Source organism: Pedobacter flavus, from assembly GCF_036324285.1.
Classification (GTDB): Bacteria; Bacteroidota; Bacteroidia; order Sphingobacteriales; family Sphingobacteriaceae; genus Pedobacter; species Pedobacter flavus.
The window spans coordinates 655,433-713,103 of the sequence record NZ_JAZDQU010000002.1; the positions used below are offsets into that span (position 1 = coordinate 655,433).

Genomic DNA, 57,671 nt, shown 5'->3' on the forward strand with positions numbered 1-57,671 from the left:
CTTCGATGTAAATCGTTATTTTTATTTAATGCATATAAAATTTGCTTCTCTTAATTCTGGAAGTAACGGGAATTCCTATTTTGTTGGTACAGATGATCATAAAGTCTTAATTGACGCTGGAATTTCTGCAAAAGAAATAGGGGCGCGACTTACTAGGTTAAATCTAGATCCTAATTCTATTGAAGCAATATTCATTTCTCATGAACATAGTGACCATATTAAAGGATTAGAAGTTTTTGTAAAGAAGTATAAAACGAAGGTATTTATAAGTGAACCTACCTATTTTAATTCTCGACTTAATATTGATAAGGGGTTATTGTATTTTATTCAAGATGGTGAGGAAATTAATATTGGTAATTTAAAAATCGACTGTTTCCGGAAAATACATGATGCCATAGATCCATTTAGTTTTACAGTTTCTTCTTTTGATTTAAAAATTGGTGTTTTTACGGATTTAGGTTCAGTATGCACTAATTTAATTAAACATTTTAGTTCTTGTAATGCCGCTTTTTTAGAGGCTAATTATGATGTAGAATTATTAAAAAATAGTAATTACCCATATTACCTTAAAAGTAGAATAAGTGATGGAAAAGGTCATTTATCTAATTTACTGGCTTTAGAATTGTTTAATAACCATAAGAACGAGCAACTATCTCATTTAATATTAAGCCATTTATCAGAAAATAATAATTGTCCTGATTTGGTTGGTAGTTTATTTGAACAATTTTCTGGTCATACGCTAATTAATGTAGCTAGCCGATTTAAAGAATCTGAATTGTTTTCTATTAATAGTGAATTAAGTTTGTCGCATAAAACTAAGAATAGACATATTCAAACTTCTTTATTCTAATGGATTTAATAAATTGAGGTTAAATACTTATAATATTTAAATATATTTTAGCACGTTACTATATTTAGATAGTAGAAATGATGATTATGGTTAATTTCGCAATTTTAGACCTATAAAAACTCAATTTTGTATACAGTTATTTTTATAATCTTTCTTTTCATAATTTATATCTTAAACTTAAGATCATTTGGAAAATTACCTGATGGAAATAGGAAATTAAGAATTAAATCACTGCCCAATTTTAATAATAACGCATTAAATAATATAAGCAAAACTGATGTTAAACCATCAAATGTCTCATATTTTGAATTAATTAAACGTGTTTTATTAACTAAACATCCTAATAAAATTCCCAGGAGTAAATTACCTGTAAAATCACCTAATTTCAATTTAGAATTACCTGCTGTTACTTGGTTTGGACATTCATCATATCTTTTGCAATTAGAAGGAATGAATATTTTAGTAGATCCAGTATTTGGTGATAGAATTTCACCATTCAAATATTTGGGTACAAAGCCATTTCCTGGTTCAAAATTCTTTAATTTAGATAATTTGCCGCCACTAGATGTTATTATAATAACCCATGACCATTATGATCATTTAGATTATTATACTATAAAATGGTTAAGGAATAAAAATGTTGTTTTTATAACTTCATTAGGAGTAGGTGAGCATTTAGAACATTGGGGAATTTCTTCTGATAAGATAATTGAATTAAGCTGGGGTGAAAGTTATAAGTTACCAGGTGGATTTCAATTTATTGCTGATTCTAGTAGGCATTTTTCAGGGCGTAAATTTCATAGAAATCTATCATTATGGTCAGCATTTATATTAAAAACACCGAAAGGTAATTTTTATTTGGGTGGCGACTCTGGTTATGATCTACACTTTAAGGAAACTGGAAATAAATATGGACCATTCGAAATGGTTTTTTTAGAATGTGGGCAATACAATAATTATTGGCCAGATATTCATATGTTTCCTGAGCAGACTGTAAGTGCTGCAAAGGATTTAAAGGCTAAAATATTATTCCCTGTTCATTGGGGTAAATTCGCGCTTTCTACACATACATGGTCAGAACCCGCTCAACGTGTAACAGTTGCTGCTAAAGAATGTGATATGAATATTGTTATCCCTTATTTAGGCGAAACAATTTCAATAGAAAATGGTTATAGTAATGAAAATTGGTGGGATAGGTAAAAGGCCTATTTTATAAATTTTAATCTTTTTATTTGTGGTGTTATGGAAACTAGTTCAATAGAAATTTTTCAAACAATTAGAGCCAGTATGCAACCCTATGCTGCAATGGGCTTTAACGCTGAAATTAATTCAGAAAATGAATACAAATTAAGTACTAGTGAAAATCCTAATTTAAAAAATCGCCAATTTTGTAAGGTCTATATTCAAAATAATCAAGTTTATTGTTGTTTGTTTAATGATAAATTACCTAATGATATGGTTCAAAATTTAAAAGAATTGGGTAAATTTGATGGTGAAAATTGTTTCTTAGTCAATTCTTTCTCAGAACTATCTAAAATGGAATTGGAAGAAATATTATCTGTCGGATATAAATTATTTAAATTTAAACATTGGGTTTAGAACAAATTTGGATTCAAGATTTTATCAAAGCATTAAAATCGAATGGCGTAATTGGTGAACTCAAAAATCTAACTGTTCCTACTTTAATTATTAAGGATAAAATCTTAATCAGATTAATAAGCATTTTTAATCTTCCGAATTTTAAAGATCTCGAATTAGAAAAAGAATCTTTTTTAAATAAAAACTTCCTAGTTATAAATCTTTGGCAAGATGTCTGGATAAATAAACCCGAACAGGTTTTATATCGTATAAAGTATTTTGTTGATTTAAATAAAAGGATACATACAAGAAAATGCACGGTTATGGAGGTAGGAAAAACTGAGGCCAAGCTTTTCTTAGATAAATATCACCTACAAGGTTATGTAAAGTCAAAACATGCTTATGGTTTGTTCTTCGAAAATCAACTCTTATTAATTGCTTGTTTTAATAATTTGATTATGAAATCTAAAGGAGAGAACTATTTGTCGGCCGAATTAATTAGATTTTGCACTTTACCAGAAGTAAATATTCCGGGTGGATTAAGTAAAGTAATAAATTTTTATAAAGAGAGAACTCCCTTTAATGATCTGATGACTTATGCCGATAGGGATTGGTCTAACGGACATAGCTTTCAAAAATTAGGGTTTAATTTAGTAGATAAAACTGATCCTGTGCAATTTTATATTAACAAAGACAGTTTTGAAAGACTAACTGAAAATCAATACCATCTTAAAATTAACAAATCTCTTGGCTGTGCAGAGGATTATATTCAAATTCAAAACACTGGAAATCTAAAGTATATTTTAAATGGAATTAAGTATTAATAATCCTTTATTGGTTATTTTAGGTCCAACTGCTTCTGGAAAAACAGAATTGGCTGTAAGATTAGCTGATTATTTTAATGGAGAAATAATTAGTGCCGATAGCAGACAAGTTTATAGAGGTATGGATATTGGGACAGGAAAGGATCTAAACTCCTATAATTTTAATGGCAAACAGATTAAATACCATTTAATTGATTGCGTTGATGCTGGAGAAAAATACAACTTACATTTATTTAAAGAAGATTTTCAAGGTGTTTACAAGAATATAATTTCAAATAACAAATTACCTATTCTTTGCGGTGGAACCGGATTGTATATACAAAATGTTTTACAGGAATATCCGTTTACATCTATCCCAATAGATAATTATTTAAGATCCCAGTTGGAAGTTAAATCCAAGGAAGAATTATTGGTAATACTTAATTCTCTAGATCATCATTTTATGAAAGTGGATTTATCTTCACATAAAAGAATAATTAGAGCCATAGAGATTTGTAATTATTTAAAAAGTAATAACCTGATAGAATCTGAAAATATTAAATACAATTCTTTAGTAATTGGATTAAAAGGGGATAGGTCTATTTTAAGAGAAAAGATAAAACTTAGATTAGAAAATCGTATTGAGGAGGGGTTGATAGAAGAGGTTGAGGAATTATTGAAATCTAATATTTCATTTGATATTTTAGCCTATTATGGCTTAGAATATAAATTTGTTGCCATGTATTTGAAGCAGGAAATCTCAAAATCGGAATTAGTAAATCGCTTATTTATAGCTATTTGTCAATATGCTAAAAGACAGGAAACTTATTTCAGAAAAATGGAAAAAGATGGTATTAAAATAGAATGGATTGATTTTTCTGAAGACAAGGAAACTATATTTCATCACTCAAAAAAATTAGCTGAAAATTACTTTATTAAGTAATTGTAATTCAACTAATTAATTTTCCATTACTCGGGTTTTATTTATCGTTTTAATCAATCATATATTCATTTTTGGCATATTATTTGAATTACATTCAATAATTAATTAACTAATGATAATTTTTAAATAATTGATTATGAAAAAGATTACAAATGTATTTATTGTAGTTATTGCATTTATTTTCACATTAAGTGTTTCAGCATTTGCTCAAAGTTCAGATACTCAACCAGTGAGATTAGGGATAGGTTTAAGTTTAGGTGTTCCTACTAATGATGCATATGATTTTGCCATTGGGGGCGATTTAAGGCTTCAAAAAGACTTCTCTAAAGAAGTTTCTGGTATGATATCTGTTGGTTATACAGATTTTTCCGCTAAAAACTCACTTAATAGTAGTTTAGGCTTCATTCCTGTAAAGGCAGGTGCTAAATTTTTTGTGGGCGAGGGTACTTACTTAGGTGCTGAACTTGGTGCAGGATTTGGTACTAAATCAGGTTCAAAAACTAGTTTTCTTTGGTCGCCAAGTGTAGGTCATGCATGGAGCAACGGTTTAGATTTATCATTAAGATATGAAGGTGCAAGTATAGATAATATTCCTTCGCCTAACCAAGTTGCATTAAGAATTGCATATGGATTTAAACTTTAACGTTAATTTTAGTTAATACTCAAGCCTTCCTTTTAAAAGGAAGGCTTTTTTTTGTAATAATTTTAAGTTTTAATGAAATTATGAGTTAAAAAAAACAATTTAATGGCCAATTTTTAATTAAATTTGAAGTTGATAAATACAATTATATAAGATGAAATTGATTTCAAAAAATATTGGTTTTTTAGCTGTTCTTGTTCTTTTGTATTCTTGCCAGAATACAAATAATGTTGATTCAACAAATGTTACAGATTCTGTGAAAACTGTGGAAGTAAAAACTAATTTAAAGTTTGTAAATCCGAGTGAAGAATTAATATATAATTCTTATATTAATTTGAAAGATGCGTTGGTATTAGCGGATGCATCAAATGCTAGTAAATTTGCATTAGAATTAGCGTCACAATTGTCGAAAGAACCTTCATTTAAAGATATTTCGAAATTAGCTAATAAAATTGGGAATGATACTGATCTTAAGAACCAGCGTAAGGTATTTACTGATTTAAGTAATCAACTTATTGCTCAATTTAAAAAGGCGAAATTAAGTGAAGGAAAAATATTTGTACAACATTGTCCAATGGCTAATAATGGGGATGGTGGTGATTGGTTAGCTTCGGAAGCTAACATTAGAAATCCATATTATGGGGACGAGATGTTAGAATGTGGATCAGTTGTAGAAGAAATAACAATTAAATAAAATAAATAGGATAAAACATGACCTAAATAATGTGGTTATGTTTAAATAGATAGTTAAATTCGTTAGCATAAATATTATACAATGTCAGAAATTGCAGAGATCATAGTAGATGGTAAGAAGATAGAATTACCGGTTATTACAGGCACTGAAGATGAAAAAGCAATAGATATATCAAAATTGCGTGATCTTACAGGGCATATTACTTTAGATTTTGGTTATAAAAATACAGGATCTACAAAAAGTGCCATTACGTTTTTAGATGGAGAAGAAGGTATTTTGAAATATAGAGGTTACTCTATTGAAGAATTGGCTGAAAAATCTACATTTTTAGAAGTAAGTTATCTTTTAATTTATGGTAATTTACCTACACAAACAGAATTAGATAATTTTCAAACATTAATTAGCAGACATACTTTAATTCATGAAGACATGAAGAAGTTTTTTGATGGTTATCCATCGAAATCTCACCCCATGGGTCAATTGTCTGCATTAGTATGTTCTCTATCTGCATTTTATCCTGAATCATTAGTCGCAGAACAAACTAAAGAAGAGCAAGAATTAACCATGATTAAGTTATTGGCTAAAATGCCAACGATTGTATCATGGATTTACAAGAAATCTTTAGGCCACCCGCTAATTTACCCTAGAAATAATTTTGATTATGTTACTAATTTCTTAAACATGACTTTTGGTCAGAGAACAGAAGATGTAACAATTGATCCAGTTGTGGTAAGTGCAATGAATACTTTATTAATTCTTCATGCAGATCACGAACAAAATTGTTCAGCATCTACTGTTAGAATGGTAGGTTCTTCAGATTGTAATTTATTTGCTTCTATTTCTGCTGGTATTTCTGCTTTATGGGGTCCTTTACATGGGGGTGCAAATCAAGCTGTAATAGAAATGCTTGAATTAATTAAAGCTGATGGTGGCGATACTGAAAAATGGATAAACAAAGCGAAAGATAAAAATGATCCATTTAGAATGATGGGCTTTGGACATAGAGTTTATAAAAACTTCGATCCAAGAGCTAAAATCATTAAAAAAGCTTGTGATGATGTTTTAGAAAAATTAGGAATTAATGACCCAATTTTATCTATTGCTAAACGTTTGGAAGAAGCTGCTTTAAGCGATCCATACTTCATCGAGCGTAAATTATATCCAAATGTAGACTTTTACTCGGGTATTATTTATCGTGCTTTAGGTTTCCCAACAGATATGTTTACTGTTTTATTTGCATTAGGAAGATTACCAGGATGGATTGCTCAATGGAAAGAAATGCACGAAAACAAAGAGCCTATCGGTAGACCAAGACAAATTTACACTGGTCATACCAATAGAAAATATGTTGATGTTAATGGTAGATAGAAATATTAACCTCAAATAATAAAAAAGCTCCTTGAAAATATTTTCAAGGAGCTTTTTTTATGCTGTTAAATTAATTAGAAATACCATAAGGTTATTAATGAGAGTACGGTCATACAAAATGCTAAAAGCGTAAAATATATAATCGATAATAAAAACATTTTTAATAAGGTTACCTTTCTACTTTGACCGTAAAAAACTCGCATTGATCTATAAATATACCAAGTAAAATAAGCCCAAATAATTAAAAATAGTATGGTGGATGGATCGAAAAGGAAACCCAATGTGAAATTTAATAGTTTAGCAATTAAAAGAGTAAGGAATATTAAGGAATGAATATGGAAGGAGTAGATTAAATCTTCAAAATAATACCTTTCTTTAGATCGATGAAAGGCATATAAAATTGCCGCAAAAAGTGGCAACAGTACAAACATCATTTTTGGAGTATTCTTTACAAATGTGTTTGTAAATGTTTTCTCTATACTTTCATTTTTGTACTTAATCTTAGCTTTTGCTATAGATTTCTCAAGAAAATTTGGTTGATCTTTTTCAGGTAAACGTTGAACTCTTTTTAAATAATCTTCATACGTTATATCAGAGGGTTGTGGGTTTTGAATTTTAATTTCTTTAATGATGTCATTTGAAGCATCTAAATTCACTTTTGTATCTTTTAATAAAGAATCTTTTAATTCCTCAGTTTTAAAGCCTTCAGCACTTGCATCAACCTTGCTATCTGTAGAAAATATAAATAAGAAGAATAAGATACTTATAAAGATATACAGTTTTATAGGATGGAGGAAAGTCGCTCTTTTACCTTCAACATATTGTTTAGTTAACACGCCTGGCTTAAACAGCAAGGGTTTCATGGTGTTATTAAACTTATTATCAAAGTGAAAGTAATCGCCTATAGCATGAATCATCATGTGCAAAGCATCTTCCTTTAATTCTAAATTTTCTTGGCCGCATTTAGAGCAAAAGTTTTCATCCACTGTATAGCCACAGTTCAGGCAATTTTTTTCCTTTCTATGCTTTACGAACGACATTTGTATTAATGTTTTATAGCTTTAATGTTATCCATTTCTTTCTTATTGTGTTTGTATTTAAAGATTAATGGGAAAATAACAGCTAATACTAATGCATAAGCAGCGAATGCCAACCATATTGAGTGCCAATCTTTAATTTCGACTGCAGAATCTAAAATTCCATTAGTAATTGTTTTACCTCTTAACAAATCCTGAATGGCAAGATTATCAAGTGATGTATTTAAATCGGCAAGTAATTTATCTACTTCAAAATATTGTATAGTATAGTATTTTTGGATGATGTAACCGCTTAATGTACTACCTAAAACAGCGCCAATACCGTTTACCATCATCATAAATAAACCTTGGGCACTAGCTCTAATTTTAGTATCCGTTACGTTTTCAATAAATAAAGATCCAGAAATATTGAAGAAATCGAACGCCATACCATAAACCACACAAGAAATAATAATTAGCATTAATCCTGAACCTGGATCACCGAATGCAAAAAGTCCGAATCTTAATACCCAAGCAATCATACTAAAAATCATTACTTGTTTAATACCAAATCTTTTTAAGAAGAAAGGGATGGTAAGAATAAATAAGGTTTCAGAAATTTGAGAGATGGATAGAATAATGGTAGAATATTTTACAACTATAGATTCACTATAAATATCACTTAGTTTAAAATCATTAAGGAAAGTATCGCCATAAGCATTGGTTAATTGTAACGCAGCGCCAAGGAACATAGAGAATATAAAAAATATAGCGATTTGTGGATTTTTAAATAGCGAAAATGCATTTAATCCTAAAGCTTCTACAAATGATTTTTTAGAAGTTTTATTTGCTAATGGTGGGCAATTAGGAAGGGTAAAGGCATATAAACCCAACGCAATAGCGGCCACTGCAGCAATATAAAATTGATTAGCACTATCTTTATTACCAGTTAAATCTGTAATCCACATTGCAGCAATAAAACCTATTGTACCCCAAACCCTTATAGGAGGGAAATCTTTTATTACATCATTTCCTTTATTCTTTAAAATAGTATAGGCAATTGTATTTGATAATGCGATAGTTGGCATATAGAATATCATACAAAGCAATATGGCCCAGAAAAATGAAGATGGGTTATCTACTTGAGGAATATAAATAAGTACCATTGCGCCCAAAATATGAAGTATTCCGTAAAGTTTTTCTGCATTTATCCACCTATCTGCTATAATTCCTGTTAGAGCGGGCATTATGAGTGAAGAAATTCCCATGGTAGAAAAAATAACTCCAAATTCTGCTCCTGACCATTGTTTATTTTGGAACCAATAAACTCCAATGGTAATTAGCCATGATCCCCAAATAAAGAGTTGCAAGAAACTCATTAGGATCAATCGCATTTTTGTACTCATAATGCTTTAATTATAATGTTTGATATAGTTTTTAATATTAATTATAAAATTTTTAAAAAAATAAATTATTTAAAATGAAAATGGATTTATTTTTCTTTTTTTCTTTTAGAAATTTCATCTCTTAGCTTGGCAGCAAGTTCATATGCCTCGTCTGCAATAGCTTTAGAAAGCTCAGCTTCTAATTCTTCTGTACTTTGTAATTGAAATTTTTGATTAGGAGGGGGATTGGTAAAATCCTCTGGTGGATTATCGATAGTTGTATTTTCGAAACTATCGATAAACAAAAGGTCATTTCCTTCCATTTCTATACCTGCAGAGCTTAGAATAAACTCATAGGTATATATTGTAGCGTTAAATCTAACAGCAATTGCAATAGCGTCTGATGTACGAGCATCAATTTCGTGTGTGTCATTGCCGTCGGTGCAAATAATTTTTGCGAAAAACACACCATCTACCAAATTATAAATCAGGATTTCTTCAATCCTGATTTTATAATGATCGGCAAATGATTTAAATAAATCATGTGTGAGCGGTCGGCTAGGTACCATTTTTTCAATTTCAATGGCGATAGCTTGTGCTTCAAATGCTCCAATAATTATGGGCAATCTTCTTCGTCCATTTACCTCACCCAAAACTAGGGCATAAGCACCAGATTGAGTCTGACTGAACGATAAACCAACGATATCTAATTTAACCTTTTTCATTTATCGTTTACCCATTATTTTTACGACTAAGGGATTAACCTTTAAATGCTTTTATAGCCTCAATTAGTTTAGGAACTACATCAAATGCATCTCCAACGATTCCATAATCAGCTACTTTAAAGAAAGGTGCTTCAGGATCTTTGTTGATTACAACAATCACTTTTGATGAACTTACACCAGCAAGGTGCTGAATAGCTCCAGAGATACCAATTGCGATATATAAATTAGGGCTAATAGCAATTCCGGTTTGACCAACGTGTTCTGAATGTGGTCTCCAATCTGCATCTGAAACAGGTTTAGAACATGCAGTAGCTGCACCTAATAAATCAGCCAACTCTTCAATCATTCCCCAGTTTTCTGGACCTTTTAATCCTCTACCTGCTGATACAACTAATTCTGCATCAGGTAATGATACTTTATTTGAAGCACGTACAACTTCTTTAATTATTGTACTTAAGTCTTCATTTTTAATAGTTGGTTCAAAATTTTCGATACTTACCGCAACGTTATTTTCTTTAACACCAAATGCATTTGGATTTAAAGCTATAACTTTATTTTCTGAAGTGATGTTAACTGTTGCAAATGCTTTACCAGAAAATGCTGTTTTCTTAACCTCAAATCCATTTGAAAGATTAGGAAGCTCAATAGCACCATCAATTAATCCAGCATTTAATTTTACCGCAATTCTAGGTGCTAAACCTTTTCCTGAGAAAGAGTTAGAAAGCACAACTATATTGGCTTGTTCCTTAGCAGCAGCTTCCGAAATAACTGAAGCATAAGCTTGATTGATAAAATTCTTTAAAGAATCATTTGATACATTTAAAACTTTAGATGCACCATAGTTTCCTAATTTTTCTAATTCACTATTTTCAACATTTCCTATTGAGATAGCGGTAACTGTAGTATTATTCAAATCTGCGATAGCTTTTGAATATGAAACAGCTTCAAATACAGATTTTTTAAATTTTCCCTCTGCTTGTTCTACGTATACTAAAATTGACATAATTTCTTTTGTAATAAATAAAAGGATTAAATAACCTTTGCTTCAGTGTGTAATAAATTAACCAAATTTGATGTTTCTTCAGGTGAAATTAATTTCACATTGCCACGTGGAGATGGCGTTTCAAAACCAGTAATAGTAGATTTGGTTTGAACCTCGATAGCTTCAACAACTTCCAATGGTTTTGTTCTAGCACTCATAATACCTCTCATATTAGGAATTTTAGGTTCAGCAACACCTTCAGCACAACTTGCAACAAATTTTGATTGAACAGTTAATACTTCTTTTCCACCTTCAATTTCGCGCTCAATTGTAGCGTTATTATCTGCGAAATCTAATTTTTTAATGATAGAAATTGATGGAAGATTTAATAATTCGCCTACCATTGAAGCAACCTGAGCACCATTGTAATCAATAGATTCTCTTCCGCATAAAATCATATCAAAATCTTTATCCTTTGCGTAATTCGCAATTTGAGATGCTACAAAAAATGCATCTTTTGGATCAGCATTTACTCTTACTGCATTATCTGCACCAATAGCTAAAGCTTTTCTTAAAGTTGGTTCTGTAGTTCCATCACCAACATTAATTACAGTTACTGTTCCTTTTCCACCTTCACATAATTCAATAGCTCTTGCTAAAGCTATTTCGTCATAAGGATTAATTATAAATTGAACTCCTGCTGAATTAAACTCGGTATTGTTGTTCGTAAAACTTATTTTTGTGGTTGTGTCAGGCACATGGCTTATGCAGACTAATATTTTCATGTTTTTATAAATTATTTATCTTTCACAATTATTAATTATTGGCTATGCCGATGAGAATTATACTCTCTATTTGCAAATCTAATCAAAAATGCAAGTATTTAAAATGGAAAATACACGAATTCAAAAGTTATTGAACTTTTTACAAGAAGATGGAAACGATCCATTTTTACTTTATGCCTTGGCAACCGAATATAATAATCTAGGAGATGTAGATTTAGCGCTTAAGTATTACGAAGATTTGGTTCAAAACCATCCAAATTATGTTGGAACTTATTATCATTTAGGCAAGTTATACCTTAAATTAAATAAAGATGAAAAGGGAATTGCAGTACTTCAAAATGGGATGAAGGTCGCAAGAGAAATAAGAGATAATCATGCATTTAATGAATTACAATCTGCCTATAACCAAGCTGCTGGTTTGGATTATGAAGACGATTAGTTAACTTAAGCGGATTAAAAAATCAAGATGAAAGGTAAAAGAATTTTATTCTTAAAAAATGTATTATTATTTACATTGACCTCTTTTGGTGGTGCACAAGCTCATCTTGGTTTATTATTAAAATACTTTGTTAAAAATTCAAAATTTATATCTGAAGAAGATTTACTTGAATTAAATGCACTTTCACAATTATTGCCCGGTCCGGCTTCTACACAAACTTTAGTAGGAATAGGGTATAAGGTAGGAGGGTTGAAGCTGGCCATTATTACTTTTTTTATTTGGGTTCTTCCATCGGCAATAATCATGACTTTTGCTGCTATCAGTATCACTATGTTCGATGAAAAAAGTAATTTTTCATCTATCACCAAATATATTCAGCCCATTGCATTAGGAATTGTTGCTTATGGTGGATTTCAATTTGCAAGTAAAGTCTTAAATTCTAATGTAAAAGTGTTTTTATGTATAGCTACTGTAATTGGAACTTTGGTTTTACAAAATGCTTATATTTTCCCTCTTGCCTTATTGTTGGGAGGAATTATAAGTTCTACCCTAGAAATTCCAATTGAAGAAAGAACCATCAGGTTTAATTTATTTGCAAATATAAATCCTAATAAACTATTTTATTTTATCGGGGTATTAGTAATTCTTGCCGGATTGGGTGCTGTAATTAATACCACCTCTCCATTTAGCTTACCTATTAGATTATTCGAGAATTTTTACAGGAATGGTATTCTTGTTTTTGGGGGTGGACAAGTTTTAGTGCCGTTGATGTTTACCGAATTTGTTCAGATGAAAAATTATTTATTGTCTTCTGAATTTATTTCTGGTTATGCATTACAACAAGCCATTCCGGGACCAACATTTTCATTTACAAGCTTCTTAGGTGCTTTAAGCATGAAGAAATTTGGTTATGATACAATTGGACAGGTTTTTGGTGGATTAATTGGCGTTATTGGGATAAATTTACCCGGGTTAATATTGGTTTTATTTATTGTTCCTTTTTGGAATGATTTGAAGAAAATTACCCGAATTAAAAATTCATTATCGGGAATAAATGCGGTAAGTGTTGGCTTTATTATAGCAGCGTTCTTTTTGTTGTTTTATCCGATAGGGTTTAATTTGATTAATATCGGAATTGTATTTATAACCTTCTTACTGTTAAATTATACAAAAGTAAATGCGCCAATAATTATTATTATCGGCGCATTATTGGGTTATTTTTTCTGATAAATTTTAGAATGGAGGAGCATCATCATCGTAACTGTCATCCCATCCTTTTTCTGGTTTAATGGTAATAGAATTACTTTGCCCAAAATTAGATGAAGGCATCATACCTGCAGATGGATTATCCGAAGAAAATGTATTTGGAGCTAAAAAGCTTTCTTCTAAATCTGCAAATTTTACATACTTTCCAATAAATCTTAATGGTACAATTCCAGTTTCACCATTTCTGTGTTTAGCAATAATTACTTCACCAACACCTGCTGTTGGTCTGCCACTTTCATCTTCAGAAATACCATAATATTCTGGTCTGTAAAGGAATAAAACCATATCAGCATCCTGCTCAATAGAGCCAGACTCTCTTAAATCGGATAATAATGGTCTTCTTCCGTTTGGTCCAGGTCTACTTTCCACGGCACGACTTAATTGTGATAGTGCCAGTACAGGAATATTTAATTCTTTCGCAACAGATTTTAAAGCTCTAGAAATACTACCTATCTCTTGCTCTCTGTTACCACCTCCGCCTTCACCTTTACCGTGCATAAGCTGAAGGTAATCGATGATGATCATTTGGATATCATACTGAGATTTTAGTCGTCTACATTTTGCTCTAAATTCAAAAATATTTAAAGCAGGGGTGTCATCAATTAATAAAGGTGCTTCAGTTAAAGTTCCAATTTTACTGTGCAATTTTTGCCATTCCCATTCTGCCAAGCTTCCTTTTCTGATTTTCTCTTGTTCAATTTCAGTTTCTCCAGAAATTAAACGATTAACCAACTGAACAGACGACATCTCTAATGAAAATACAACAACTGGTTTCTTAAAATCAACAGCCGCATTCCTTGCACAACTCAATACAAATGCTGTTTTACCCATCGCAGGTCGGGCAGCAATAATTACCAAATCTGATGCTTGCCATCCACCTGTAATTCTGTCTAAATCGGTAAACCCAGATGGTACCCCAGTTAATCCATCAGTTTTTGTTCTTAATTCTTCTAAAGTGGCTAGAGATTGTTTAATAATCTCGTCCATTTTTTGAGTATCTCTTCTTAGGTTATTTTGAGCTATTTCAAATAGATTTTTTTCAGCATGATCTAGTAAATCAAATATATCTGTAGTGTCTTCATACGCATTATGAATAATTTCACTAGAAATTCTAATTAACTCTCTTTGAATATATTTCTGCGAAATAATACGTGCATGGTATTCAATATTTGCTGCAGAAGCTACTCTATTTGTTAAATTGGTAATGTAAAATGCACCACCCACCAATTCTAAAGTACCTTGTTGTCTTAATTCTGCAGTAACTGTTAAAATATCTACGGGTTTCGACTTCTGAAACAATAAATGAATAGCTTCAAATATTTTTTTATGCGATTCCTGGTAAAATGATTCAGGTTTTAATATGTCAATAACAGTAGATAAAGCGTCTTTTTCTAGCATTAGCGCGCCTAATACAGCCTCTTCAAGATCGGTAGCTTGTGGTGGTAATTTACCAACCTGTGCAATGTTGGTATTTATTCTACTCTTTCTCCCAATTCCCGGTGAAAATTTTCCTTGTCCTGTCTGTTCGTTATCGATATTCATATTACAAAAGTATATATAAAACTAGGTGAAAGGTAATTTGTTTATGAACAAAATTAAACGTCTAAATATTAAGAACAGTTGTGGTTTTAACAATATAATAGTTTTTATTAACAAGAAAATGTTAATAATCAGTTAAATAATATTCTATTCTTATTAGAATCTTAAATATGTAAGGAAGACTATAAAATTTTAGGTATTTTTGATTTTTATATAAATATGGAATTTAAAAGAAGACCCCAAAAAGTTCGTGAATCAAATGCCTTTGTTTTTGGAATTAGAGCCGTTATAGAAGCAATTAAGGCTGGACAAGATATAGAAACCATATTTATTCAAAGAAACTTAAACGGTCAGCTTTTACTAGAATTAAAATCTGTTTTATCTGGTTCAGATATTCCAGTAAACATGGTTCCGGTAGAGAAATTAAATAGGATGACTACAAAAAACCATCAAGGTGTAGTAGCTGTTGTTTCTCCCATTTCGTTTCAAAAAATAGAAGATATTATTCCAATAATATATGAGCGTGGAGAAACGCCATTAATTTTAATATTAGATAGTATTACTGATGTAAGAAATATGGGGGCAATTGCACGTACTGCTGCTTGTGCAGGTGTACATGCCATTATAGTTCCATCAAAAAATTCTGCTCAAATTAATGCTGATGCAATTAAAACCTCTGCTGGTGCACTATTTAGTATTCCTGTTTGTAGACATAATAGTCTTCATAAAGTAGCTCAGTATCTGCAAGAAAGTGGTTTACAATTAGTGGCTTGTACAGAAAAGACAGATGATTTAATCTATAATCCGGATTATACTTTGCCTACTGCTATAATTATGGGAGCTGAGGACGAAGGAATTAGTAAAGATTTAATAAGAATTGCCGATCATTTAGCAAAAATCCCAATGATGGGCGAAATAAGCTCGCTAAATGTATCTGTTTCTGCCGGAATTATACTTTATGAAGCAGTAAGAGTAAGAACTGCTTCTAAATAAAGTAAATTAAATATATTCCGGACCAAAATTAGATTTAACATCGGCTACAATTTCTTTAACCATTTGTTCGCTATCGCGTGGACAAATTAATAATGTGTTATTATTTTCTACGACGATAAAATCATTTAACCCATTAATAATCACTAATTTATTCTTTGGCACATTAACCATACAATTAGATGAATTATACATGATGACATGATCGTTAGGCATAACAGCATTTCCTACATAATCTTTTTCTGCCATGTCGTAAATAGATGCCCAGGTACCTAAATCAGACCAGCCAAACTCAGAAGGAAGAACATAAACATTTTCTGCTTTTTCCATTATGGCAATATCTATTGAGATATTAGTACATTGTTGGTAAGCGTTATTTATGAACAATTTTTCATTTGCTGTATTTAAAAATGCTTTTCCTTGATCAAATATTTCAAACATATCTGGAATAAACTGCTCAAATGCTTTAATTATTGATTTTGCTGACCAGATAAAAATGCCCGCATTCCATAAAAAATCACCACTCTGGATAAAAGTTTTGGCGATTTCTAAATTAGGTTTTTCTGTAAACAACTTAACTTTATGGATAGCTTTATCAGAAAGTGTTTTATTGGTATATTGAATATAGCCATAACCTGTATCCGGTCTGCTAGGCTTAATACCCAAAGTAATTAATACATCATTTTCGGATGCAGCATTTAATGTTTGTTCAATAGCATTAATAAAAGCATCTTGATTGCCAATTGTATGGTCGGAAGGTGCTACAACAATAACAGCATCTGGATTAATTTGAGCAATTTTCATGCAGCCATAAGCCACACACGGAGCTGTATTCCTCATAATTGGCTCTTCCAAAATTTGGAAATTATTTAAATCTGGAAGTTGTTCCTTTATAAGATCGGAATAAATCTCATTGGTAATAATAAATATATTTTCAGGCGGACAAATTTTCAAAAATCGTTCGTAAGTACTCTGGATTAGTGTTTTTCCAACTCCAAAAAAATCAATAAATTGTTTAGGAAATTCTGTTCTACTTACTGGCCAAAATCTACTCCCAACACCACCTGCCATTATTAAGGCATATTTATTTTTATCCATTATCTTAAATTATTCCTTCTTGAAGAAGATCGTGTAAATGTAACATTCCAAAATACTCTCCATCTTTTGTAACTAATAATTGGCTTATATTGTTTTTACGAATAATATCTAAAGCTACAACTGCTAATTCTTCTTTATCAACACTTTTTGGGTTAATACTCATTAAGTCTTTAGCGGTTAATAATTTATAATCACTGCCTTTTTCAAGCATTCGTCTAATATCGCCATCAGTAATTACCCCTAAAATATGATTTTCTTCTAATACAACTACAGCACCTAATCTATTTTTGCTAATTTCTATTATAACTTGTTCTACAGTAGCATCTTTATTTATAGAAGGTTTTTCATTTTTAATACTTACATCACCGGCTTTTAGGTATAGTTTTTTACCTAAAGAACCACCTGGATGGTATTTTGCGAAATCCTCAGATTTAAAATTTCTTTCATTTAATAAAGCAATTGCAAGCGCATCGCCCATAGCAATTTGAGCTGTGGTGCTGGTTGTAGGTGCTAAGTTATTCGGACAAGCCTCTTTCTCTATGGTTGTATTAAGAATGATGTCTGCAAATTGTGCTAAATCTGAATTTAAATTACCAACCATTCCGATAAGGATATTTCCAGACCTTTTTAAAAGCGGTGCTAAAACTTTAATTTCTGGTGTATTTCCACTTTTTGATATACAAATTACTATATCTTCAGATTGAATCATCCCTAAATCGCCATGGATGGCATCTGCGGCATGCATAAAGCTAGATGGTGTACCGGTTGAATTAAAGGTAGCGACTATTTTTTGTGCAATAATTGCGCTTTTACCTATTCCGGTAACAATAACACGTCCTTTGCTTTTTAAAATTAACTCTGTTGCACGAACAAAATCGTCATTTATGTACTCGATTAAGTTCATTATGCTTTGTGATTCTAACTCTAAAGTCGACTTAGCATTTTGTATAATAGTTTTTTTACTTTCCAAAGAGAATTTTTTTTAGTAACTTAATGCATTAATTTATGCAAAATTATGTTATTTTGATTCAAAATTAGCACACAAATTTTTATAGGTACAATGGAGGGAAAAAAGGCGCTGTTTGATAGCCTGCAAAATTTTTTTGGATTCGACACTTTTAAAGGTGAACAAGAGTCGATTATCCAAAATATATTAAATAGAAAAAACACATTTGTGATTATGCCTACCGGGGGAGGAAAATCCATTTGTTATCAATTACCGGCAATTATGTCGGAAGGCACGGCAATAGTTATATCGCCCTTAATAGCTTTAATGAAGAATCAGGTTGATCAGATTAGGGCTTTTGCTGGAAATGATAATGTCGCACATTTTTTAAATTCATCGCTTAATAAAACTGAAACCAATATTGTTAAGTCTGATTTACTGAATGGTAAAACCAAACTATTATATGTGGCACCAGAATCGTTGGCAAAACAAGAAACGATTGAGTTTTTAAATTTGCTAACTATTTCATTTGTTGCTGTAGATGAAGCACATTGTATTTCTGAATGGGGTCACGATTTTAGACCTGAATACAGGAAAATTCGTCAAGTTATATCTAATTTAGGGCCTAACATTCCAATTATAGCTTTAACAGCTACTGCAACGCCAAAAGTTCAACAAGATATTATCAAAAACTTGCAAATGACGGATGCTACTTTATTTAAGTCGTCATTTAATAGAACCAATTTATTTTATGAAATACGTCCTAAAAGGGATGTTCTAAAAGAAATAATAAAATTTGTGAAGCAACAATCCGGTAAATCTGGAATTGTTTATTGTTTAAGCAGGAAAAAGGTTGAAGAGGTTGCAGAAAGCTTAAATTTAAATGGAATTAAGGCTTTACCTTATCACGCTGGATTAGAACCCAAAGTTAGAGCAGAAACTCAAGACAAGTTTTTGATGGAAGATGTTGATGTAATTGTTGCAACAATAGCTTTCGGAATGGGGATCGATAAGCCAGATGTACGTTTTGTAATCCATCATGATATTCCAAAAAGTATGGAAGGGTATTATCAGGAAACGGGTAGAGCTGGAAGAGATGGGGGTGAAGGCGTTTGTATAGCGTTTTATGCCCAAAAGGACATAGATAAGCTTGCAAAGTTTATGAAGGATAAGCCAGTTGCAGAAAGAGAAATCGGTACTCAAATTCTTAAAGAAGTGATAGATTATGCAGAATCTGGCGTGTGTAGAAGAAAGCAAATCTTGCATTACTTTGGAGAGAATTTTGATGAGAAAAAATGCAATAAAATGTGCGATAATTGCAAACATCCTAAATCGCAATTTGAGGCCGAAATTCCGCTTATTAAAATCTTAAAACTTATTAATAAAATAGGTAATAAGTTTGATGATGCTCATTTGTTAGATATATTATTGGGTAGGGAATCAGCTCAAACTATTGCTTATGAGCATTTTAAATTAGAAGAATATAATTCTGGAAAGGAAGAAGGAGAAATTCTTTGGAAATCTGTAATTAGACAAGCCGTACTAGAAAATTTTGTCACAAAAGATATTGATAATTATGGTTTATTGAGTGTTTCTGATAAAGGGAATACCTATATTGATAATCCATATCCTTTGAAATTTATTCTAAGTGAAGAATTACCTTCAGGAAAGGAAGACGACGAAGAAGATAATAAACAAGGAACAGCTGCCTTAGATCAAGTTTTAATGGGCTTGTTAAAAGATCTGAGGAAGAAAATTGCTAAACAAAAGAATGTTCCGCCTTTTGTGGTTTTTCAAGATCCTTCTTTAGAAGAAATGTGTACCAATTACCCTGTTACGCTAGAAGAAATGAAACAAATTTCGGGTGTGGGACATGGTAAAGCGACAAAATTTGGTAAAGACTTCATTGAATTAATAAAGAATTACGTTGAGGAAAATGAAATAGAAAGACCAGTTGATTTTGTCATTAAATCTCAAGCCAATAAATCTGCTTTAAAGGTGTCTATAATTCAAAATATAGACCGTAAAATTGGATTAGAGGATATTGCTAAATCAAAGGGCATTACTTACCACGAGATTTTGAAAGAAGTTGAAGCAATTGTAAATTCTGGAACCAAATTAAATCTCAATTATTTTGTTGATGAAATTTTGGATGAAGATAGACAAGAAGAGATATTTGACTATTTCAGATCTGCTGAAAATGATTCAATAGACAGTGCATTGAAAGATTTAGGAGAAGAAGATTATTCTCGTGAAGAGATTCAATTAATGCGAATTAAATTTATGTCGGAACTGGGAAATTAAATCTTAATTATGAAAAATTTATTAAATAATATAAAACATACTGATTCGAATAACTTTTTTTTAATGGCTGGTCCATGTGCAATTGAAGGAGAAGATATGGCTCTAGAAATTGCTGAAAAAATTGTTAAAATTACTGATAAGCTAGAAATACCATATATTTTTAAAGGTTCTTATAGAAAGGCTAATAGAAGTAAAGGGAGTTCTTTTACAGGAATTGGTGATGAAAAGGCATTAAAAATTCTGGAAAAAGTAGGGAAGACGTTTGATATTCCTACTGTAACTGATATTCACGAAAGCGGTGAAGCAGCTATGGCAGCAGCTTATGTGGATGTTCTTCAAATTCCAGCATTTTTGTGCAGACAAACCGATTTATTACTAGCCGCAGCAGCAACTCAAAAAGTGGTAAATGTTAAGAAAGGACAATTTCTTTCTGCAGGATCTATGAAATTTGCGGTTGAAAAAATTAAAGAAACAGGTAATGATAAAGTAATCTTAACTGATAGAGGTAATACATTCGGTTATCAGGATCTAATCGTAGATTTTAGAGGGATTCCTGAAATGAGATCTTTTAATGTGCCTGTGGTTATGGATTGTACGCATTCGCTACAACAACCCAATCAATCTACAGGTGTAACTGGTGGAAAACCAGAATTAATTGAAACAATAGCTAAAGCAGCTATAGCTGTAGGTTCTGATGGATTATTTATAGAAACACATCCAAACCCTCAAATCGCGAAATCTGATGGTGCAAATATGCTACATTTAGATTATTTAGAAGATTTACTTACTAAACTCGTTAAAATAAGAAAAGCAATATTATAATTTAAACACGATTATAATCTGCTTTCCAATTTTTTATAGATTTCTTAATAGCTGTTGCTGATAATTTTTCGGTAACAGCTTTTTTTGTTAAATCAATTAACTCTTCGTCAGAAGCAAATCTTAAAGCTATAAGTTGACTTTTAGTAAGGTTTTCGTTGACCGTATTACCAGATAATAAATAATATCTGAATTTAAATTCATTAATGATGGCTCTATCTTGCACTTTTAAAGCGGATACTCTTGATAAAGCAGAACTTAATAATACAAGGAAAAATAATAAGCTTATCGAAGCATTTGCATAATTAAATTCATTAAATAAAACGTATAATGAATAAATGAACCCTAATAACGAGACTGGAATTAAGAATAAATGAAAAGGTTTAAATATCCTTTTATGATTTTGAAAGTTTTGAGACATCGTGCTTAATTTAAATTTTAATCTAAATTAAGGAATATTTAGGTATTTATGTGTTTGTAAAGAAATCTCCCATTTTGGATTTTCTTTTACATATTCTACAATTAAAGGGGTCATTTCTTTATGCTTAGACCACTCAGGTTGTAAATATAATTTACAATTTGGTCCAACGTTCTGCGCATGTTGTTCTGCCCAAGCAAAATCACTTTTATTAAAAACAATTATTTTAATCTCATCTGCAACTGCAATCACATCTGGTCTTGGCGATTTAAACTTTTTTGGAGACAAACATATCCAATCCCATTTACCAGATAAGGGGTAGGCTCCAGATGTTTCAATAAAGGTTTGTATGCCTTTATTTTGTAAAGCTATAGTAAGTGGATCTAAATTATAAATTAAAGGTTCTCCACCTGTAATTACAACCGCTTTTCCTGGATATTTATTAGCATTTTCTACAATCTTTTCTGTGGGAGTTAATGGATGAAGCGTGGCATCCCAACTTTCTTTAACATCACACCAATGACAACCCACATCGCATCCACCCAGCCTAATAAAATAAGCAGCTTTACCTGTATTAAAACCTTCACCTTGAATAGTGTAGAATTCTTCCATTAATGGAAGTAGAGAGCCGTCTGGAGGTACTTGTAATGACATTTGTATAGACAAAGTTACGAAATTGCTTTCAATAAGGATAATAATTTAACATTCTCTCGTATCTTGCGATATGAATTATAGGTGGGTTAAGGTCAATTCTAGTATTCCAACCGATGATGGTGTTTATCCTATTCTCGTAGAAAATAAAAAGTATACCTTGGTTATAAACCAAGGTAAGCCCCATTTATTTCAATCTAAATGCCCACATGCTGGCGGTTTACTTTATACCGGTTGGTGTGAGAAAAATAAATTAATATGTCCAATTCATCGCTATTCCTATGATTTAGAAAGTGGGAGAGGAAGTGCTGGACAAGGAGATTATATAACCAAATTCCCCCTAAAATGGGAATCCAATAATTTATTTGTTGGATTAAAATTGAGTTGGTGGAAAAAACTATTCAGTTAAGAATAAATTTCTTTTTTTGCTGAAGCTAGGGTGTTCTTTAATAAACCCACAATTGTCATTAGTCCAACTCCCCCTGGTACAGGAGTAATAAATGAAGTTTTTGGCGCTACATGCTCAAAATCTACATCCCCATACAACTTAAATCCAGATTTTGTTTCAGTAGAAGTTTCTCTATTTATTCCAACATCAAGTATAACAGCACCATCTTTCACCATATCTGCTGTAACAAAATTCTTCTTTCCAATAGCTGCAATAATAATATCAGCTTCTTGTACTATTTTTTTTAAGTTTTGTGTTTTACTATGAACTAAAGTAACCGTACAGTTGCCAGGATAATCATTTCTAGACATTAAAACACTCATCGGACTACCCACAATATTACTTCTACCGATAACTACACAATTTTTGCCTGATGTTTCTATCTTATATTCTTTTAGTAACATAAGTATTCCATAAGGTGTAGCAGGTAAAAAGCATGGTAAATTCCTCAACATCCTTCCCAAATTAATGGGATGGAAACCATCAACATCTTTTTTATGGTCAATTGTTTCAGTAATTCTATCAGGATCGATATGCTTAGGTAAAGGTAATTGAACAATTAATCCATCTGTTTCCGCATCAGCATTAATTTCAATTATTTTATTAATCAACTCCTCTTCAGTAACACTAGAATCGTATCTGTATAATGATGATTTAAATCCTACTTTTTCGCAATTTTTCATTTTAGAAGCCACATAAGTTTCGCTTCCGCCATCATTACCAACTAGAATAGCCGCAAGATGTGGCTTTCTTCCTGATTGATTTAAAAATTCAGCAGCTTCAATTTCAATTTCTGCTTTAATTTTTTCCGATACTAATTTACCATCTAATAACTGCATATTATTGATTTTAATCGAGTTTTAAAACTGCCATAAACGCAGTTTGAGGAATTTCTACGTTACCAACTTGACGCATTCTTTTCTTACCTTTTTTCTGTTTCTCCAATAATTTTCTCTTTCTCGAGATATCACCACCATAACATTTAGCTGTAACATCTTTACGAAGCGCACTTAAAGTTTCTCTTGCGATAACTTTTGCACCAATTGAAGCTTGAATTTTAATTTCGAATTGCTGACGCGGTATTAATTCCCTTAATTTCTCACATATTTTTTTTCCAAAATCGTAAGAATTACTTCTATGAATTAATGAAGATAAAGCATCAACAGGCTCCTCATTTAAAAGCATGTCTAATCTTACTAAATCAGATTTTCTATATCCAATTTGGTGATAATCAAACGAAGCATAACCTTTAGAAATGGTTTTCAGTTTATCGTAAAAATCAAATACGATTTCACCCATTGGCATTTCGAAAATCAACTCCACTCTATCAGAAGTTAAATAAGATTGATTAACGATTGTACCTCTCTTTTGAATACAAAGAGACATAACCGGTCCTACAAACTCTGCTTTAGTAATAATATTAGCTTTTATAAACGGTTCTTCAACCGAATCCAATTTACTTGGATCTGGTAAATCAGAAGGGTTGTTTACTATAATTTCATCACCCTTGGTAGTATAGGCAATATATGATACGTTTGGTACGGTAGTAATAACCGTCATGTCGAATTCTCTTTCTAAACGCTCTTGAATAATTTCCATGTGGAGCATACCCAAGAAACCGCATCTAAATCCAAATCCTAAAGCAGCAGAACTTTCTGGTTCGAAAACAATTGAAGCATCATTTAACTGAAGCTTATGCATGGCTTCCCTTAGTTCTTCGTACTCGTCTGTATCAACTGGATAGATACCCGCAAAAACCATTGGTTTTACTTCCTCAAAACCTTGAATAGCTTCTAATGATGGGTTGTCGACCGTAGTTATAGTATCACCAACTTTAACCTCTCTTGCTTCTTTAATACCAGAAATAATATAACCCACATCTCCCGTTTTTACAGAAGATCTTGACGACATATCTAATTTCAAAATACCTACCTCATCTGCTAAATATTGCTTTCCGGTATTGATAAATTTTACTTTATCACCTTTTTTAATTTCCCCGTTAACCACTTTGTAATAGGCTATAATCCCTCTAAAGGAATTAAAAACACTATCAAAAATTAAAGCTTGTAAAGGAGCATTAGGGTCACCAACTGGAGCTGGCACTCTTTCTACAATAGCTTTTAAAATATCAGGAATTCCCATACCTGTTTTTCCAGATGCAGGGATAATTTCTTCTCTTTTACATCCAATTAAATCAATAATTTGGTCTTTAACCTCCTCAGGCATTGCTCCTGGAAGATCCATTTTATTAAGAATTGGAATAATCTCTAAATCATGTTCAAGTGCTAAATATAAATTTGAAATAGTTTGCGCTTGAATACCTTGTGATGCATCTACAATTAATAACGCACCTTCACACGCTGCAATTGATCTAGAAACTTCATATGAAAAATCTACGTGTCCAGGTGTATCAATTAGGTTAAAAACATATTCAACACCATCTAATGAATAATTCATTTGAATTGCATGACTTTTAATAGTAATACCACGTTCTCTTTCGAGATCCATATTATCTAATAACTGAGCCTGCGCTTCACGTTGAGAAATCGTGTTGGTATATTCCAATAACCTATCAGCAAGCGTACTCTTGCCGTGGTCTATATGTGCTATTATGCAGAAATTACGTATTTGCTTCATTTTCGGCAAAGATAGGATATTCTCACGATTTTAAATTATGTTGTACTGTTATTCAGCTGTTTTTCTTATTTAATTGTGATTTCGTCAAAAAATAAATGAGCTAAACCACCTTTGCCTTCATGCCAATCTGGTAAAATACCGTAATTTTTGGCTATAATTTTAAGATATCTACCGTTTTTATTTATCGTACCCACAATATTTTTGGTTTGTAAAGTATAATCGTTTGGTTTTGCAGGCGCTTTAATTGTAGCCACAGGCTTAAAATTGACATTATCATTAGATAAGTAGAATGTAGTTGTAGGAGGGAAGATTATCCATGCCTGAGTATCTTGTATAGAGCCTAAACCAACTTCTTTTACAGTCATTATTGTACCTAAGTCTATCGTAACTTCGAAATCCTTACCCCAGAAACCTTGCCATTTGTTTCCAACTCTCCAATTTAGTTCGCCTCTAACTCCATCTATTAATGCATCGTTACCACCACCGGTATAACTCTCATTTATTTCCGAATGTGTTGTTATTTTAAAAGGAGAATCAAATAGGGTATAAGCGGCTGTGCTTAAATAACTAGGTTTGTAACCCTCTTTATAAGCAATTGCCTTTACCGTGGTAGATTTATTGATTTTTATAGGGGTTTCATATTTTGACGAAAATTTTGTTGGAATACTACCATCCAAAGTATAGTAGGTAATTGTGTTTGGCAATGCGTTGCTTAAACTCACCTCAGTTGTACCTTTAAAAGTTTCTTGTGGGCCATCTATAATTGGATTTGGAACAATTAATTCTTCATTTATATGGATGTTTGGTTTTTTTAATCCATTCAGGAAATTCAAATCTGCTTTAGAAGTCATTTTAAATTCTAAAACACCTCCATTTTTTAAATCATCGTAATCAAAATCTAACCGATTATACTGCTTGTTATTTAAGCTAATACCATCGAAATAAAAATTATCAATCGTTCTATTATTAGCTTTAAAAGTAAATGGAGTTTTTCCATCAAGATAAATTGTTATTTCATCCAACCAAGGTGTTCCAATTTGATATTGATTATTTCCTGGAGATAATGGATAGATACCCATAGCACTCATTACCAACCAAGCGCTCATTTGTCCGCAATCTTCATTGCCAGATAATCCGTTAGGTTGATTAGAATATTGTTCGTTTAAAATTTTATTAACGTATAATTGGGTTTTATCTGGCCGATTGGTGAAATTGAATAAATAAGCCATGTGGTGACTTGGTTCATTTCCATGAGCATATTGACCAATTAACCCCGTAATATCACTTTGATCGCGCCCTGTTAAAGTGGCATTCGTTGTGAACAGTTCATTTAACTTAGCGTAGAAAGGTTCAACTCCACCCATCATTAAAATATGACCATTTACATCTTGTTGGGTACTAAAACTATAATGCCATGAATTTCCTTCAGTATAATTATTATTTACCTCCGTTGCGTTAAATGGTTTCCACCATCCGCCATTATACCTTGCTCTAATGTGTTTGGTTACTGGATCATATACATTTTTCCAGTTTTGTGCTCTGCTGATATAAGTAACATAATCATCTTTTTTACCAATCATTTTTGCAAATTGAGCAATAGCCCAGTCATCATAAGCATATTCGACCGTTTTAGATGCGCTTTCGTGTTCTTTATCGGCCATAACCGCACCAAAATCTCTATAAACATCAATTCCAAATTGCTTTCTATTTACTGAATGTTTCATGGCACTTAAAGCCAATTCTACATCGAAATCTCTTATTCCTTTGGCATAAGCATCAACAATTACGGGAATAGCATGATTACCAATCATACAAAAAGTTTCTTCTTCTGCTAATGGCCAAACTGGTAATTGTTTTCCTTGTTGGTACATCGCTAAAAACGTCTTGATGAAATCTAAAGTTCTCTTTTTATCCAGTAAAGTTAAAAGTGGGTGCTCTGTACGATAAGTATCCCATAAAGAGAAAACTGAATAATAATTAAAATCTTTTGCCGTATGTATTTTTTTATCTAAACCCCTGTATCGATGATCCACATCCATGTAAAGATTAGGGTTAAGTAAGCTATGATAGAGTGCTGTATAAAAGATAGTTAATTTATCAATGTTTTTATCTTTAGCTATAACTTTAGCTAATTCCTTATTCCAAACTTCATTTGCTAATGAACGTGCCTTGTCAAAATTTAAATCTTTAAACTCGCTTTCAAGATTTTTTAAAGCTCCGTTAGAATCTACGGCAGAAATCGCAATTTTTGTAATAACAACTGGGTTATTTACGGTATTAAATCTTACGTAAAGCTTTGTGTTTTTACTTTTAAGCTTTTTTATTCCTTTTTTAATTACACCATGGTCAGCAATACCTGCCTCAACAAATGGAACATCAAAAATAAGATGGAAATAAAGTACTTGTGATTTAGACCAAGCACTAGATTTTCTATATCCTTTTATTTCTTTATTATTTACAATTTCTATCCAGCTATCTAAAACCTTATCTCTATGCGTTAAATCTATAATAATATTGCTTTTGTCGTTTTTAGGGAAAGTAAATCTATATAATCCATTTCTTAGACCAGTAGTAATTTCTGCCTTTGTATTATATTTTTCCAAAAATGTAGCGTAATATCCTGGCATTGCTTTTTCATTCTTTTTTAAGAACTCAGAAGCGTATTGTTCTTTATCAAATTCAACTTTACCAACGGTTGGCATTATTAAAAAATCGCAATAATCAGGAATTCCTGTTCCGCTTAAATGGGTTTGTGAGAAACCATATACCTTATTGTCTGTATAATGATATCCAGAGCAACCGTCCCAACCTTCGAGTCTAGTATCTGGTCCTGGTTGAATCATCCCAAATGGTAAGGATGGACCTGGATAGGTATGTCCGTGACCACCTGTACCTATAAATGGATTTACATATTGAGTAAGATTACGTAAATCCTGAGCATTTAATTTAAGCGTAGAAAATAAAATTAATGCGAATAATATAGAACGTTTCATTTTAATTTATTTTTTTCATTCTACTGAATGGATAACCATTACAACCTTTTTTCGGATTTTTTACATCTATATTTTTAGGATTCATGGCTTCTTCAATATCTTTAGCTTTATAAGCAGATAAACAAAATCCCCATAGAAATGGATTCATGTCATCTAATTTAATAAAATCTATTCTGGTGAATAAACCAGCATCATATTTATTATTACTATCGTTTTGTGCAATTAAATATCCTTCTTTAATATTCCATTTTAAGATGTTATACTTCGTCTTGCCATTTTGTACCCATGTTGAGTCATTAATTTCATATTTTATCCCATAATCATCCATAAATTGACCTTTAGCAAACTTAGGCGCTTTTAACTTTGAAGCTTCTTTGATAATTGAACAACTTGCAAATAAAAATATTAATAGGAGAGGAAGGTATTTCATTAAGATGGATTTAGTTTTTCAAGTATCTGTTTAACAACATTAACATCTGTTAATGGATAGTCGTCTCTTAGATCTGTGAAAATGGACGTAGATGGTTTGGAATTTATACTTTTTGCGGTGGTATGAAAATTTGTAGCACCTGATTGTTCTTTTAAAAATAGAATATTTGATTCATTGATACCACTTCCGGGCATTATTTCAATATTTTGATTAGCTTGTTTAACTATTTTTTGGATAGTTGAAATTCCTTCACAGGCAGTTTTTTGTCCACCTGAAGTTAAAACCCTTTTAATATTTAAATCAATTAAAATATCCAATGACTTAAATAAATTAGGTGTTCTGTCGAAAGCTCGATGAAAAGCCACCTCCATTGTGCCAGCGGCTTCTATTAATATCTTGGTATATTCTTTATGAATTTGGTTTTGATTATTTAGGGCACCAATTACGATTCCTTTACAATTTATGCTTTTAAATGCTAAGATATCTTGAATCATAATATCCAATTCAACTGTCGAATAATTAAAATCGCCACCTCGAGGTCTAATAATTGGAACAACAGGAATGGATAATTTTTCTAAGCATAATTTTAATTGTCCGATACTTGGTGTCGTTCCACCTTCATTTAAATTGTCGCATAACTCTACTCGATGTGCGCCACCCAATTCTGCTGCTAAAGCAGAATTATAGCCATTTGCACAGATTTCAAGAATATTAGAAGGGGAATTAATCATTAACTATAATAACTTTTTCCTTTTATGGTTAAATCGTTTTTTTGTTGATTACACACGGCAAAAGTAAAGCCTTGTTGAATAGCATAAGCGCCATAATTTCCATTTTTATCTAAGGCTAAAAAACCAACTTGAATATTTTTAGCAATATTTGGTTTCTTTCTAATAATCCTCATTACCGCTTCTTTGCAAGCATCTTCTGGACTTAAACCTTGACGCATAAGTTCTACCACTAGAAAACTACCTACATTTCTAATAACTTCTTCTCCAACACCAGTTGATGTTGCACCACCAATTTCATTATCTATATATAAACCAGCGCCAATAATTGGGCTATCGCCAATTCTTCCATGAAGTTTATATGCCATACCACTTGTTGTACAAGCCCCAGATAAATTGCCTGATGCATCTAATGCCAACATACCAATGGTATCATGATTATATTCATTTCCTGGCAACTTTTGCGGAGCCACTTGGTCGTAAAGCTTATTCTCAATATTGATTTCAGGTTGATATTTTGAAGTTTTTAACCATTCTTTCCAAGCTTTTTCACTATTTGGAGTTAATAAATTTTCCTTTTTAAATCCATTTTCCAATGCAAATTGAAAGGCTCCTGTACCAGCTAGCATTACATGGGGTGTTTTTTCCATTACCAATCGCGCTACAGATATAGGATGTTTAATGTGTTCTAAAGCTAAAACAGCTCCACAATTACCATCATGGTCCATAATACAAGCATCTAAGGTAACTTTACCATCTCTATCAGGTAATCCTCCATAGCCTACAGTTTGGTTGTTTTCGTCAGCCTCTGCCACTTTTACCCCAATTTCTACAGCATCAATTGCTTTTCCACCTTTTTCTAGTATTGTCCAGGCAGCTTTATTTGCTGCTACACCAAAATCCCAAGTAGAAATAACAATTGGATTATTTTTTAATTTTTTAGGGGTACTAGGAACAACTTGGGCAATACCTAATTTATCTATAGCAGCAAAAGTTGAAGTTAAAGCAGCTCCTTTTATGAATTTTCTTCTGTTAATCATGTTAAACTGTAAATTTATCTGCATCCTTTAAAAAAGGAAATTGGCGTCTAATTTTCACTAATTCCTGATAATTTATACTGAAAGTGTATAAATCCTCATCCTCAGGTTTATAATAAATAGTATTTCCATTCGGATCTAAACACATAGAATGACCACTATGATAAATTTCGTTACCATCGTGCCCAACTCTATTAACGGCCACTACATAACTTTGATTTTCTATCGCTCGGGCAGCTACTAAAGCTTTCCAGTGTAGTACTCTTTTATCAGGCCAACTGGCTATAATTAATAATAAATCGTAGGATTGATCAACATTTCTCAGCCAAACTGGAAATCTTAAATCATAGCATATTGCTAGTCTTATTTTCCAACCTTTTAGTTCAACAATGAGGGGATTATTACCTGGAGTAAAGTTTTTATCTTCATTACCTAAACCAAAAAGATGTTTTTTATCATATTGTTGAAAAGTTCCATCTGGATTCATCCATATTTGGCGGTTATAATAACGGTCGTTTTCTTTAATAATTAAACTTCCAGTTACCACACAATCCATTTTAAATGCAACGTGCTTCATCCATTGCATAGTTCTGCCACCCATTTCTTCGTGTTGGGTTTCAACGTTCATAGTAAATCCTGTGTTAAACATTTCAGGAAGTACTATTAAGTCGGTCTTTTCTCTAATTCCGGCAGAAATTCTGAGGGTTAAATTTTGTAAATTCTTTTCAATATTCTCCCAAAACAAGTAGGCCTGAAATACGGTAATTTTTAGATTTTCTATTTGTAAATATTCAGGATTTTCCATGTTTAAATGGTTAAATTTTTAATAATTGGATAGCTGCTTTTTCTAAAGTTTCATTCTTTTTAGCAAAACAGAAACGTAATAGGTTATTATCTGTATTCCGCTGGTAAAATGAAGAAATTGGAATTCCTGCAACTTTATAATCTTTAATTAGTCGTTCAGCGAATACTAAATCCTTTTCATCGGAAATATTTTCATAACTAACGCATTGAAAATAAGATCCATTACAAGGTAAAAGAGCAAATTTGCTACCTTTTAATAAATCTTTAAAAAAATCTCTTTTTTGTTGGAACAATCCATTTATATCTGAATAAGCATCTTTTGATTTTAAGAATTCAGCTATGGCCCATTGCATAGGATTGTTGACGCAAAAAACGTTAAACTGATGTGTTTTCCTAAATTCTTTCATTAAATTTTCGGGTGCTAAACAATAACCCATTTTCCAACCTGTAGCATGTAATAATTTACCGAAAGAAGCTACTATAAATGATCGTTCTCGTAATTCTGGATAACTAGCTGTTGTGATGTGTTTATGACCGTCAAATGTGATGTGTTCGTACACTTCATCACTCAATATTAAAATATCTGTTCCTGCAGTAATTCTTTGCAATTCTCTAAAATCTTCGGGCCCTAATAATGTCCCAGTAGGGTTATGAGGTGAGTTAAGAACAATAAGCTTTGTATTAACGGAAATTAACTTCTTTACAATTTGCCAATCAATTTTGAAATCTGGCGGAGCCATTTCATACGTTTTTACAAGCCCTCCAAATAGTTTTACCGTAGGTCCGTAGCAGTCGTATGCAGGTTCAAAAATAATGGCTTCATCGCCAGGAGAAATAACAGATGCAATGGCGGTAAAAATAGCCTGAGTGCCACCAGCCGTAATCGTAATTTCGGTATCTGGATTATAGCTTACATTATATAAATTTTCAAATTTTTCTGATATACGCTCCCTTAAACTCATAATTCCTGCCATGGGAGCATACTGATTATGATCGCCAGCATAAGCTTTATTAATTAAGGAAATAAGTTTTGGATTAGTTTCAAAATCAGGAAACCCTTGTGCTAAGTTAATCGCCTTATATTCTGTCGCTAATTGCGACATGGTTGTGAAAATATTAGTGCCAATTCCTGGCAGTTTTGAACTTAAAATACTCATTGATGCTAATGTATAAAAAAACGTATATAGCGCCTAATAATTATAGTATTCTTTTATTTCTTTTTTAACTAATTTAGTCCAATACTAATATTCGATATGAATTTCACAACTAAAGAGAGTAGGCTGTTTGTAATATTAAGTGCAATTTTTGTAATGAATGCACTTATCTCCGAATTTATTGGGGTGAAAATATTTTCGGTTGAAGAGACTTTAAGGATTTCTAAATTCGATATTAATTTGTTTGGTGTAGAAGGATTATCATTTAATATGTCGGCCGGCATTTTAACCTGGCCCATTATATTTGTTTTAACCGACATTATTAATGAGTATTATGGGGTTAAGCAAGTTAGATTTTTATCTATTTTGACCGCAATTTTAATTGGATTTGCCTTTTTTGCCGTAGCAGGTTCTATTTGGTTACCTAGTTCAGATTTTTGGTCGATTCGTGATTTGGGTGATCGTACATTAAACATGGACGATGCATATAGCGCCATTTTTGGTCAAGGAATGTGGATTATTGTGGGGTCTATAACCGCATTTTTAGTCGGACAAATGGCTGATGTTCTAATTTTCCATAGAATAAAGAAACTTACAGGTGGACGAATGTTATGGTTAAGGGCAACTGGATCAACGGTTGTTTCCCAATTGATCGATAGTTATGTGGTTATATTTATTGCGTTTTATATAAATCCTAATTACGATTGGACTTGGCAAATGGTAGCAGCTTTAGGCTTCGTGGGTTATATCTATAAATTTACAGTGGCTTTATTGTTGACACCTATTTTATATGTAGTACATGCCATTTTAGATAAATATTTAGGGAAAGAATTGGCTGAAAAAATGATAGTTGAAGCTACTAAATCTTAATAAATAGGCTTCACTTTATATGGATATTTTTCAGCATGATTTAAAATCAATGATAATATATATGAATTTGAAGGATAGGGTGTAAGCACGTCTTTTAGTTCTTGGATATTGCTAATTTGATCTTCTTGAAGATAGCCCATTCCATAAAACTTACCATTTTCTACCAAAATACAGCTTTTTTCTACGGCAGATCTACCTTTATCAATTAACATAAATTGAGGTTTCTCTAAATTTAAGTGATCTATTGCTTTTTCTACCAATTGGTTATATTCATCATGGCTTTTTAAGCAATTGCAATTAGGTCTATTTTGCTCACAATTATAGGAAAATTTATAAATACCACTTAATCTCGGGCATAAATCATGAGTTTCTACCCAATTATTTAAAAAATTTAATGCATTTAATAAATTATTGAAGCTTATAAAAGGCTGAATATTCTTATTTTTTTTATCGATACCTAATCTTAAATACCCCTTTTGATCTACGTATTCGTATAATCCATAAGTGGCTTCGTACTTTTTTAATGCCTTATTATTTTCTGGCCATAACCTTTTAATTTCAGTAGCTTCAGTTATAAGTGCCATTAATTCTGTTCCACAACTCGTACTTTCAATATAATGTACTTTTTTTATAAAATCTTGTCGTTGTTTGGATGGATTATGACCCGAAAAATGGGTTAATACCCGCTTCTGAATATTGACAGCTTTACCTACATAAATAACTTTTCCTTTATTGTCTTTAAAATAATAAACACCAGGTAGGGTAGGTAAATTTAAAAATTGTTCTTTTTCAATATGAGGTGGTAATTGTTGCTCTTTGGAACCTTTTTTTATCATTTGAGTGATATGGTTATCTACATCTAATTTTAAAAGATGTTCAAATAATATTGTTGTAGCAGTAGCGTCGCCTTCGGCTCTATGTCTATTATGAATTTCAATATTTAATGAATTGCATAATTTCCCTAAACTATAACTTGGTAATTGAGGAATTAACTTTCTGGATAGCCTAACTGTACATAGTTTTTTCAGGTTTAGAACATAATCAATTTCATTTAGCTGATGTTTTAAAAAAGAATAATCAAAATTTACATTATGTGCTACAAATATTTTTCCCTCTAATAAGCTAATTATTTTTGGTGCTATTTCATGAAATTTTGGAGCATTGACAACCATTTCATCGTTTATTCCAGTTAAAGCAGTTATGTATATTGGAATAGGTTTTAAGGGGTTAATTAATGATGAAAATTTTTCCACCACTTTTTCTCCATTGTGTATGATAATAGAAATTTCTGTAATTCTATTAATGGATGGATGTCCACCAGTTGTTTCGATATCTACAATTGCAAAATGCATAAACAAAAATATGCTAATATTTTTAGTATTTATAATTTTTTTTGAAGTGATTTTAAATAGTTTTAATGATTTTAAAAATTATTCAATTTTTTGATTGCAAAAGTTTTAATTAAGTCCTAGATTACAAACGTTTAAGATTTAAATATCCAAAATGAATATTAATTTAATCGCCTTATCTATTCCTATTTTCTTTATTTTAATACTTATAGAATTAAGCTATTCTTTTTATAAAAAGCTTGGTTATTATAGATTAAACGATAGCATAAGTAACCTTAGTCAAGGTACCGGACAGCAACTTTTAGACATATTTATGAAGGCTAGTCTATTCTTTGGGTACACTTATATTTACACCAACTGGAGATTTTTCACCATAGAAACCACCTGGATAGTAGCTATTTTATTATTTATAGGTGTAGATTTTTTCTATTATTGGTTTCATAGGATGAGTCATCAAGTAAATGCGTTATGGGCAGCCCATATCGTACATCATCAATCTGAGGAATACAATTTAACAGTTGCTTTACGCCAGTCGTGGATACAAGGTTGGTTTTCATGGGTTTTTTATTTGCCGTTGGCATTTCTAGGTTTTAATCCTATTTTATTTTTAACCATTAGTTCTTTAGTTACATTGTATCAATTCTGGATACATACCAAAGCAATTAAACATCTAGGTTTCTTAGAATATATATTAAACACCCCTTCACATCATAGAGTACATCATGGCTCTAATCCTAAATACATTGATAAAAATCATGCTGGTACTTTAATTATTTGGGATAAAATGTTTGGCACTTTTCAAAAAGAAGAAGAAGAGGTAGTTTATGGTATCACAAAACCTTTGGCCAGTTGGAATCCAATTTGGGCAAATCTCCATTATTGGAACGAATTATTAGCTTCTGCAAAAAAAGTATCTAGTTTTAAGGATAAAGTAAAGCTATTTATTATGCCTCCAGGTTGGCAACCAGCGGAGTTAGGCGGGAGGCAATATGCTCCAGAAATATCCATAGAAACTTATGTTAAATACAATCCAGACTATTCTAATAAGACTGCAATTTATATCATTGTACAATTTTTAACTGGGTTAATTGGAGGCTCACTTCTAATTTTTTATAACGCAAATCTATTACCTTATCAACTAGTAATGGGTGCAATTTATGTGGTTATTACATTGGTAAGTTGCGGCGCATTTTTAGATGGAAAAATTTGGGTTAAATATTTTGAAGCAATTAGAATAATAGGATTATTAATATTCTTTACCATATTTAATTTAGTAGCCTATCTAATTTATGGTATCATTGGCGTAGTCTTACTTTTGATATGGTATATTTACATACTTAAAAACAAGAATTAATGCTAAACAAAACAAATTTAACCATCCTATTTTTTATTGTATTTGTAGCCCAATTATTTTCATTATTAACCGAAAATGAATGGGTTAGATTCATAACAAAGCCTTTAATAACTATAGTTTTAATGTTGAGTTTAGTGATGCTAAACCAACTTTATGGTAAATTTAGAAAGCGCATTTTTATAGGATTAATATTTGGATTATTGGGTGATGTATTTTTAATGTTGCCAGCTAATCATCCTTCATATTTTATGTTAGGCTTGTTAAGTTTTTTAATCGGACATCTTTTTTATATAAGCGCTTTTAATTTAGATATTCAATCCTCTACCAAAAAAGCATCCAATGTATTTTTAATTTCTTCGATATTATTGGCTATTTTTTCTGGTGCTTTCTTTTTGTATTTACGACCCTATTTAGGCAGTATGCAAATACCCGTTTTAATCTATTGCTTTATAATAAGCTTAATGGTAATGCTTTCAATAGGTAGATGGGGTAAGGTTGATAAATCAAGTGCTTTATTTATTACTATTGGTGCATTTTTCTTTTTAATATCAGATTCCTTATTAGCTTACAATAAGTTTGTTCTGCCTTTAGAAAATTCAGGATTATACGTAATGAGCACTTATATGCTGGCACAATTTTTTATTGTTCAAGGCACAATAAGTAGGGTTTTACTGTCAAAAGAAGAAAACTAATAAATAAATTAGCGGATCATAACCCCTGGTTTATTTATCAGGGGGATTTTTATCAAATTACCATCTACAATACTTTCTGGAAGAAAGATAAATTTCTTATCGTAAATAACTTTATCAATATAATAGCTAACCCAGTATTCGTTAGTTAAACCAAAAACTGAAGGATCTATTGCTTCTACGCCTGCAAATGAATGAATGGCTAGGTCGCCAACAAAATGTCTTAACACAGAAGTTTTAACCTCTTTACCATTGTGTTCACCATAACCTTTAGAAGAAATTAATACATTAGTGATGGGTTGATTTTTAAGATTTAAAATGTAAACTGTCCAATTTTTAACTTCTGGCGTTTCACTTTCTAACACAACCGCAATAGCTATATCTTCAACTATATTTTCTGGTAAATCCTTTTTCACGCTTAATTACTTCTTTTTGGCAACTTTTTTAGCCGTAGTTTTTTTTGCTTTAGTCTCAAATGCATCAGGAACTTGAGAAACAATAATTTTTTTAACTGTTTCTAAATCAATTTCTGCAAGTTCTTCTGGTGTATATTTTTGTTGAGTAGATGGATTATTACCTAATTTAAGCATTGCTTTTCCAAATCTTATAAATGGTCCCCATCTGCCATTTTCGATAGCAATTTTTTCTGACTCCCAAACTTGAATAAAGCGATTAGCCTCTTTATCAATTTTTTTAGAAATTAATTCTTCTATATCTTTTTGAGAAAGTGCATCAAAGTTATAAGCCTTAGGAACATTAATAAATAGATTATTCCATTTAATAAATGGTCCAAATCTACCTGTTCCTTTAGTTACGGGTAAATTTTTATATTCAGCTATTGGCGCATCTGCCGTCTGTTTTTCTTTAATGATTTCAACCGCGCGATCCATACCAATAGCAAATGGATCTTCAGATTTACCAATTGAAATAAATGCATCACCCCATTTTACATAAGGACCAAATCTTCCAATTCCAATGGTAACATCTTTATCTTCGTATTGACCTAATTCTAATGGAAGTTTAAATAAATCTAAAGCTTCTTCTAAAGTTATTGTACCAACAGATTGGTTCTTTAATAAACTCGCAAATTTTGGTTTTTCTTCGTCTTCGTTTTCTCCAATTTGAACCAATGGGCCAAATCTGCCAACCTTAGTGTAAACATTCTTGCCGCTTGCCGGATCAATACCTAATAATCTTTCACCAGTTGCACGTTCGGCATTTTCTAATGTATTTTCTACATCCTTATGGAAAGGTTTATAAAATGTATGTAGCATATCAGTCCAATTTTTTAAACCTTGTGCTATTTCATCAAATTCCTTTTCAACACTAGCTGTAAAATTAAAATCAACAATATTTTTAAAATGTTCTACTAAGAAATCGTTAACCACTTCACCTATATCTGTAGGAAAGAGTTTTGCTTTTTCTGCTCCTGTAATTTCAGTTTTTATTTGTCGGTTTATTTCGCCGTTTTTTAATTCAAATTGTCTAAAACTTCTAGATTTTCCTTCTCTATCTTCTTTTACTACATAACCTCTGTTTTGAACAGTAGAAATAGTAGGAGCGTAAGTAGAAGGTCTACCGATACCTAGTTCTTCTAATTTTTTTACTAAACTGGCTTCTGTAAATCTTGCAGGTGGTCTTGAGAATTTTTCAACGGCCTGCATATTATTTAGATTTAAACTTTGACCTTTTGCTAATGGAGGTAGAATATTTCCATTTTCTTTTTCTTCGTCAGTTTCCTCATCATTACTTTCCAGATAAACCTTTAAAAATCCATCGAACTTTAAAACTTCACCTTCTGCAACTAATTGTTCTTTTCTTGTACTAATATCAATTTTAACAACTGTTTTTTCGAAATTAGCCTCGCTCATTTGTGAAGCAATTGCTCTTTTCCAAATTAACTCATATAAACGTTGCTCAGAAATATCACCAGTAACCCTATGCTGTTCAAAATAAGTTGGTCTGATTGCCTCGTGTGCTTCTTGAGCACCCGCAGTTTTGGTTTTGTATTTTCTATATTGATAATACTTTTCGCCATAAGCCGAGTTTATTTCAGCCGCCGCCGCAGCAATTGCAGAATCTGATAAATTAACAGAATCTGTTCTCATATAAGTAATCTTACCTGCTTCGTAAAGCTTTTGAGCAACCTGCATAGTTCTTGCTACCGAAAAACCTAATTTTCTAGAGGCCTCTTGTTGCAAAGTAGAAGTGGTAAATGGAGGAGCAGGGTTTCTTTTGGTAGGTTTAGTCTCTAAACTACCGATTGTAAATAAAGCAGATTTGCAGTCTTTTAAAAACTGATGTGCACTTTCTTCATCTTCAAAACGCTCTGGGAGCTCTGCTTTTACTATGTTTTTAGAAGATCCTGTATCAAAAATCGCGGTAATTTTAAAAGCCGCTTTAGATTCAAACTGATTAATTTCTCTTTCTCTATCAACAATTAATCTAACAGCAACAGATTGAACCCTTCCTGCAGAAAGTGCGGGTTTAATTTTCTTCCACAATACAGGCGAAAGCTCAAAACCTACTAATCGATCTAAAACTCGTCTAGCTTGTTGAGCATTAACTAAATCGTAATCAATGCCTCTCGGATTTTCAATTGCTTTTAATATAGCTGGTTTAGTTATCTCATGAAAAACAATTCTTTTTGTATTGTCTTTTTTAAGGCCGAGTGTTTCAAATAAATGCCACGAAATTGCTTCCCCTTCACGGTCTTCATCGGATGCTAACCATACTGTTTCGGCATTCTTCGCTAATTTCTTTAATTCAGTAACTACATTTTTCTTATCTGCAGGTACTTCATAAGTTTGTTTAAAATCGTTTTCTATATCAATAGCCATATCGCCTTTCACCAGATCACGAATGTGCCCAAAACTAGATTTAACAAGGAAATCTTTTCCTAAATATCCTTCAATAGTTTTAGCTTTTGCAGGTGACTCAACGATTAATAAATTTTTAGCCATGAAATACGATTTTGTGCAAATTAAGCTATAAATAAAGCGAAAATCAAAACTACGCTCAAAATAAATAATTAAAAGTGTTGTTAAATCAAGATATAATCAACTTAAAATCAATATTTTACGAGTACAAATATTTTATTCAGATTTTAATAATAAGAATATTAGTAACTTCGTTAAACATCATATAAATTTATTATTATGTTAAACACTATTTTAATACTCTTAAATTTAGTAATTGCCCCAAACAGCATTTACAACTATTCTTTTAAAACTATTGAAGGTAAAACCATTTCCTTTAGTCAATTTAAAGGAAAGAAGATTTTAATTGTAAATACTGCATCTAAATGTGGTTATACCCCTCAATACGAAGATTTAGAAAAGCTACATAAGTTATATGGTAAGAAAGTTGTAGTGATTGGATTTCCAGCTGGTAATTTCGGCGACCAGGAGTTAGGTTCTAACAGTGAAATCGCTGAATTCTGCAAAAAGAATTACGGTGTTAGCTTTATTCTAAGTGAAAAAGTATCTGTAAAAGGTTCAGATATTCAACCATTATTTAAATTTTTAACCACTCAAAGCAACCCAGATTTTACAGGTGATATTAAGTGGAATTTTGAAAAGTTTTTAATAAACGAAAAAGGAGAATTGGTACATAGGTTTAGATCAGATGTTAAACCTACGAGTCAAACGCTTCTAAAAAACTTGTAATTAAACGAATTGTATTTTTAAAAGGATTATCAAATCGATAATCCTTTTTTTATGAATTTACTTATTAATAAGTGCTAAATTCATCTTATTCTATATATTTTTATTGTTCTGTTGGCATTAAATCCTAATTTTGCAGAAAGGGGAAATTCACTTTATAAAAGTCGAAATGCGTAATAAATTATTAACCGGTTTAATTTCGTTATCATTAATAACGTTATTATATGCTTGTTCTACAGGCTATCATCCAATAAAATCCAATAGGAATTTATATTCAATTTCTGCTCAAATACCGGTTGATAGTGGGATAGTAAATATTTATACCCCTTATAAACTAACGATGGACAAAGAAATGAGTACTGTAGTTGCCGTTTCTACCAATGCATTAACAAAAAGATCGGGTTTATTAGAAACTAATTTGGGTAATTTTTTCGCCGATGCATGTTTACAACAAGCTAAACTTTTAGTCCCTGAAATAGATTTTGCACTTCCTTCTACATTTGGTGGAATGCGTACCGATTTACCAGTTGGGAATATTACCCGTTCAAATATATTTGAATTAATGCCTTTCGAAAATCAATTAGTAGTAATTGAAATTAAGGGAAATGACGTTTTAGAAATGGTTAAGTACATATTAAATACTGGTGCTCATCCCGTTTCTGGGATTCAAATTAGGTATAAAGATAAACAACCTACTTCTATAACTATTAATGGAATGGCTTTACAAGCAGATAAAACCTATAAAGTTTTAACGTCTGATTATATTGTTGGAGGTGGCGATGGTGTAAAGGGATTAAATAATATTATTAGTCAGAAACCTGTTGGATTAAAAGTTAGAGAAGCACTAGAAAAATATGTACAACAAGAAACAGCAGCAGGTAGGCCTTTAAATTTTAAGCTTGATGGACGAATTAAACAAGATGAATAGAAGAAAATTCATAAAATCAGGAAGTATAGCAAGTGCGGCATTAGCGGTAGGCTTGCAACCTTTATCGTCTTTTGCAGATACGGGCGTAGCTAAATTAACCATACTTCATACCAATGATGTACACAGTAGGATAGAACCATTTCCTATGGATGGTGGCAGGTATCAAGGTTTAGGAGGGTTTGCTCGCAGAGCTGCTTTAATTAAGCAAATTAGAGCTCAAGAATCTAATGTATTGTTATTGGATGCCGGCGATATTTTCCAAGGAACACCTTATTTTAATCTTTTTGGTGGCGAATTGGAGTTTAAACTGATGTCTGAAATGGGATATGATGCAGCAACTTTCGGTAACCATGATTTTGATAATGGTATTGAAGGTTTAGTAAAACAAATGCCATTTGCTCAATTTCAATTCTTAATTTCTAACTATGATCTTAAGAATACAGCTTTACAGAACTTAGCAAAGCCTTACAAAATATTTAAGAAACAAGGGTTGAAAATAGGTGTATTTGGGGTTGGAATTAAATTAGAAGGATTGGTAGAAAAGAAAAATTATGGAGAAATTCAATACCTTAATCCTATAGATAGTGCCAACTATTACGCGACTTTATTAAAGCAAGAAGAAAAATGTGATTTAGTTATTTGCTTATCTCATCTTGGGTATTCTTACAATTATAATCAAGTGTCTGATAAGGTTTTAGCATCGTCTACCGAACATATAGATTTAATTATTGGTGGGCATACACATACCTTTTTACCAAAACCAGAAGATGTAAAAAACAAATCGGGTGCTATTACAACCATTAATCAAGTAGGCTATGCCGGAATAAACTTGGGTAGGGTTGATTATTTTTTTGAAAAAAATAAGGGCAAACGTCGATTAAACGGTGCCCTTTATGAAATTTCAGATCAAATTGGATAGGAGGCGGTTAAATTAAAAATCCTCCTCCTAATAAATCATTTCCTTCGTAGAATACGGCCGATTGTCCAGGTGCAATTGCCGAAACATGATGGTCAAACTCAACCTTCATTAAGTTCCCTTCTTCTACAATTGTACTTTGCATACCAGCATCTTTGTATCTAATTTTAGTTACAACGCCAGACATAGGCTCTTTTATAGATGCGTATTTAATTAAATTTACATTCTTTACAAAAGCTTCTTTACGTTCTAATTCTTCGGCTTTACCTAATACTACGGTATTGCTTTCGGGCATAATTTTAGTGACAAACATAGGCTCACCAAAAGCTACCCCTAAACCTTTTCTTTGTCCGATAGTATAAAATGGATAGCCTTTATGTTGGCCAACTACCATTCCGTCGCTGGTGATAAAATTACCACCTGCAACCTTTTCATCCAGACCTTCTACCTTATGTCTTAAAAAAGATCTATAATCGTTATCAGGCACAAAACAAATCTCATAACTTTCAGATTTTTTAGCCAACTCTTCTTGGCCCATATCTAAAGCCATTTGACGTATTTCTGATTTTGAAAATCCACCCAATGGGAATTTAGTTCTCGATAAATTTTCTTGCGTTACACCCCATAATACATAGGATTGATCTTTGTTTTCGTCCTTACCTTTAGAAATTACATATCTACCACTATCTTGTAATCTAATATTGGCATAATGTCCTGTTGCAATAAATTCGCAATCTAATTTATTGGCACGTTTTAATAATGCTTCCCATTTTATATGGGTGTTGCATAAAACGCAAGGGTTGGGGGTTCTTCCTGCTAAATATTCATCTACGAAATTGTCTATAACAAAATCGCCAAATTCATCCCTTATGTCTAATATATAATGTGGAAATCCGTAGTTTACGGCTAATGTTCTTGCGTCGTTTATACTGTCGAGACTACAACACCCTGTTTCCTTGCTGCTAGAGCCTGAAGTAGCATAATCCCAAGTCTTCATCGTTAGTCCAATTACTTCATAACCTTGCTCATGCAACATCACTGCAGCTACCGAACTATCTACACCACCACTCATGGCTACTAATATTCTTCCGTGTTTACTCATAATAAGGGTACAAAAATACAGATAATTGTGTAGTTCTACTTATTTGGAAGTCAAACCCCCGTAAAAATATATGGTTTTTATGCTAATTTATTGTGCATTAAATGCTTAATGCTTCATTTTCAAAACTTTATTAAAATTATAAACTTTATTTTTTACTAAAAATATTAGTATTATATTTGCTAATAATTTTAGTATGAAAACAGATTCAAAGCAAATAATACATATAGATCAGGATGCTTTTTTTGTTTCCGTAGAAATTAAAAAAAATAGTTCACTTGCGGGTAAACCAATTATAATAGGTGGTTTATCAGATAGAGGAGTAGTAGCATCTTGCAGTTATGAAGCTCGAAAATATGGGGTTTATTCGGCTATGCCTAGTAGAATGGCCAAGCAGTTATGTCCACACGCCATTTTTATTAAAGGAGATATGGCAGATTACACGAATTACTCGCAACAAATTACCGAATTATTAAAAGAGCGCGTTCCTGTTTTAGAAAAGGCAAGTATAGACGAGCATTATATAGATATGACGGGTATGGATCGGTTTTTTGGGTCCATGAAATTTGCGCATGAATTGCGACAATCTATACTCCATCAAATAGGATTACCTGTTTCGTTTGGTTTATCCATCAACAAAACTGTATCTAAAATTGCAACCAATGAATGCAAGCCAAATGGCGAATTATATGTTAAATCTCATGAAGTACAAGATTTTTTAAATCCACTTTCTATAAAAAAGATTCCAGGATTAGGGGATGCCACTTACTTAAAATTAAGTGAAATGGGCGTTCGGAAAATATTTACATTAAGTCAGATTCCGGCAGATTTAATAGTAAAAGTATTGGGTAAAAACGGATTCAGCTTATGGCAAAAAGCGAATGGCGTAGATTTAACACCAGTTGTTCCGTATCGGGAGCAGAAATCTATCGGCACCCAACAAACTTTTGATATAGATACCATGGATGTGCATCATATTAAAGAAATTATCACCGGAATGGTTACCAATATTGCTTATGAATTGAGGCAAAAACAAAAGCTAACCGCTTGTATTACCGTTACCATTAGATATTCTAATTTCGAAACAGTAACGCAACAAGCAAAAATTCCCTACACATCCTTAGATACAACACTCATTGCTAAAGCAAAAGAATTATTCGATAAAGTGTATAACCGAAGAATGCTACTCCGATTAGTAGGCGTAAAATTATCGCACCTAGTGGGCGGACACGAACAAATAGAACTCTATGGTACAGCAGAGCGTAAATACAACCTCTATCAATACATGGACAAGGTGAGGAATAAATATGGTATTTCTGCGGTACAATTGGCCACCACCATACCTCCAAAAAAGAAATATTAATGTTTTTAAGTGTTCATTCTCAATATAGTCTTAGATATGGTACCCTAAGCATAGCTCAAATTATAGATTTGGCTTTGGCGCATGGCGTACAATCGTTAGTACTCACAGATATTAATAATTCTACCGGCTGCATGGAATTTATCAGGGCTTGTAGAGAGCGAAATAGAACACTGCCCAATGAACAACATCTTAATCCTTTAATTGGAATTGACTTTAGAGATGATTATAATTTTTTATATCTCGGAATTGCCAAAAATAAAGAAGGGATGAAGGAGTTAAATGATTTCTTAACGCTACATAATTTAGAAAAAAAGCCATTCCCAGCTGTACCACCATCACTAAATAATGCATATTGGATATTCCCATTTAAAAACTATCCTTCGACCTTACCAGACCATGCTTTTGTGGGTATACGAAAAGAAGAACTAAACTTTTTGCATAAATTAGATTTACAATTTCTAAAGAATAAATTGGTTATTTATCACCCTATTACAATAAGTGATAAAAAAACACATCGTGTTCATCAATACCTGCGAGCCATAGAGGAATCTACTTTATTAACCAAAATTGATCCCCACAAAACTTGTAAACCCACAGAAGTATTTACAACTATTGAAACCCTTAAAAATCAGTTTGCACAATATCCTTTTATTATAGAAAACACACATCAACTCCTGCAAAATTGTACCACCAGTATGTACGATTTTGGACATAAAAACAAAAAAACCTTTACTGGGACAAAATCAGACGATGTAGCTTTCTTAAAAAAACTAGCTTTAAACGGACTAGTTTATAGATATGGGCGGAAAAACAAGGTAGCACACGAAAGATTATTAAAAGAACTAAAAGTAATAGACGAGCTAAATTTTTGCGCGTATTTTTTAATTACATGGGATATCATTAGATATTCTATGAGCAGGGGTTATTATCATGTAGGCAGAGGCTCTGGGGCCAATAGCATAGTGGCATACTGCTTAAAAATTACCGATGTAGATCCAATAGAATTAGACCTTTATTTCGAACGTTTTCTGAACCATAAACGTACTTCGCCACCTGATTTTGACATAGATTATAGTTGGGATGAGCGAGAAGATGTACAAGACTATATCTTTAAAAGATATGGGAGAAACCATACTGCATTATTGGGTACCATGAGTACGTTTAAGGATAGATCTATCATTAGAGAAATAGGTAAAGTAATGGGTTTACCTGCTTCAGAAATAGAAAGTTATACAGACCCGACTTTAAACCTAGATCATCAAGATCAATCGGCATTAAACAAAATAAAAGCCATATATACTTATATAAATGGATTCCCAAATCAGCGTTCTATACATGCTGGAGGTGTTTTAATTAGCGAAGAACCTATAACTTATTATACCGCATTAGATTTACCTCCCAAAGGAATGCCAACCGTGCAATGGGATATGTATGAAGCAGAAGCTATTGGCTTAGATAAATTTGATATTTTAAGTCAACGTGGTATTGGACATATTCGGGAAGCAGTAAACTGGGTATCCCTCAATAAAGGCATAACCATTGATATACATAATTTCGCTGCTTTTAAAAACGATAAAACGGTAAACGAGCGATTAAAAATGGCCGATGCCATCGGTTGTTTTTACATAGAATCTCCCGCAATGCGCCAATTATTAGCCAAACTAAATTGTGAAAACTACCTTACACTAGTAGCAGCAAGCTCTATAATTAGGCCAGGAGTGGCCAGTTCGGGGATGATGAAAAGTTATATCCAAAATTACCATAACCCTAAAAACATAAAATACTTACATCCTGTAATTGAAGAACAACTCAAAGAAACCTATGGGATTATGGTTTATCAGGAAGATGTAATCAAAATTTGCCATCATTTTGCTGGATTAGACCATGCAGATGCAGATATCTTGCGAAGAGGGATGAGCGGAAAATATAGATCGAAAGTTGAATTTGATAAATTAAAAGATCGATTTTTTGAAGGTGCAAAACAGCTAAACAGAGATTTAGAAACCACATTAGAAGTATGGCGACAAGTCTCAAGTTTTGCCGGATATAGCTTTTCTAAAGCACATTCTGCCAGTTTTGCGGTAGAGAGCTATCAATCTTTATATTTAAAAACCTATTACCCTATGGAATTCATGGTTGCGGTTATAAACAACTATGGCGGATTTTATTCGCGCTGGTTGTATGTGCATGAATTACAGAAAACAGGGGCTAATGTGCGCTTACCCTGTGTTAATCATAGCGACACAAAAGTGAGTATTTCAGGAAAAACAGTTTATTTAGGCTGGGAAAGAATTGCCGGCTTAGAAACTAAATGGGCGGAATTAATTCCGCATGAACGTAAATTGAATGGGGTTTTTACAAGCTTAGAAGATTTTTTAAAAAGAACAGAGATCACATTAGAACAATGTATTTTACTGATTAGGATAGGGGCTTTACGATTTACCAAACAAAGTAAAAAAGAATTATTATGGAATGTACACCTATTATTAGGCACTAAAACTAAACCTTCCAATACATCTACTTTATTTAATGAACCCGTACCACAATTTCAGCTCCCAGATTTAGAAACCACTTTATTGGAAGACGCTTATCAAGAATTAGAACTATTAGGATTTTCACACAGTCTAACTCCATTTGAATTATTACAAACAAAATATCGGGGGATGGCTTTTGCAAAAGACTTAAAAAATTATGTCGGGAAAACCGTTAAAATGGTTGGTAACTATGTTTGCGAAAAAACCGTTTACACCAAAACAAATACAAAAATGTGGTTTGGAACCTTTTTAGATGTAAATGGCGACTTTTTTGACACCATTCATTTCCCTAATTCTACCCCAAATTATCCATTTCGGGGAATGGGTTGTTATTTAATTTATGGCAGAGTAATAGACGACTTTAAAGTCTATGGGATTGAAGTATTGAGGTTTGAAAAACTTCCATTCAAGAAAAATCCTATTTTGCCCTAAACAGAAAGTAATTTCCACATAAATCTATTTATCAACAATGCCTTTATTTAGTCATAATTTATTAAATTCGCATGGTTAAAACAATCTGAAAATAATGCAGATTGACTGAATAAAAAAATTATGGCTGAAGATATAGAGAATCAGGAAAACGATAAGATTATCCCAATCAATATAGAAGAGCAGATGAAGTCTGCCTATATCGATTATTCAATGTCTGTTATTGTTTCTAGGGCATTGCCTGATGTACGAGATGGTTTAAAACCAGTACACAGAAGAGTGTTATATGGTATGCTAGACCTTGGTGTTACCAGCAATAAACCGCATAAAAAATCTGCCCGTATTGTGGGGGAGGTTTTGGGTAAGTATCACCCACATGGCGACTCATCCGTATATTTTACTATGGTACGTATGGCTCAAGATTGGAGTTTACGTTATCCAATGGTAGATGGTCAAGGTAACTTTGGTCATATAGATGGCGATAGTCCGGCAGCTATGCGTTATACGGAAGCACGTTTCGCGAAAATTGCTGAAGAAATGTTGGCAGATATCAATAAAGATACAGTCGATTTCCAAAATAACTTCGATGACTCTTTACAAGAACCATCGGTATTACCAGCAAAAATCCCTAATTTATTAGTGAATGGAGCATCAGGTATTGCAGTAGGTATGGCAACCAATATGGCGCCACACAACTTAACTGAGGTAATTGAAGCAACTATTGCATATATAGACGATAACGAAATTACTATCCAGGATTTAATGAAATTGGTAAAAGCACCAGATTTCCCAACTGGAGGTATAATTTATGGTTATTCTGGTGTTCAAGAAGCTTTTGAAACTGGGCGCGGAAGAATCGTAATGCGTGCAAAAGCCGAAATAGAAACCGTTCGCGATCGTGAAGTAATTATTGTTTCTGAAATTCCTTATCAAGTAAACAAAGCCCAAATGATTGAGCGTACTGCTGAATTAGTTGGTGAGAAAAAAATTGAAGGAATTTCTAATATAAAAGACGAATCTAATAAAGAAGGTATTAGAATTGTTTATGAAATTAAAAGAGATGCAAATGCGAGCATCGTTTTAAACAATTTATATAAATATACCGCATTACAAACTTCATTCAGTGTAAACAATATTGCGTTGGTAAAAGGCCGTCCGCAATTATTAAACCTTAAGGATTTAATAAAATATTTTGTTGAACACAGACATGATGTAATTGTTAGAAGAACACAATTCGAATTAAATGAAGCACAAAAACGTGCACATATTTTAGAAGGGTTATTAATTGCATTAGATCATTTAGATGAAGTAATTAAATTAATTAGAGCTTCTAATACTCCAGAAGATGCTAGAACAGAATTAATGGAGCGATTCGGATTATCAGATATTCAAGCCCGTGCAATTTTAGATATGACCTTACGTAGGTTAACAGGTCTGGAAAGGGATAAAATTAAAGATGAATATGCTGAGTTAATGGCATTAATAGAAAGATTGAAATTAATTCTATCTGATGAAGGCATGAGAATGCAAATCATTAAGGATGAGTTAAAAGAAATTAGCGATAAATATGGCGACGAACGTCGTACTACCATAGTTCATTCTGCTGAAGATATGAGCATGGAAGACTTTATTGAGGATGAGGAAGTGGTTATCACCATATCTCATGAAGGTTATGTAAAACGTACACCTGCAACTGATTATAGAGCTCAAGGAAGAGGTGGTAAAGGCGCTAAAGGAAGTACTTCTAGAGAAGAAGATTTTATTGAACATTTATTGGTGGCTAGTAACCATAATTATATGTTGTTCTTTACCGAAGCAGGTAGATGTTTCTGGTTAAGAGTATATGAAATCCCAGAAGGAACAAGAACTAGTAAAGGAAGGGCTATTCAGAACATCATTAATATCCCTAAAGAAGAAAAAATCAAAGCCTATATTAAAGTTAAAAATCTTAAAGATCAAGAGTATCTAGAAAATAACTTTATTATTATGTGTACTAAGAAAGGTACCATTAAGAAAACTTCGTTGATGGCTTACTCTAGACCTAGAGCAAATGGTATTAATGCAATTAATATTAATGAAGGCGATCAATTATTAGAAGCAAACTTAACAACTGGATCTTCTGAGATTATTATTGCATTAAGATCTGGACGCGCTATTCGCTTTAACGAAGAGAAAGTTAGACCAATGGGTAGAACTGCAACAGGGGTTAGAGGTGTAACTTTTGCTCATGATAAAGATGAAGTAGTTGGTATGATTGCTATTGACGATAAAGAATCAACTATTTTAGTGGTTTCTGAAAAAGGATACGGAAAACGTACTGATTTAGAAGATTATCGCGTTACTAATAGAGGTGGTAAAGGTGTTAAAACCATAAATGTTACCGAAAAAACTGGTGAATTAGTTGGCATTAAAGACGTTACTGATAGTGAAGATTTAATGATTATCAACAAATCTGGTATTGTAATCAGAATTCCAGTGGCCGATCTTAGAGTAATGGGTAGAGCAACTCAAGGCGTAAGGTTAATTACCCTTAAAGGTGATGATGAAATTGCTTCAATTACTAAAATTGAGCATGAAGAAGAGGAAGAAGTAACTAATGAAACAGAAAATTTAGATTCAACAGAGGTTGCAGAAAGTGAATAATAACTATATTAGGCAACAGAAAATTAAATTAAAATGAAGAAAGTAATTTGGAGTATAGCATTATTGTGTTCAGCTACTGGCGTATTTGCTCAAAAAGCTGAAGTTGCAGAAGCTAAAAAGAAGTGGGGAATGTATCAAATTGTAATGACACAACCTACTGATAAACAATTGGAATTATTAAATGGTGGTTTAAAAAACACTGATAATGCAATTGCAAATGATAAAACTAAAGAATTGGCAGAAACTTGGGCATATAGAGCATTATTTGCATCTTCTATTGCTGTTGTTGATACCAATAATTTAGATAATGCTAAAAAGCATAGAACAATTGCAGAAGAAGCAATTAGCAAAGCAACTGCATTAAAACCAACAAAAGGTGATCAAGAAAATATTGATATCTCTAAAGAAAATTTAGATGCTTATCTAAGAAATTCAGGAATATTGAGTTTCAATCGTGGTAATTTTAAAGATGCTTTAAAGATTTTCCAAGAATTAGCTGTAGCTAATCCACAAGATACTTTAATGTACGGCAATATTGCTTTAGCAGCAAGTAAAGCTGGAGAATTCCCATTAGCGATTGAGAATTATAAAAAATCAATCAGCATGGGTTCGCCAGATGCAAAGGTGTATTACCAAGAGATTTATTTAATTTATGTAAATGAATTAAAGGATTCTGTAGCAGGTATGAACATCATTCAAGAAGCTTCTGCTAAATATCCAGATGAAGTATATTTTATCGCAAATGAGACTGATTTACACATGAAATCGGGTAACTTAGACAAAGCTTTCTCACTTTTAGATAAGCTAATTGCTAAAAACCCTACTAATGTTAATTATCAAAGAATTAAAGCAGATACTTATTTCAATTTAGCTTTTGATGCTCAAGAGGAAGTTAAAAAATTAGAAGAAGCAAAAAAATTTAAAGAGGCTGATTTAGCTGTTAAGAAAAAGGAAGAAGCACTTAAAAATGCTTTACCTGTTTATTTAGCTATAGAAAAAATTACACCTGATGATCAAGAATTAATTAGAATCATTAGAAATGTTTATTTCGCTCTTGGAAATAACGAAAAAGCAGACGAGTACACTAAGAAAATTAAAAATTAGTCAGTACTAAATATAAAATTTTAGAAGAGGGGAGTAGTCCCCTCTTTTTTTTTGATTAAATTTACCAGAAATACTATTGAAATGGTTAAACGTTGGCTAATCTTATTGTTGTTAATTTTGAGTATTACTACAAATGCTCAAAATATTAATATTAAATCAGCAAGAAATACCGTTGCTGAGTTAGAAAAAAGTGTACTCAAAAAAGAATCTCCAGCCAACCAAATAAAACTAATTAAGGCAGGTTTAAAATCAATTGAAAACGCAAAATTGAATAGGAAAGTAGCACTCAATTCAGAACCTTATGCGTTATCAGCATTTCTTCAATCTTATTATGCTCATTTAGATGAAGGCGATTTAGGTGAACAATTATTAGAAAAAGCTGAATTAGCTTTAGATACAGCTATTAAATACGATAAGGAAGAAATGAATACCAAATATATTGAAGCAACGAAATTCAATATTCAGCAAAAGAAAATTAAGCTGGCCAATGCCGCATTTAAGGAAAAAAATTATGAAAATTCTTTAACCTTATTTAAAGATTTAAGTGCTGATAAACCTACAGATACTTTATTTGCTATAAACGGTGCAGTTTCTGCTATATTTCTGCAACGAAATACGGATGCTTATAATTTAATGAAGCGCGCTGCCGATAATCATGCGCGTAATATTTCGGTTTATCAATTTTTAGGTCAGTGGTATGAAGCTAGACTAGAAATTGATTCTTCAGTTCATATTTTAGAACAAGGATTAAAACTTAATCCAGGAAATCTAACTCTTAACAATCAATATATTAATGTCTTATTAAACAATAAACGTTATGCTAAAGCGACTGAAGCTTTAAAAATTGCGCTAGATTTTAATCCATATATAGATAGATTACAATATTTAGATGGTTATGTGCATCACCAAAGAGGAAATTTTAAAGAGGCTACAGCTGCTTATTTAAAAGCAATTCGTCAGAATAATTATTATTTCGATGCTTATTATCAATTAGGATTATTAAAAATTGATGAATTTAAGTTAAAGAATGATAACAAAATTCTAATTGAAGCTGAGGATAATATTACTCGGGCTTATAATCTAAAGCCTAATGATAAAAATGTTATTAATCTATTAATTGAGATCAATACTTTTTATAAAAGATGGAATACAGTTTCCGAATTAAAAAGGAGATTGGTAGAGTTATAATCTATATTTCAATAATGCAATATAATAGGATGATTATTAGTTTCATCGAACTTACAAAAAACACAACTTAACATAATATTAATTATATAACAAATATATTTTATTCCTTTAACCAGTTCTAACTTGAATTTTTTAAGAATTATTTATAATTTAAACCTTAAAAATTAATGTATTATGTGGTTAACATTAGTAAATAATAATATCGCGGTAAGTAGTATTTACAAAGAAATAATCCCATCATTAAAAGGAATTTTTATTCATGAATTTAATTTTATAACTGGACCAGTTTTTTCAATTCTCTTAAAATTCGATTTATCAGAATTACCTATAGATATTCCAGCAGAATGGAACGAAACTGATTACAATACAGTTCAACTTCAAATGGAATTTTATGAAATTAAATTAGATACTTTTGATTTAAATCCTTCAAACTACAAGAACGGACACTTATTAATTGAAAATTTATTCGATCATAAATTAATTACTTATATAGATAGTGCCGGAAGTTTAGTTTTCAGATTTACATGTTCAGAAATATTCGTTAAATCTCTTTCGGGCTATTTAAATAAATGATGAATAATTTTTAATTGTATAATTTGCGTATAAATTTTAAATTCGCCCCCACTCTATTAATTTTTTAAAAATAATAAAGCCATTATATGAAAAATAAAAAATCTGCCGTAGGCTTTATTCTTGTTACTTTATTAATAGATTTTACAGGTTTTGGAATAATTATTCCAGTTTTACCAAGTCTTATTGAATCATTTACAGGAGGCTCTACAGCAAATGCGGCAATTTACGCAGGTTGGCTAACGCTTTCTTATGCAGTTGTTCAGTTTATTTGTGCGCCAATTTTAGGAGGTTTAAGCGATAAATATGGTCGCCGACCAGTTTTATTATTCTCATTATTTGGTTTAGGAATCGATTATCTGTTTCTAGCCTTTGCTCCTTCGATTGTATGGTTATTTGTAGGACGTATTATTGCTGGTATTGCTGGAGCAAGTTTTACAACTGCACAAGCATATATTGCCGACGTTAGTTGTCCTGAAAAACGTGCTCAAAATTTTGGAATGGTTGGTGCTGCTTTTGGAGTGGGTTTTATAATTGGACCCATAATTGGTGGTGTGTTTAGTCAATACGGTACTGAAGTTCCCTTTTTAATTGCCGCAGGTTTATCATTGGTGAATTGGTTATATGGCTATTTTATTTTGCCAGAATCATTAGCTGTAGAAAACAGACGTCCATTCGAATGGAAAAGAGCAAATCCAATTGGTTCATTTTTAAATATTTCTCATTATAGAGGCATATTAGGCTTATTAATTGCCTTATTTTTACTCTATATTTCTGGTCATGCAGTACAATCTAATTGGGCATTTTACACCTTAGAAAAATTTAAATGGACCGAAGCCGATATAGGTTATTCGCTTGGTTTTGTTGGTATTGTTGTTTCTATAGTACAGGGAGGATTAATTAGAATTATTATTCCAAAACTCGGACAAAAACTATCTGTTTATGTTGGTTTAATGTTTTATATAATCGGATTTACATTGTTTGCTTTCGCTACAGAAGGATGGATGATGTATGCCTTCATGATTCCTTATGGTTTAGCGGGTATCGCAGGTCCAGCCATTCAAGGTATTATTTCTAATTCAGTACCTAATAATAGTCAGGGTGAAATGCAAGGTTTATTAACCGGTTTAATGAGTATTGGATCAATAATTGGTCCTTGGGTAATGTCGCATATTTTTGCACATTATATAGATAAAAACAATCCTATCTATTTTCCAGGTGCGCCATTTATTTTAGCCGCTGTACTAACTTTTATCGGGTTATTTTTCTGTATTAAGAGCTTAAATAGATTGGTTTTAAAGCAGAATTAATTTTACAATAATTCATTTGCTAAGTTGGCCAATTCACTTCGCTCACCTTTATGTAAAGTTATATGCGCATAAAGCGGATGAGATTTAGCATTTTCTATTAAGTAAGATAGTCCATTACTTTCTGCATCTAAATACGGGGTATCTATTTGATAAATATCGCCTGTAAAAACAATTTTAGTGTCCTCTCCTGCTCTAGAAATTATGGTTTTAATTTCGTGCGGGGTTAAATTTTGAGCTTCATCAACAATAAAGAAAATTTTACCTAAAGTTCTTCCTCTAATAAATGCTAAGGGGGTGATGGTTATTTTTTCCTGACTTACCCAACTGTCAATCTTCAAACTCATGTCTGAGTCTTTTGAGAATTGCTCTTTTATAAATTTTAAATTATCCCAAATGGGCGACATATAGGGATCAATTTTAGATTTTACATCACCCGGAAGGTAACCTATATCCTGATTACTTAGTGGTACAATTGGTCGCGTTACATAAATCTGTCTAAAATTTTTACGTTGTTCCAAAGCACAGGCCAAAGCCAGTAAAGTTTTTCCAGTTCCTGCATTTCCTTGTAAAGTAACCAATTTAATAGCTGGATTTAATAGCGCATGCATAGCTGCCTGCTGCTCTAAATTTCTTGGAGAAATATTAAATATCTTATTTTTTTCTACCAGCTCCGTTTCATTCTTCTTTAGATTATAAAATACTGGAGTAGTACTTCTATTTTTCTTAATGAAATAAAAATGATTTTGTTGAGGCCAATTTATTGGCGCATTGGGAACTATTTTTTCTAGCTTAATCTCATTAATAAATTCTGCATCTACATCCTTTAAAGAGGTTATTCCGGTATATAAATCTTCAGCATTTTTAATCTTACCTGTTTCATAATCTTCCGCTAATAAACCTAATGCTTTTGCTTTTATCCTTAAACATGTGTCTTTAGATACTAAGGTTACCTTACTGTAATTAGCTTCTTGCTGAAGGTAAAGTGCTGTATTTAATATTTTATGATCAATTTTTTCAGATCCTAATATTGTTTCAGCATCAATTTTACCTACTTTTTCATGAACCACAATTTTAAACCTTCCTGGTTCACCATTTGGGAAAGGAATCCAATCATTTATTAATTTATCTTTCGAGATTCTATCTATTAGTTTAATAAATGCTCGAGCTTCAAAATTTCTATTTTCATTACCATTTTTTAAATTATCTAATTCTTCTAATACCTGAACCGGTATAGCCACATCATGTTCTTTAAATTGATGAATAGCTATATGATCGTATAATAAAACAGATGTATCTAGTACAAATAATTTTTTTTGTGAATTAGGTTTTATTTTTTTTGTGGTCATTATAGTAATAAAAATAAGCAATTTACATTAGAAAAATCCAACAAATTGCCTTAAATGCAAAACGGAGCCCTTTTTCTTTCGAATAGGTACTCCGTTTTTTTCCTTAAAAAAACCGTAATTAATTTAAGGTTTTCAATAATTAATATTACTTCTATCACTTTCTATCTTATTCTATAAAGAACAGTAGTTTGTGCGCTTAAATTTTCTTAAAACTCCATAGAGCTTTAGTTGAAAATTTTAAGTTTCTGAATTAGTAAAACATTTAAAAGTCAATATAAATTGAACTTCTAAACTATTCAAGAGAACTTGATAGTTGATTTTACATTTTGAGTTCATGAAACACTTTCCGTTAGGTAGTTTTTTCATTTTTGAACTCATTCAGATTTTCAAAGTACTTCGTTATTGATATATTCTAAGTTACATGCATGATCAAAATTTTGCAAGAAAAATTGATGAAAATTATTAACAACTTATTAACCAGTATCTTACACTTATTAACATTGTTTTTTGTTTAAAATCGGCCTCCACTATATTAAATTTTATATTTTTCCAAGGTTATTAACATTATTTCTATCAGTTGTACGCACATTTCCACCATATTTAGCTGATTTTCAATTCAATAATTCTTCTTAAAATATTAATGTTAGATTTTTTTTTGTTCTAAATATAGAATCTTAGATTTGTTATATGCCATTTAAACCTGTCCGTACTATAAATGATTTTTTATTAAGCACTTATTTTGCTGATGGCTTACGTATTACGTTTGGCGTATTAACTCCGCCGGTGCTATTGGCTCAATTTGGACACTTTGAATATGGTATGGCCATGGCTTTAGGAGCACTTTGTGTAAGTGTTTCAGACCTTCCCGGTCCTATTGTTCATCGTAGAAATGCAATGATTATTTCTACATTATTAATAACCATATTTTCTTTATTAACCGGATTAACGAATAAACAACCTCTTTTTGTTGGTTCTTTATTAACCATATCTTGTTTTATTTTCAGTATGTTCCTTGTATTTGGAGTTAGGGCATCTGCGGTAGGTACAGGGGTGTTATTGGTTATGGTATTAAGTATTGATGATCAACGTGGCGCAACAGATGTGATGATGCAGTCTGGCATGTTATTAATTGGTGGTACCTGGTATTCCTTATTAAGTTATTCAGTTTATAGAATTAGGCCATTTAGAATGGTTCAACAAGCTTTAAGCGATTCCATTATCGAAGTAAGTGAGTTTTTAAGGATTAAAGCCAAATTTTATAATGAAGGGGTAAATTACCAAGAAACCTATGATGAATTATTGAAACATCAGGTTTTAGTGCATGAAAAGCAGGAAGCTGTACGCGAAATGCTTTTTAAAACGCGCGAAATTGTAAGGGATTCTACGCCAGAAGGTCGCTTTTTATTATTGGTTTTTGTAGATATGGTTGATCTTTTTGAGCAAGTAATGTCAACCTATTACAACTATAAAAAATTGCATGAACAATTTGATTCTATTGGCATTTTAAAATCTTATGAAAGGGTTATTTTGCATTCTTGTCTTGCGTTAGATGATATTGCGTATTCCTTAAAAACAGGTGGCTCACCAAAATTTAACTCTAGTTTAAAGGAAGAAATAAAGCTGCTAAAGCAGGAAATTCTAGAATTAGAAATGAATAATGCTGATGGTAAAATAAGTACCCTGGGTATTATAGCTTTAAAAAATATTGAAATCAATATTGAGAATATATTGTCGCGTATTCAAACTATAAACAGTTATTTTTCAGAAACTAATAAACCTTATTTAAAAAGTAGAAGTATTGATATAAATAAGTTTACAACCAGACAAACTATTAATGTAAAGGC

Annotated in this window: 51 protein-coding genes (1 of these 51 cut by a window edge); 28 read left to right on the forward strand and 23 right to left on the reverse strand. The window is 31.8% G+C overall.

The genetic code is table 11. From position 1 onward, the window contains the following. Window positions 1-28: 28 nt before the first annotated feature. From VRU49_RS09000 to VRU49_RS09035, 8 genes are all read left to right on the forward strand, one after another. A complete protein-coding gene (locus VRU49_RS09000) occupies window positions 29-850 on the forward strand; it encodes an MBL fold metallo-hydrolase (RefSeq protein ID WP_330146446.1) in 822 nt (273 codons plus the stop codon). 126 nt (window positions 851-976) lie between these two features. After that, a complete protein-coding gene (locus VRU49_RS09005) occupies window positions 977-2,050 on the forward strand; it encodes an MBL fold metallo-hydrolase (protein ID WP_330146447.1) in 1,074 nt (357 codons plus the stop codon). A gap of 42 nt (window positions 2,051-2,092) precedes the next feature. Beyond that, a complete protein-coding gene (locus VRU49_RS09010) occupies window positions 2,093-2,449 on the forward strand; it encodes a hypothetical protein (RefSeq protein WP_330146448.1) in 357 nt (118 codons plus the stop codon). After that, the gene (locus tag VRU49_RS09015; protein WP_330146449.1) at window positions 2,440-3,252 is read left to right on the forward strand and encodes a hypothetical protein; all 813 of its coding nucleotides are present in this window, start codon (window positions 2,440-2,442) and stop codon (window positions 3,250-3,252) included. The genes VRU49_RS09010 and VRU49_RS09015 overlap by 10 nt, the downstream gene beginning before the upstream one ends. Continuing rightward, window positions 3,236-4,174 carry a tRNA (adenosine(37)-N6)-dimethylallyltransferase MiaA gene (gene miaA, locus VRU49_RS09020; RefSeq protein ID WP_330146450.1) on the forward strand — a complete coding sequence of 313 codons (939 nt, stop codon included), beginning with the start codon at window positions 3,236-3,238 and terminating at the stop codon, window positions 4,172-4,174. The genes VRU49_RS09015 and miaA overlap by 17 nt, the downstream gene beginning before the upstream one ends. 136 nt (window positions 4,175-4,310) lie before the next feature. After that, complete coding sequence (locus VRU49_RS09025; RefSeq protein ID WP_330146451.1) at window positions 4,311-4,817, forward strand: outer membrane beta-barrel protein; 507 nt, start codon at window positions 4,311-4,313, stop codon at window positions 4,815-4,817. A 151-nt stretch (window positions 4,818-4,968) separates the two neighbouring features. Then, on the forward strand, window positions 4,969-5,508 hold the full coding sequence (locus VRU49_RS09030; protein WP_330146452.1) for a DUF3347 domain-containing protein: 540 nt from the start codon (window positions 4,969-4,971) through the stop codon (window positions 5,506-5,508). Between the two features lie 81 nt (window positions 5,509-5,589). Further along, window positions 5,590-6,876 carry a citrate synthase gene (locus VRU49_RS09035; RefSeq protein WP_330146453.1) on the forward strand — a complete coding sequence of 429 codons (1,287 nt, stop codon included), beginning with the start codon at window positions 5,590-5,592 and terminating at the stop codon, window positions 6,874-6,876. Window positions 6,877-6,950: 74 nt separating this feature from the next. Here VRU49_RS09035 and VRU49_RS09040 read toward each other — a convergent pair whose 3' ends face one another. From VRU49_RS09040 to VRU49_RS09060, 5 genes are all read right to left on the reverse strand, one after another. Next, the gene (locus tag VRU49_RS09040; protein WP_330146454.1) at window positions 6,951-7,916 is read right to left on the reverse strand and encodes a DUF3667 domain-containing protein; all 966 of its coding nucleotides are present in this window, start codon (window positions 7,914-7,916) and stop codon (window positions 6,951-6,953) included. Between the two features lie 5 nt (window positions 7,917-7,921). After that, a complete protein-coding gene (locus tag VRU49_RS09045; RefSeq protein WP_330146455.1) occupies window positions 7,922-9,298 on the reverse strand; it encodes a nucleoside permease in 1,377 nt (458 codons plus the stop codon). 86 nt (window positions 9,299-9,384) lie between these two features. Beyond that, window positions 9,385-10,002: a bifunctional nuclease family protein gene (locus tag VRU49_RS09050; RefSeq protein ID WP_330146456.1), complete on the reverse strand. Its 618-nt coding sequence runs from the start codon at window positions 10,000-10,002 to the stop codon at window positions 9,385-9,387. Window positions 10,003-10,036: 34 nt separating this feature from the next. Then, window positions 10,037-11,005, reverse strand: a complete 969-nt coding sequence (locus VRU49_RS09055; protein WP_330146457.1) for an electron transfer flavoprotein subunit alpha/FixB family protein — start codon at window positions 11,003-11,005, stop codon at window positions 10,037-10,039. A gap of 26 nt (window positions 11,006-11,031) precedes the next feature. Continuing rightward, entirely contained in the window at window positions 11,032-11,769 is a 738-nt protein-coding gene (locus VRU49_RS09060) for an electron transfer flavoprotein subunit beta/FixA family protein (protein WP_330146458.1), read from the reverse strand. 103 nt (window positions 11,770-11,872) lie between these two features. Between VRU49_RS09060 and VRU49_RS09065 the strand changes: the two genes are divergently transcribed. Together VRU49_RS09065 and chrA are read left to right on the forward strand one after the other, a co-directional pair. Then, on the forward strand, window positions 11,873-12,208 hold the full coding sequence (locus tag VRU49_RS09065; RefSeq protein WP_330146459.1) for a tetratricopeptide repeat protein: 336 nt from the start codon (window positions 11,873-11,875) through the stop codon (window positions 12,206-12,208). A 27-nt stretch (window positions 12,209-12,235) separates the two neighbouring features. Next, window positions 12,236-13,435 carry a chromate efflux transporter gene (gene chrA, locus VRU49_RS09070; RefSeq protein ID WP_330146460.1) on the forward strand — a complete coding sequence of 400 codons (1,200 nt, stop codon included), beginning with the start codon at window positions 12,236-12,238 and terminating at the stop codon, window positions 13,433-13,435. Window positions 13,436-13,441: 6 nt separating this feature from the next. On the opposite strand, the gene dnaB is transcribed toward chrA, so the two are convergent. Next, the gene (dnaB, locus tag VRU49_RS09075) at window positions 13,442-15,016 is read right to left on the reverse strand and encodes a replicative DNA helicase (protein WP_330146461.1); all 1,575 of its coding nucleotides are present in this window, start codon (window positions 15,014-15,016) and stop codon (window positions 13,442-13,444) included. A gap of 216 nt (window positions 15,017-15,232) precedes the next feature. Between dnaB and rlmB the strand changes: the two genes are divergently transcribed. Further along, on the forward strand, window positions 15,233-16,006 hold the full coding sequence (gene rlmB, locus VRU49_RS09080; protein WP_330146462.1) for a 23S rRNA (guanosine(2251)-2'-O)-methyltransferase RlmB: 774 nt from the start codon (window positions 15,233-15,235) through the stop codon (window positions 16,004-16,006). A 6-nt stretch (window positions 16,007-16,012) separates the two neighbouring features. On the opposite strand, the gene VRU49_RS09085 is transcribed toward rlmB, so the two are convergent. Further along, entirely contained in the window at window positions 16,013-17,101 is a 1,089-nt protein-coding gene (locus VRU49_RS09085) for a mannose-1-phosphate guanylyltransferase (protein ID WP_330146463.1), read from the reverse strand. A 4-nt stretch (window positions 17,102-17,105) separates the two neighbouring features. After that, entirely contained in the window at window positions 17,106-18,071 is a 966-nt protein-coding gene (locus VRU49_RS09090) for a KpsF/GutQ family sugar-phosphate isomerase (protein ID WP_330146464.1), read from the reverse strand. Between the two features lie 90 nt (window positions 18,072-18,161). On the opposite strand from VRU49_RS09090, the gene recQ reads away from it, so the two are divergent. Further along, window positions 18,162-20,351, forward strand: coding sequence for a DNA helicase RecQ (recQ, locus tag VRU49_RS09095; RefSeq protein WP_330146465.1), 2,190 nt, complete (start codon window positions 18,162-18,164; stop codon window positions 20,349-20,351). 9 nt (window positions 20,352-20,360) lie between these two features. Beyond that, on the forward strand, window positions 20,361-21,173 hold the full coding sequence (gene kdsA / locus VRU49_RS09100) for a 3-deoxy-8-phosphooctulonate synthase (protein WP_330146466.1): 813 nt from the start codon (window positions 20,361-20,363) through the stop codon (window positions 21,171-21,173). A gap of 1 nt (window position 21,174) precedes the next feature. Here kdsA and VRU49_RS09105 read toward each other — a convergent pair whose 3' ends face one another. Then, on the reverse strand, window positions 21,175-21,591 hold the full coding sequence (locus tag VRU49_RS09105; protein ID WP_330146467.1) for a DUF6526 family protein: 417 nt from the start codon (window positions 21,589-21,591) through the stop codon (window positions 21,175-21,177). A gap of 27 nt (window positions 21,592-21,618) precedes the next feature. Further along, entirely contained in the window at window positions 21,619-22,242 is a 624-nt protein-coding gene (locus VRU49_RS09110; protein ID WP_330146468.1) for a 7-carboxy-7-deazaguanine synthase QueE, read from the reverse strand. A gap of 70 nt (window positions 22,243-22,312) precedes the next feature. On the opposite strand from VRU49_RS09110, the gene VRU49_RS09115 reads away from it, so the two are divergent. Beyond that, the gene (locus VRU49_RS09115) at window positions 22,313-22,648 is read left to right on the forward strand and encodes a Rieske (2Fe-2S) protein (RefSeq protein WP_330146469.1); all 336 of its coding nucleotides are present in this window, start codon (window positions 22,313-22,315) and stop codon (window positions 22,646-22,648) included. Here VRU49_RS09115 and VRU49_RS09120 read toward each other — a convergent pair. The 8 genes from VRU49_RS09120 to VRU49_RS09155 all read right to left on the reverse strand — a co-directional run bounded on the left by VRU49_RS09120 (window position 22,645) and on the right by VRU49_RS09155 (window position 32,473). Beyond that, window positions 22,645-23,526: a bifunctional 5,10-methylenetetrahydrofolate dehydrogenase/5,10-methenyltetrahydrofolate cyclohydrolase gene (locus VRU49_RS09120; protein WP_330146470.1), complete on the reverse strand. Its 882-nt coding sequence runs from the start codon at window positions 23,524-23,526 to the stop codon at window positions 22,645-22,647. The two genes, VRU49_RS09115 and VRU49_RS09120, sit on opposite strands and share 4 nt — an antisense overlap. 10 nt (window positions 23,527-23,536) lie before the next feature. After that, window positions 23,537-25,324, reverse strand: a complete 1,788-nt coding sequence (lepA, locus tag VRU49_RS09125; RefSeq protein ID WP_330146471.1) for a translation elongation factor 4 — start codon at window positions 25,322-25,324, stop codon at window positions 23,537-23,539. Between the two features lie 65 nt (window positions 25,325-25,389). Further along, window positions 25,390-28,317 carry a GH92 family glycosyl hydrolase gene (locus VRU49_RS09130; RefSeq protein WP_330146472.1) on the reverse strand — a complete coding sequence of 976 codons (2,928 nt, stop codon included), beginning with the start codon at window positions 28,315-28,317 and terminating at the stop codon, window positions 25,390-25,392. 1 nt (window position 28,318) lies between these two features. After that, complete coding sequence (locus VRU49_RS09135; protein WP_330146473.1) at window positions 28,319-28,747, reverse strand: hypothetical protein; 429 nt, start codon at window positions 28,745-28,747, stop codon at window positions 28,319-28,321. Next, window positions 28,747-29,478 carry a copper homeostasis protein CutC gene (locus VRU49_RS09140; RefSeq protein WP_330146474.1) on the reverse strand — a complete coding sequence of 244 codons (732 nt, stop codon included), beginning with the start codon at window positions 29,476-29,478 and terminating at the stop codon, window positions 28,747-28,749. The genes VRU49_RS09135 and VRU49_RS09140 overlap by 1 nt, the downstream gene beginning before the upstream one ends. Continuing rightward, the gene (locus VRU49_RS09145; RefSeq protein WP_330146475.1) at window positions 29,478-30,539 is read right to left on the reverse strand and encodes a glycosylasparaginase; all 1,062 of its coding nucleotides are present in this window, start codon (window positions 30,537-30,539) and stop codon (window positions 29,478-29,480) included. Before VRU49_RS09145 ends, VRU49_RS09140 begins: the two co-directional genes overlap by 1 nt. After that, window positions 30,517-31,317 (reverse strand): nitrilase family protein, encoded by an 801-nt coding sequence (locus VRU49_RS09150; protein WP_330146476.1) that lies wholly within the window; start codon window positions 31,315-31,317, stop codon window positions 30,517-30,519. Before VRU49_RS09150 ends, VRU49_RS09145 begins: the two co-directional genes overlap by 23 nt. Window positions 31,318-31,327: 10 nt before the next feature. Next, window positions 31,328-32,473, reverse strand: a complete 1,146-nt coding sequence (locus tag VRU49_RS09155) for a methionine aminotransferase (protein ID WP_330146477.1) — start codon at window positions 32,471-32,473, stop codon at window positions 31,328-31,330. Window positions 32,474-32,569: 96 nt separating this feature from the next. Here VRU49_RS09155 and VRU49_RS09160 point away from each other — a divergent pair, with 96 nt between their 5' ends. Further along, entirely contained in the window at window positions 32,570-33,340 is a 771-nt protein-coding gene (locus VRU49_RS09160) for a queuosine precursor transporter (protein ID WP_330146478.1), read from the forward strand. Here the strand turns inward: VRU49_RS09160 and VRU49_RS09165 are convergent. Further along, a complete protein-coding gene (locus VRU49_RS09165; protein WP_330146479.1) occupies window positions 33,337-34,692 on the reverse strand; it encodes an exonuclease domain-containing protein in 1,356 nt (451 codons plus the stop codon). The genes VRU49_RS09160 and VRU49_RS09165 overlap by 4 nt on opposite strands. Before the next feature lie 151 nt (window positions 34,693-34,843). Between VRU49_RS09165 and VRU49_RS09170 the strand changes: the two genes are divergently transcribed. Continuing rightward, window positions 34,844-36,043 carry a sterol desaturase family protein gene (locus tag VRU49_RS09170; RefSeq protein WP_330146480.1) on the forward strand — a complete coding sequence of 400 codons (1,200 nt, stop codon included), beginning with the start codon at window positions 34,844-34,846 and terminating at the stop codon, window positions 36,041-36,043. Beyond that, window positions 36,043-36,735, forward strand: coding sequence for a lysoplasmalogenase (locus tag VRU49_RS09175; RefSeq protein ID WP_330146481.1), 693 nt, complete (start codon window positions 36,043-36,045; stop codon window positions 36,733-36,735). Before VRU49_RS09170 ends, VRU49_RS09175 begins: the two co-directional genes overlap by 1 nt. Window positions 36,736-36,743: 8 nt before the next feature. On the opposite strand, the gene VRU49_RS09180 is transcribed toward VRU49_RS09175, so the two are convergent. Both VRU49_RS09180 and topA read right to left on the reverse strand, forming a co-directional pair. Continuing rightward, the gene (locus tag VRU49_RS09180) at window positions 36,744-37,148 is read right to left on the reverse strand and encodes a hypothetical protein (protein WP_330146482.1); all 405 of its coding nucleotides are present in this window, start codon (window positions 37,146-37,148) and stop codon (window positions 36,744-36,746) included. 6 nt (window positions 37,149-37,154) lie between these two features. Next, window positions 37,155-39,695, reverse strand: a complete 2,541-nt coding sequence (gene topA, locus VRU49_RS09185) for a type I DNA topoisomerase (RefSeq protein ID WP_330146483.1) — start codon at window positions 39,693-39,695, stop codon at window positions 37,155-37,157. Window positions 39,696-39,890: 195 nt separating this feature from the next. Here topA and VRU49_RS09190 point away from each other — a divergent pair, with 195 nt between their 5' ends. The 3 genes from VRU49_RS09190 to VRU49_RS09200 all read left to right on the forward strand — a co-directional run bounded on the left by VRU49_RS09190 (window position 39,891) and on the right by VRU49_RS09200 (window position 42,244). Further along, window positions 39,891-40,400, forward strand: coding sequence for a glutathione peroxidase (locus tag VRU49_RS09190; protein WP_330146484.1), 510 nt, complete (start codon window positions 39,891-39,893; stop codon window positions 40,398-40,400). 166 nt (window positions 40,401-40,566) lie between these two features. Then, a complete protein-coding gene (locus tag VRU49_RS09195) occupies window positions 40,567-41,325 on the forward strand; it encodes a 5'-nucleotidase (protein ID WP_330146485.1) in 759 nt (252 codons plus the stop codon). Next, the gene (locus VRU49_RS09200; protein ID WP_330146486.1) at window positions 41,318-42,244 is read left to right on the forward strand and encodes a bifunctional metallophosphatase/5'-nucleotidase; all 927 of its coding nucleotides are present in this window, start codon (window positions 41,318-41,320) and stop codon (window positions 42,242-42,244) included. Before VRU49_RS09195 ends, VRU49_RS09200 begins: the two co-directional genes overlap by 8 nt. A gap of 7 nt (window positions 42,245-42,251) precedes the next feature. Here the strand turns inward: VRU49_RS09200 and mnmA are convergent, their stop codons facing one another. After that, complete coding sequence (gene mnmA, locus VRU49_RS09205; protein ID WP_330146487.1) at window positions 42,252-43,343, reverse strand: tRNA 2-thiouridine(34) synthase MnmA; 1,092 nt, start codon at window positions 43,341-43,343, stop codon at window positions 42,252-42,254. Between the two features lie 193 nt (window positions 43,344-43,536). Here mnmA and dinB point away from each other — a divergent pair, with 193 nt between their 5' ends. From dinB to VRU49_RS09240, 7 genes are all read left to right on the forward strand, one after another. Continuing rightward, window positions 43,537-44,703 (forward strand): DNA polymerase IV, encoded by a 1,167-nt coding sequence (gene dinB, locus VRU49_RS09210; RefSeq protein ID WP_330146488.1) that lies wholly within the window; start codon window positions 43,537-43,539, stop codon window positions 44,701-44,703. Then, window positions 44,703-47,669 (forward strand): DNA polymerase III subunit alpha, encoded by a 2,967-nt coding sequence (locus VRU49_RS09215; RefSeq protein ID WP_330146489.1) that lies wholly within the window; start codon window positions 44,703-44,705, stop codon window positions 47,667-47,669. Before dinB ends, VRU49_RS09215 begins: the two co-directional genes overlap by 1 nt. A gap of 120 nt (window positions 47,670-47,789) precedes the next feature. After that, entirely contained in the window at window positions 47,790-50,309 is a 2,520-nt protein-coding gene (gyrA, locus tag VRU49_RS09220; RefSeq protein ID WP_330146490.1) for a DNA gyrase subunit A, read from the forward strand. 33 nt (window positions 50,310-50,342) lie between these two features. Further along, complete coding sequence (locus tag VRU49_RS09225) at window positions 50,343-51,413, forward strand: tetratricopeptide repeat protein (RefSeq protein ID WP_330146491.1); 1,071 nt, start codon at window positions 50,343-50,345, stop codon at window positions 51,411-51,413. An 81-nt stretch (window positions 51,414-51,494) separates the two neighbouring features. Further along, window positions 51,495-52,601 (forward strand): tetratricopeptide repeat protein, encoded by a 1,107-nt coding sequence (locus tag VRU49_RS09230; protein ID WP_330146492.1) that lies wholly within the window; start codon window positions 51,495-51,497, stop codon window positions 52,599-52,601. A gap of 174 nt (window positions 52,602-52,775) precedes the next feature. Then, a complete protein-coding gene (locus tag VRU49_RS09235; RefSeq protein ID WP_330146493.1) occupies window positions 52,776-53,174 on the forward strand; it encodes an Imm50 family immunity protein in 399 nt (132 codons plus the stop codon). A gap of 86 nt (window positions 53,175-53,260) precedes the next feature. Next, complete coding sequence (locus VRU49_RS09240) at window positions 53,261-54,481, forward strand: TCR/Tet family MFS transporter (protein WP_330146494.1); 1,221 nt, start codon at window positions 53,261-53,263, stop codon at window positions 54,479-54,481. Between the two features lie 2 nt (window positions 54,482-54,483). Here VRU49_RS09240 and VRU49_RS09245 read toward each other — a convergent pair whose 3' ends face one another. Further along, on the reverse strand, window positions 54,484-55,827 hold the full coding sequence (locus VRU49_RS09245; protein ID WP_330146495.1) for a PhoH family protein: 1,344 nt from the start codon (window positions 55,825-55,827) through the stop codon (window positions 54,484-54,486). A gap of 687 nt (window positions 55,828-56,514) precedes the next feature. On the opposite strand from VRU49_RS09245, the gene VRU49_RS09250 reads away from it, so the two are divergent. Next, a protein-coding gene (locus tag VRU49_RS09250) for an FUSC family protein (RefSeq protein WP_330146496.1) crosses the window boundary here: on the forward strand, window positions 56,515-57,671 show its 5' portion. It continues 997 nt past the right edge of the window; 1,157 of the gene's 2,154 nt are visible here — the first part of the coding sequence; its start codon is at window positions 56,515-56,517; the stop codon falls past the right edge of the window.

Bases quoted from the DNA above. Each gene is read 5' to 3' on its own strand.
- VRU49_RS09060 (WP_330146458.1), bottom strand. From the start codon at position 11,769: ATGAAAATATTAGTCTGCATAAGCCATGTGCCTGACACAACCACAAAA.
- VRU49_RS09130 (WP_330146472.1), bottom strand. From the start codon at position 28,317: ATGAAACGTTCTATATTATTCGCATTAATTTTATTTTCTACGCTTAAA.
- VRU49_RS09040 (WP_330146454.1), bottom strand. From the start codon at position 7,916: ATGTCGTTCGTAAAGCATAGAAAGGAAAAAAATTGCCTGAACTGTGGC.
- VRU49_RS09200 (WP_330146486.1), top strand. From the start codon at position 41,318: ATGAATAGAAGAAAATTCATAAAATCAGGAAGTATAGCAAGTGCGGCA.
- VRU49_RS09120 (WP_330146470.1), bottom strand. From the start codon at position 23,526: ATGCAGTTATTAGATGGTAAATTAGTATCGGAAAAAATTAAAGCAGAA.
- VRU49_RS09215 (WP_330146489.1), top strand. From the start codon at position 44,703: ATGTTTTTAAGTGTTCATTCTCAATATAGTCTTAGATATGGTACCCTA.
- chrA (WP_330146460.1), top strand. From the start codon at position 12,236: ATGAAAGGTAAAAGAATTTTATTCTTAAAAAATGTATTATTATTTACA.
- dinB (WP_330146488.1), top strand. From the start codon at position 43,537: ATGAAAACAGATTCAAAGCAAATAATACATATAGATCAGGATGCTTTT.
- VRU49_RS09135 (WP_330146473.1), bottom strand. From the start codon at position 28,747: ATGAAATACCTTCCTCTCCTATTAATATTTTTATTTGCAAGTTGTTCA.
- VRU49_RS09050 (WP_330146456.1), bottom strand. From the start codon at position 10,002: ATGAAAAAGGTTAAATTAGATATCGTTGGTTTATCGTTCAGTCAGACT.
- VRU49_RS09065 (WP_330146459.1), top strand. From the start codon at position 11,873: ATGGAAAATACACGAATTCAAAAGTTATTGAACTTTTTACAAGAAGAT.
- VRU49_RS09170 (WP_330146480.1), top strand. From the start codon at position 34,844: ATGAATATTAATTTAATCGCCTTATCTATTCCTATTTTCTTTATTTTA.
- dnaB (WP_330146461.1), bottom strand. From the start codon at position 15,016: ATGAATATCGATAACGAACAGACAGGACAAGGAAAATTTTCACCGGGA.
- miaA (WP_330146450.1), top strand. From the start codon at position 3,236: ATGGAATTAAGTATTAATAATCCTTTATTGGTTATTTTAGGTCCAACT.
- VRU49_RS09155 (WP_330146477.1), bottom strand. From the start codon at position 32,473: ATGAGTATTTTAAGTTCAAAACTGCCAGGAATTGGCACTAATATTTTC.
- lepA (WP_330146471.1), bottom strand. From the start codon at position 25,324: ATGAAGCAAATACGTAATTTCTGCATAATAGCACATATAGACCACGGC.
- VRU49_RS09105 (WP_330146467.1), bottom strand. From the start codon at position 21,591: ATGTCTCAAAACTTTCAAAATCATAAAAGGATATTTAAACCTTTTCAT.
- VRU49_RS09190 (WP_330146484.1), top strand. From the start codon at position 39,891: ATGTTAAACACTATTTTAATACTCTTAAATTTAGTAATTGCCCCAAAC.
- VRU49_RS09035 (WP_330146453.1), top strand. From the start codon at position 5,590: ATGTCAGAAATTGCAGAGATCATAGTAGATGGTAAGAAGATAGAATTA.
- VRU49_RS09055 (WP_330146457.1), bottom strand. From the start codon at position 11,005: ATGTCAATTTTAGTATACGTAGAACAAGCAGAGGGAAAATTTAAAAAA.
- VRU49_RS09165 (WP_330146479.1), bottom strand. From the start codon at position 34,692: ATGCATTTTGCAATTGTAGATATCGAAACAACTGGTGGACATCCATCC.
- rlmB (WP_330146462.1), top strand. From the start codon at position 15,233: ATGGAATTTAAAAGAAGACCCCAAAAAGTTCGTGAATCAAATGCCTTT.
- VRU49_RS09160 (WP_330146478.1), top strand. From the start codon at position 32,570: ATGAATTTCACAACTAAAGAGAGTAGGCTGTTTGTAATATTAAGTGCA.
- VRU49_RS09110 (WP_330146468.1), bottom strand. From the start codon at position 22,242: ATGTCATTACAAGTACCTCCAGACGGCTCTCTACTTCCATTAATGGAA.
- VRU49_RS09025 (WP_330146451.1), top strand. From the start codon at position 4,311: ATGAAAAAGATTACAAATGTATTTATTGTAGTTATTGCATTTATTTTC.
- VRU49_RS09010 (WP_330146448.1), top strand. From the start codon at position 2,093: ATGGAAACTAGTTCAATAGAAATTTTTCAAACAATTAGAGCCAGTATG.
- VRU49_RS09235 (WP_330146493.1), top strand. From the start codon at position 52,776: ATGTGGTTAACATTAGTAAATAATAATATCGCGGTAAGTAGTATTTAC.
- recQ (WP_330146465.1), top strand. From the start codon at position 18,162: ATGGAGGGAAAAAAGGCGCTGTTTGATAGCCTGCAAAATTTTTTTGGA.
- VRU49_RS09225 (WP_330146491.1), top strand. From the start codon at position 50,343: ATGAAGAAAGTAATTTGGAGTATAGCATTATTGTGTTCAGCTACTGGC.
- VRU49_RS09145 (WP_330146475.1), bottom strand. From the start codon at position 30,539: ATGCAGATAAATTTACAGTTTAACATGATTAACAGAAGAAAATTCATA.
- VRU49_RS09240 (WP_330146494.1), top strand. From the start codon at position 53,261: ATGAAAAATAAAAAATCTGCCGTAGGCTTTATTCTTGTTACTTTATTA.
- VRU49_RS09175 (WP_330146481.1), top strand. From the start codon at position 36,043: ATGCTAAACAAAACAAATTTAACCATCCTATTTTTTATTGTATTTGTA.
- gyrA (WP_330146490.1), top strand. From the start codon at position 47,790: ATGGCTGAAGATATAGAGAATCAGGAAAACGATAAGATTATCCCAATC.
- VRU49_RS09230 (WP_330146492.1), top strand. From the start codon at position 51,495: ATGGTTAAACGTTGGCTAATCTTATTGTTGTTAATTTTGAGTATTACT.
- mnmA (WP_330146487.1), bottom strand. From the start codon at position 43,343: ATGAGTAAACACGGAAGAATATTAGTAGCCATGAGTGGTGGTGTAGAT.
- VRU49_RS09115 (WP_330146469.1), top strand. From the start codon at position 22,313: ATGAATTATAGGTGGGTTAAGGTCAATTCTAGTATTCCAACCGATGAT.
- VRU49_RS09245 (WP_330146495.1), bottom strand. From the start codon at position 55,827: ATGACCACAAAAAAAATAAAACCTAATTCACAAAAAAAATTATTTGTA.
- VRU49_RS09045 (WP_330146455.1), bottom strand. From the start codon at position 9,298: ATGAGTACAAAAATGCGATTGATCCTAATGAGTTTCTTGCAACTCTTT.
- VRU49_RS09030 (WP_330146452.1), top strand. From the start codon at position 4,969: ATGAAATTGATTTCAAAAAATATTGGTTTTTTAGCTGTTCTTGTTCTT.
- topA (WP_330146483.1), bottom strand. From the start codon at position 39,695: ATGGCTAAAAATTTATTAATCGTTGAGTCACCTGCAAAAGCTAAAACT.
- VRU49_RS09085 (WP_330146463.1), bottom strand. From the start codon at position 17,101: ATGGATAAAAATAAATATGCCTTAATAATGGCAGGTGGTGTTGGGAGT.
- kdsA (WP_330146466.1), top strand. From the start codon at position 20,361: ATGAAAAATTTATTAAATAATATAAAACATACTGATTCGAATAACTTT.
- VRU49_RS09140 (WP_330146474.1), bottom strand. From the start codon at position 29,478: ATGATTAATTCCCCTTCTAATATTCTTGAAATCTGTGCAAATGGCTAT.
- VRU49_RS09195 (WP_330146485.1), top strand. From the start codon at position 40,567: ATGCGTAATAAATTATTAACCGGTTTAATTTCGTTATCATTAATAACG.
- VRU49_RS09150 (WP_330146476.1), bottom strand. From the start codon at position 31,317: ATGGAAAATCCTGAATATTTACAAATAGAAAATCTAAAAATTACCGTA.
- VRU49_RS09000 (WP_330146446.1), top strand. From the start codon at position 29: ATGCATATAAAATTTGCTTCTCTTAATTCTGGAAGTAACGGGAATTCC.